Origin of the sequence: Bradyrhizobium sp. Pha-3, assembly GCF_042258615.1 — a bacterium.
Lineage (GTDB): Bacteria > Pseudomonadota > Alphaproteobacteria > Rhizobiales > Xanthobacteraceae > Bradyrhizobium.
In genome coordinates, this window is the sequence record NZ_CP170152.1 from 3196547 (window position 1) to 3254217 (window position 57671).

The 57671-nt window shown below is 61.3% G+C and carries 41 protein-coding genes and 3 pseudogenes; 32 read left to right on the top strand and 12 right to left on the bottom strand.

Features of this window, described 5'->3' with window-relative positions:
- Positions 1-213: 213 nt before the first annotated feature.
- The 5 genes from ACE10Z_RS14975 to ACE10Z_RS14995 all read left to right on the top strand — a co-directional run bounded on the left by ACE10Z_RS14975 (position 214) and on the right by ACE10Z_RS14995 (position 5756).
- Positions 214-1443 (top strand): heterodisulfide reductase-related iron-sulfur binding cluster, encoded by a 1230-nt coding sequence (locus tag ACE10Z_RS14975; protein WP_375788597.1) that lies wholly within the window; start codon positions 214-216, stop codon positions 1441-1443.
- Positions 1444-1465: 22 nt separating this feature from the next.
- Entirely contained in the window at positions 1466-1789 is a 324-nt protein-coding gene (locus ACE10Z_RS14980) for a 2Fe-2S iron-sulfur cluster-binding protein (protein WP_375788598.1), read from the top strand.
- Between the two features lie 6 nt (positions 1790-1795).
- Positions 1796-3040 (top strand): NAD(P)/FAD-dependent oxidoreductase, encoded by a 1245-nt coding sequence (locus ACE10Z_RS14985; RefSeq protein WP_375788599.1) that lies wholly within the window; start codon positions 1796-1798, stop codon positions 3038-3040.
- A gap of 67 nt (positions 3041-3107) precedes the next feature.
- Complete coding sequence (gene dctA, locus ACE10Z_RS14990) at positions 3108-4403, top strand: C4-dicarboxylate transporter DctA (protein ID WP_375788600.1); 1296 nt, start codon at positions 3108-3110, stop codon at positions 4401-4403.
- Positions 4404-4583: 180 nt separating this feature from the next.
- Positions 4584-5756 (top strand): amidase, encoded by a 1173-nt coding sequence (locus ACE10Z_RS14995; RefSeq protein WP_375789835.1) that lies wholly within the window; start codon positions 4584-4586, stop codon positions 5754-5756.
- Positions 5757-6090: 334 nt separating this feature from the next.
- Here the strand turns inward: ACE10Z_RS14995 and ACE10Z_RS15000 are convergent, their stop codons facing one another.
- Positions 6091-6954, bottom strand: coding sequence for an SDR family oxidoreductase (locus ACE10Z_RS15000; protein WP_375788601.1), 864 nt, complete (start codon positions 6952-6954; stop codon positions 6091-6093).
- 173 nt (positions 6955-7127) lie between these two features.
- Complete coding sequence (locus ACE10Z_RS15005) at positions 7128-7553, bottom strand: MerR family transcriptional regulator (protein ID WP_375788602.1); 426 nt, start codon at positions 7551-7553, stop codon at positions 7128-7130.
- A gap of 77 nt (positions 7554-7630) precedes the next feature.
- On the opposite strand from ACE10Z_RS15005, the gene ACE10Z_RS15010 reads away from it, so the two are divergent.
- From ACE10Z_RS15010 to ACE10Z_RS15025, 4 genes and pseudogenes are all read left to right on the top strand, one after another.
- A complete protein-coding gene (locus tag ACE10Z_RS15010) occupies positions 7631-8653 on the top strand; it encodes an NADP-dependent oxidoreductase (protein ID WP_375788603.1) in 1023 nt (340 codons plus the stop codon).
- Positions 8654-8758: 105 nt separating this feature from the next.
- On the top strand, positions 8759-9184 hold the full coding sequence (locus ACE10Z_RS15015) for a DUF2147 domain-containing protein (protein ID WP_375788604.1): 426 nt from the start codon (positions 8759-8761) through the stop codon (positions 9182-9184).
- A gap of 125 nt (positions 9185-9309) precedes the next feature.
- Positions 9310-9729, top strand: coding sequence for a hypothetical protein (locus ACE10Z_RS15020; RefSeq protein WP_375788605.1), 420 nt, complete (start codon positions 9310-9312; stop codon positions 9727-9729).
- A gap of 265 nt (positions 9730-9994) precedes the next feature.
- A pseudogene (locus ACE10Z_RS15025) lies at positions 9995-10155 on the top strand (efflux RND transporter permease subunit); the annotation flags it as partial.
- 208 nt (positions 10156-10363) lie between these two features.
- On the opposite strand, the gene ACE10Z_RS15030 reads toward ACE10Z_RS15025, so the two are convergent.
- Both ACE10Z_RS15030 and ACE10Z_RS15035 read right to left on the bottom strand, forming a co-directional pair.
- On the bottom strand, positions 10364-13471 hold the full coding sequence (locus ACE10Z_RS15030) for an efflux RND transporter permease subunit (RefSeq protein WP_375788606.1): 3108 nt from the start codon (positions 13469-13471) through the stop codon (positions 10364-10366).
- Between the two features lie 12 nt (positions 13472-13483).
- On the bottom strand, positions 13484-14833 hold the full coding sequence (locus ACE10Z_RS15035; RefSeq protein ID WP_375788607.1) for an efflux RND transporter periplasmic adaptor subunit: 1350 nt from the start codon (positions 14831-14833) through the stop codon (positions 13484-13486).
- 301 nt (positions 14834-15134) lie between these two features.
- Between ACE10Z_RS15035 and ACE10Z_RS15040 the strand changes: the two genes are divergently transcribed.
- From ACE10Z_RS15040 to ACE10Z_RS15050, 3 genes are all read left to right on the top strand, one after another.
- Positions 15135-15608: a hypothetical protein gene (locus ACE10Z_RS15040; RefSeq protein ID WP_375788608.1), complete on the top strand. Its 474-nt coding sequence runs from the start codon at positions 15135-15137 to the stop codon at positions 15606-15608.
- Between the two features lie 692 nt (positions 15609-16300).
- The gene (locus ACE10Z_RS15045; protein WP_375789836.1) at positions 16301-16957 is read left to right on the top strand and encodes a response regulator; all 657 of its coding nucleotides are present in this window, start codon (positions 16301-16303) and stop codon (positions 16955-16957) included.
- Between the two features lie 3 nt (positions 16958-16960).
- Positions 16961-18295 carry a sensor histidine kinase gene (locus ACE10Z_RS15050; protein ID WP_375788609.1) on the top strand — a complete coding sequence of 445 codons (1335 nt, stop codon included), beginning with the start codon at positions 16961-16963 and terminating at the stop codon, positions 18293-18295.
- 6 nt (positions 18296-18301) lie between these two features.
- Here the strand turns inward: ACE10Z_RS15050 and ACE10Z_RS15055 are convergent.
- A pseudogene (locus tag ACE10Z_RS15055) lies at positions 18302-18497 on the bottom strand (formaldehyde dehydrogenase, glutathione-independent); the annotation flags it as partial.
- A gap of 61 nt (positions 18498-18558) precedes the next feature.
- Here ACE10Z_RS15055 and ACE10Z_RS15060 point away from each other — a divergent pair.
- Positions 18559-19464 carry a helix-turn-helix domain-containing protein gene (locus ACE10Z_RS15060; RefSeq protein WP_375788610.1) on the top strand — a complete coding sequence of 302 codons (906 nt, stop codon included), beginning with the start codon at positions 18559-18561 and terminating at the stop codon, positions 19462-19464.
- Between the two features lie 166 nt (positions 19465-19630).
- Here ACE10Z_RS15060 and ACE10Z_RS15065 read toward each other — a convergent pair whose 3' ends face one another.
- The 3 genes from ACE10Z_RS15065 to ACE10Z_RS15075 form a co-directional block, all read right to left on the bottom strand.
- The gene (locus tag ACE10Z_RS15065) at positions 19631-20368 is read right to left on the bottom strand and encodes an MIP/aquaporin family protein (protein ID WP_375788611.1); all 738 of its coding nucleotides are present in this window, start codon (positions 20366-20368) and stop codon (positions 19631-19633) included.
- A 119-nt stretch (positions 20369-20487) separates the two neighbouring features.
- Positions 20488-21915 carry a catalase gene (locus ACE10Z_RS15070; protein WP_375789837.1) on the bottom strand — a complete coding sequence of 476 codons (1428 nt, stop codon included), beginning with the start codon at positions 21913-21915 and terminating at the stop codon, positions 20488-20490.
- Positions 21916-22600: 685 nt separating this feature from the next.
- A complete protein-coding gene (locus tag ACE10Z_RS15075) occupies positions 22601-23548 on the bottom strand; it encodes a LysR family transcriptional regulator (protein WP_375788612.1) in 948 nt (315 codons plus the stop codon).
- Between the two features lie 107 nt (positions 23549-23655).
- Here ACE10Z_RS15075 and ACE10Z_RS15080 point away from each other — a divergent pair, with 107 nt between their 5' ends.
- From ACE10Z_RS15080 to ACE10Z_RS15120, 9 genes are all read left to right on the top strand, one after another.
- Positions 23656-24480 (top strand): FMN-dependent NADH-azoreductase, encoded by an 825-nt coding sequence (locus tag ACE10Z_RS15080; protein WP_375788613.1) that lies wholly within the window; start codon positions 23656-23658, stop codon positions 24478-24480.
- A complete protein-coding gene (locus tag ACE10Z_RS15085; RefSeq protein WP_375788614.1) occupies positions 24477-24953 on the top strand; it encodes a nuclear transport factor 2 family protein in 477 nt (158 codons plus the stop codon). The genes ACE10Z_RS15080 and ACE10Z_RS15085 overlap by 4 nt, the downstream gene beginning before the upstream one ends.
- Positions 24954-25134: 181 nt before the next feature.
- Positions 25135-25476 (top strand): YciI family protein, encoded by a 342-nt coding sequence (locus tag ACE10Z_RS15090; protein ID WP_375788615.1) that lies wholly within the window; start codon positions 25135-25137, stop codon positions 25474-25476.
- A 7-nt stretch (positions 25477-25483) separates the two neighbouring features.
- Positions 25484-27388: an NAD(P)-dependent oxidoreductase gene (locus tag ACE10Z_RS15095; protein ID WP_375788616.1), complete on the top strand. Its 1905-nt coding sequence runs from the start codon at positions 25484-25486 to the stop codon at positions 27386-27388.
- On the top strand, positions 27385-28692 hold the full coding sequence (gene eno / locus ACE10Z_RS15100; protein ID WP_375788617.1) for a phosphopyruvate hydratase: 1308 nt from the start codon (positions 27385-27387) through the stop codon (positions 28690-28692). Before ACE10Z_RS15095 ends, eno begins: the two co-directional genes overlap by 4 nt.
- 26 nt (positions 28693-28718) lie before the next feature.
- Complete coding sequence (locus ACE10Z_RS15105) at positions 28719-29672, top strand: fumarylacetoacetate hydrolase family protein (RefSeq protein WP_375788618.1); 954 nt, start codon at positions 28719-28721, stop codon at positions 29670-29672.
- Positions 29669-29983, top strand: a complete 315-nt coding sequence (locus ACE10Z_RS15110; RefSeq protein WP_375788619.1) for an NIPSNAP family protein — start codon at positions 29669-29671, stop codon at positions 29981-29983. The genes ACE10Z_RS15105 and ACE10Z_RS15110 overlap by 4 nt, the downstream gene beginning before the upstream one ends.
- Before the next feature lie 7 nt (positions 29984-29990).
- Positions 29991-30419: a nuclear transport factor 2 family protein gene (locus tag ACE10Z_RS15115; RefSeq protein ID WP_375788620.1), complete on the top strand. Its 429-nt coding sequence runs from the start codon at positions 29991-29993 to the stop codon at positions 30417-30419.
- Between the two features lie 1579 nt (positions 30420-31998).
- On the top strand, positions 31999-32415 hold the full coding sequence (locus tag ACE10Z_RS15120) for a hypothetical protein (protein ID WP_375788621.1): 417 nt from the start codon (positions 31999-32001) through the stop codon (positions 32413-32415).
- A 491-nt stretch (positions 32416-32906) separates the two neighbouring features.
- Here ACE10Z_RS15120 and ACE10Z_RS15125 read toward each other — a convergent pair whose 3' ends face one another.
- Positions 32907-33503 (bottom strand): hypothetical protein, encoded by a 597-nt coding sequence (locus tag ACE10Z_RS15125; RefSeq protein WP_375788622.1) that lies wholly within the window; start codon positions 33501-33503, stop codon positions 32907-32909.
- Between the two features lie 33 nt (positions 33504-33536).
- Positions 33537-39188, bottom strand: a complete 5652-nt coding sequence (locus tag ACE10Z_RS15130; protein ID WP_375789838.1) for a glycosyltransferase family 25 protein — start codon at positions 39186-39188, stop codon at positions 33537-33539.
- 525 nt (positions 39189-39713) lie between these two features.
- Between ACE10Z_RS15130 and ACE10Z_RS15135 the strand changes: the two genes are divergently transcribed.
- The gene (locus ACE10Z_RS15135; RefSeq protein ID WP_375788623.1) at positions 39714-40115 is read left to right on the top strand and encodes a hypothetical protein; all 402 of its coding nucleotides are present in this window, start codon (positions 39714-39716) and stop codon (positions 40113-40115) included.
- A 102-nt stretch (positions 40116-40217) separates the two neighbouring features.
- Positions 40218-40667, top strand: a pseudogene (locus tag ACE10Z_RS15140) (DUF4347 domain-containing protein); the annotation flags it as partial.
- Positions 40668-40954: 287 nt separating this feature from the next.
- Here the strand turns inward: ACE10Z_RS15140 and ACE10Z_RS15145 are convergent.
- The gene (locus ACE10Z_RS15145; RefSeq protein WP_375788624.1) at positions 40955-43030 is read right to left on the bottom strand and encodes a hypothetical protein; all 2076 of its coding nucleotides are present in this window, start codon (positions 43028-43030) and stop codon (positions 40955-40957) included.
- A 1948-nt stretch (positions 43031-44978) separates the two neighbouring features.
- Here ACE10Z_RS15145 and ACE10Z_RS15150 point away from each other — a divergent pair.
- From ACE10Z_RS15150 to ACE10Z_RS15170, 5 genes are all read left to right on the top strand, one after another.
- Positions 44979-45167 (top strand): hypothetical protein, encoded by a 189-nt coding sequence (locus tag ACE10Z_RS15150; protein WP_375790130.1) that lies wholly within the window; start codon positions 44979-44981, stop codon positions 45165-45167.
- 84 nt (positions 45168-45251) lie between these two features.
- Positions 45252-46142, top strand: coding sequence for a hypothetical protein (locus ACE10Z_RS15155; RefSeq protein ID WP_375788625.1), 891 nt, complete (start codon positions 45252-45254; stop codon positions 46140-46142).
- A 188-nt stretch (positions 46143-46330) separates the two neighbouring features.
- Entirely contained in the window at positions 46331-49144 is a 2814-nt protein-coding gene (locus tag ACE10Z_RS15160; RefSeq protein ID WP_375788626.1) for a peptidase domain-containing ABC transporter, read from the top strand.
- Positions 49141-50538, top strand: coding sequence for an HlyD family type I secretion periplasmic adaptor subunit (locus ACE10Z_RS15165; RefSeq protein WP_375788627.1), 1398 nt, complete (start codon positions 49141-49143; stop codon positions 50536-50538). Before ACE10Z_RS15160 ends, ACE10Z_RS15165 begins: the two co-directional genes overlap by 4 nt.
- Before the next feature lie 42 nt (positions 50539-50580).
- On the top strand, positions 50581-52329 hold the full coding sequence (locus ACE10Z_RS15170; protein ID WP_375788628.1) for a tetratricopeptide repeat protein: 1749 nt from the start codon (positions 50581-50583) through the stop codon (positions 52327-52329).
- Positions 52330-52694: 365 nt separating this feature from the next.
- On the opposite strand, the gene ACE10Z_RS15175 is transcribed toward ACE10Z_RS15170, so the two are convergent.
- Positions 52695-53714, bottom strand: a complete 1020-nt coding sequence (locus tag ACE10Z_RS15175; protein ID WP_375788629.1) for an AraC family transcriptional regulator — start codon at positions 53712-53714, stop codon at positions 52695-52697.
- 464 nt (positions 53715-54178) lie between these two features.
- Between ACE10Z_RS15175 and ACE10Z_RS15180 the strand changes: the two genes are divergently transcribed.
- From ACE10Z_RS15180 to ACE10Z_RS15190, 3 genes are all read left to right on the top strand, one after another.
- Positions 54179-55045 carry a TauD/TfdA dioxygenase family protein gene (locus ACE10Z_RS15180; protein ID WP_375788630.1) on the top strand — a complete coding sequence of 289 codons (867 nt, stop codon included), beginning with the start codon at positions 54179-54181 and terminating at the stop codon, positions 55043-55045.
- A gap of 110 nt (positions 55046-55155) precedes the next feature.
- On the top strand, positions 55156-55950 hold the full coding sequence (locus tag ACE10Z_RS15185) for an SDR family NAD(P)-dependent oxidoreductase (RefSeq protein ID WP_375788631.1): 795 nt from the start codon (positions 55156-55158) through the stop codon (positions 55948-55950).
- Positions 55951-56013: 63 nt separating this feature from the next.
- A complete protein-coding gene (locus ACE10Z_RS15190; RefSeq protein ID WP_375788632.1) occupies positions 56014-57285 on the top strand; it encodes an MFS transporter in 1272 nt (423 codons plus the stop codon).
- The last annotated feature ends 386 nt before the right edge of the window (positions 57286-57671 follow it).

A 57671-nucleotide genomic window follows, 5' to 3' on the forward strand; every position in this document is an offset into this window, starting at 1 on the left:
TCGCGCATCTTTTCGCGTAGGCATAAGGAGTCTTTATATCCTCATTTGAGCTTTGGCAATTCCGCACGCACAGCGCGCCGCTCCATAGTCGACCAATCGGGCCGATACGCTCGAAGGAGCCGGCGAATGGATTTTATTGAGACGCTTAACACGCGCGTGCAGGATGTAGCCTCCGCTTGTGTCGGCTGTGGCAAGTGTTTCGAGGTTTGCCCAATGAAGGAGGCCATCGGCCTCTCCGAGGCTGACCCAAAGCATGTACTCGGCGGCATTGTCGACCTGATCCGCGGCGGCGAAGGCAACGAAGCCGCGCAACGTTGGGCCGGAGCCTGCTCGAGCAGCGGGTACTGCCGCGAGGCGTGCGACTATGGGGTGGATCCCCTCTTTCTTGTGAAGATGGCAAATTACAAGAATGTTCGCCGCCGTGATGGCGACGCGGTCCGCAAAAACGCAGCCGCCTCTTTCCGCCGGGTCGCAAAGTCGCTTAGGATCATATCCAGGCTGCAGCTGGATCGGAGCGAGGTGGCCCGGCTGCAACCGGAATTTAAGCCCGCCACGAACGGGGATGAGCCCGATATCGCTTTCTATATCGGTTGCAACGTCGGCAAGACGCCGCACATCGTCCTCCTGTGTGTCGAGATCCTGCAGGCGATGGGCTTCTCCTGTGAGATCATCGGCGGTTCGAGCGCCTGCTGCGGTATCAACCAGTTTCGCGCGGGCGACGGCGAAACCGCCGGACGGGCAGGCATGGCCGCGCTGAGCCAGATCGAGGCCAAGCAGGCTACCACCAATTTGACATGGTGCCCGAGCTGCCAGTCGCAGTTCGAACACATCATCCTGCCCGCGCACCAGCTCATGACCGGGCGCGATGATCTCGACATGACGCCGTTCTATGTCTTCCTTGAACGCCATCTCGACCGGCTGAAGCCGCTCATGAAGCATGACATGAGTAAGCGGGTCGCCATCAACGAGCGTCCCGGAAGACCCGACGTTGTGCACTCCGTCGAGCGGTTGTTGAGCGAGATTTCGGGCGTCGAACTCGTGCACCTCGACGTGCCGCGGGCCGGGCTGATGTCCACCTATCTGACAGTAACGCCGAAGTTCAAGGAAAGCCTGCGGGTGACGGAATTCGAGGCGGCGGCGCGCGCCGGCGTCACCACGCTGGCAACCATCTTTCACGGCTGCCAGCGCGAACTCTGCAAGTTCGAAAACGGCGTTTCGTTCGAAATCGTCAACGCGGTCGAGATCATCGGCGAAAGCATCGGCATCCGCGTCGAGGACACCTACAAGAAGCTGGCACTTGCTGCCTCCGTAGAAGACGCGCTGGAAAGCTGCGCGCCACTTTTGGCTGAACACGGACTCAATGCGGATGAAGCCCGCAGCGCGCTTCTCGCTGACATGCTCGGGTCACGACCGCTCCAGGGAGCGGTCCAAGAAGTTGTCTGACAACCAAACGCACAGGACGACCATGGCACGGATTGTTTTCAGGACGCCGCAGGGGACACAGCGCGAGTGCGAAGCCGAGATCGGCGAGACCCTGATGGCCGTTGCACGCAATCATGCGATTCCGGGGATCGAGGCCGAGTGCGGCGGCGCGCTTTCCTGCGGCACTTGCCATGTCTACCTCTCGGCGCCTGCGACTGCCGTTCTGCCGGGTCCCTCGGAAGCTGAAAGCAGCATGCTCGAGGTAGTGGCGGCGGAGCGCAGGTCCGATAGCCGGCTGGCCTGCCAGATTGCCGTCACGCCCGACCTGTCTGGGTCGTTCGTCGAAATCCCTGCAACACAGTTCTAGTCCGAAATGAGCGTCAATCCGCAGTCGTCCGGGGGTATCGTTATTGTTGGCGCCGGCCATGCCGGCACCGAGGCAGTATTTGCGCTTCGCTTAGGGGGGCTGGACGGTCCGATCACACTGATCAATGGCGAAGAGACGTTGCCCTACCAGCGCCCACCTCTCTCGAAATCCTTCCTGCAGCACGGCACGGCGGCACCTCTGCGTTCGCCGAATGCATTCGCCAACGCCGGGATCGATGTGATCCGCGGACGGGTGAGAGAAATCGATCGGGCCGGCCAGACGCTGTATTTGGACGGAGGGAAGGAGCTTCGGTATGAGCATCTGATTCTCGCCGTCGGTGCCGAGCCAAACCGGCTTGCTGTGGCAGAAGGCCTGTTCCTAGCCCATCTCAATGATCTGCAATCTGCCGAGCGTCTGCGCGGCGCGCTGCCGAACGCACGTCGCGTGGCCATCATCGGTGCCGGCTTCATCGGAATGGAGTTCGCCGCTGCGGCGGTGGCTCTTGGCAAACAGGTTACGGTCGTCGACCGGGCCGCAAGAGTGCTTGAACGGGCGGCGTCGCGCGACGTATCCCGTTATCTGGAGCATCGACATCAGTCGCGCGGCGTCAAGATCATCCTCGATGTCGGCGTGATCGGGATCCGGTCCCCTGTTTCGTCAGCCTTTGTTCTCACCCTGTCCAACGGCGTGCAGATCGATGCCGATCTCGTGGTCGAAGCTGTCGGAGTCACCCCGAGAATCGAGCTTGCGAAACAAGCTGGTCTTCAGACGGGCAGCGGAATCATGGTCGATCATGATCTTCTGACATCCGATCCGCGAATTAGCGCGATCGGAGATTGCGCGCAATTTCCACGTTGCGACGCCTCCCAAGCTATCGTGCTCACCTCTGTTCAGAATTCGGCCGATCAGGCCAAGTATGTCGCCAGACGCCTTTCCGGGGTTAAGGCTTCATACTCCGCTGTTCCCTGGTTCTGGAGTGATCAGGCGGATGACAAGCTGCAGATCGTTGGGCTTGTCCCGCAATGCGCCGACCGGGTGGTGCGGCGCTCCAAAAATGACCGATCCTTCTCGATATTTTCCTTTCAGAATGATCTGCTCGCTAGCGTCGAAACATTGAATTTTCCAGCAGAGCACGTGATCGCCCGGCGCCTCTTGGGCGCAAGTGTCCCGGTCCGGCCGCAACAGGCCGAAGATCCCAAGTTCGACCTGGCCTCTCTTCTCCGAGCGCCTCCGCAGACCGCAAATGATTGAAACTGCCGAAAGGCCTGAAAGGCCGACCGATCCCTTCAAATCTTCCAGACAACCGAGGAAACAAGACATGTCCATTTCTCTGAGCGAAGGTCTGGGCATGGCGCCAAAGAAGAGTCCGGCGCGTGTTTGGAGTTCCATCTATTTCCAGGTCGTTTTCGCTGCGATATTCGGCATAGGGCTAGGATGGTATCTCCCAGCGCTTGGCGCGGAAATGAAGGTATTGGGCGATTTCTTCATTCGCTGCGTCAAGATGGTGCTTATCCCGATCATCTTTCTGACCATCACCGTCGGTGTTGCCCGAATGACCGACATCAAAAGGCTCGGTGCGGTTGGAATTAAGACGATCCTCTATTTCGAAGTAATCTCGACGATGGCTCTGGCGATTGGGTTAATCGTCGGCAATCTCGTCCAGCCCGGCGCTGGATTCAATGTTGACGTCTCCAAGATTGATACCGCATCGATCACTACATTTCAGAAAACCTCTACGACACTTGCCGATACGGTCTTCACACTGGTGCCGGAAAATATTCTTTGGGCCATGTCCAAGGGAGAGATATTACCTGTCCTGATTTTTGCCGTCCTCTTTGGTGTCGGGCTCTCTCTGAGCGGCAAATTCGCTCAGTCCGCCGTCGATGCGATGGACAGCGCACTTCATGGGTTTTTCGGCGTGATGCGCATTGTCATGCGGCTCGCTCCCATTGGCGCGTTTGGCGCCCTTGCCTTTACGATCGGTAAATACGGCATCAGCTCCGTTGTCAATCTCGCGCTGCTTGTGGCCTGCATGTATCTAACGGCAGCGTTCTTCATTGTGTTTGTACTCGGAGCGGTGGCGCGCATTGCTCGTGTGCCGATGCTGAAATTCCTGCACTATATCCGTGCCGAGATCGCCATCGTTCTCGGCACCTGCTCATCTGAGAGCGTGCTGCCGCAGCTCATGGAGAAGCTGGAGCGCGCGGGATGTCCCAAGCCTATCGTCGGGCTGGTGATGCCTGCGGGCATCACCTTCAACCCGGACGGCAGTGCGATCTATCTGAGCCTTGCGGCGTTGTTCATATCGCAAGCGACGAACACCAGTCTGTCGCTGACAGATCAGGTCGTCCTGCTTGCCGTCATGCTTGTGACATCCAAAGGATCCGCTGGTGTGGCCGGGGCCGCTTTCATCGCTCTTGCGGCCACGCTGGCCACGACTCACGCGCTTCCTGTCGCCGGGCTCGCGCTACTTCTTGGGGTCGACCGCTTCATGAACGAGGCCCGCGCGGTAACCAATACCATCGGCAATGCGCTCGCAACGCTCGTCGTGTCGCGTTGGCAAGGAGAACTGGACGACAAGGCCATGATGCAGGCCCTATCGGCGGAGGAGTAAGCGCCGGTCACCGAGTCGTCGCTTTCAGAGTTCCGGGGGCTTCGATTCCGGATCTGATCGGCCCAAAAACAAGCGCGCCACGAAACGCGCTGCGCATCGAGTTATTAGCCTCCAGCAGGATTGATTATGTCTCCTATCACGCCACCCCGTCCTCGTAGGGATGATCCTGTCGGCGCTTTCATGCCAGGAGAGCGTCTTCATATAGATCCCACAGGCTCGGGACCGTTAGATGGCCTCACCTGTGGCGTCAAAGACGTCTTCGATATTGCGGGAGCGACAACGGGCTTCGGCAATCCTGTCTGGGCGCGAACCCATCCGCCGGCAACAGCGCATGCCTGGGCCGTCGAGCGTGTGCTCTCTCGCGGTGCGCGCGTGGTGGGTAAGACCATCTCGGACGAGCTGGCCTTCAGTCTCAGCGGCGTCAATCACCATTATGGCGCCCCGCTCAACAGCGCTTCGCCCGATCGCCTGACCGGAGGCTCATCCTGCGGGTCGGCAGCGGCTGTCGCCGCAGGGCTCTGCGACTTCGCGCTGGGAACGGATACGGCCGGCTCCATCCGTGCTCCCGCGAGCTTCTGCGGTCTGTTCGGCTTTCGCCCCACCCATGGCGTAGTGTCGACTACTGGGGTCTGCGCACTTGCGCCCTCCTTCGACGTAGTCGGATGGTGCGCGCGCAAGCCTGGGATACTCGAACGAGTGGGAGACGTGTTGTTGCCGCCGGACCAACTCGGTCTTGAATCATCGGTAATCCACTGGGATATCGAGGCTTGGAGTATTCCGGAAGTGTGTGACCCATCGCACCGCGTTCAGATTGCCGGTCTCGTGTCCCCAGACATCCGGCTTGAGGACGGAGAAGTGAGCGAACAGGGGCTCGACCTCTGGTTCGAGACGTTCCGGACATTGCAACTGGCGGAGGTCTGGGCGCAGCTGAAGGACTGGCTGGAGACCGCAACACCCGCGCTCGGACCCGGTATTGCGGAGAGGATGAAACTCGCTCGAAGCGTGACCGCTGAGCAGGTCTCGGCCGCAGCGGCTCTGCGCGACGAGATTCGCCGCCAACTGGAGCGAACCTGGCGGCGGACACAAGTGATTGTGGTTCCCACCGTTCCCGGTGCAGCCCCGCTGCGGTCCGCTTCAGTGGAAACGCTTGAGGCCTATCGGCGGCACGCCATGCGTCTTCTTTGTGTGGCGGGCCTTGGTGGATGTCCTCAGGTGACGCTTCCGTTCTTGCGCATGTCCCATGCACCACATGGACTTTCGTTGATCACACCTCCCGGTACTGATCGTCAGCTACTCACGCTGGCGCACCGAATTGCTGCGAAGTTCGCAGCTTTGGATTTGGAGTGGACGTGATCGCACTCCCCGGAGGGCTGTGACCTCGGGGTAGGGTGGCGCTATTCGACAACGATCCCGTCGACATCATTGAACTCATTGGCATGCAGCGGCGACTACGGTTCACAGTCGATCATGTTATCAGGCGCAGCACCATCGTATGGTTCGGTCGGGATGCCTTGCCATACACACCGACTATGGCTGCGCGAGCCTGTATGCCGTGCCGTGAACCTGTTCGGCGGAAGCTACCGATTCGTCCGGGAGACGCAGGGCCCAGGCCGGCAGGTGGGCGATGGTCCGGCCGCTTTGATCGGAGGGCACGATCGTCGTCGACGCGTTGACGAACCGCGCGGGGTTATCGAGGCGTCAGACCCAGCTTCCTCGCGAAGATGCGGTCCACCGCCCGCTTGGGCAGCAGCCGCGGCAGGGTCCAGTTGAACAGGGCGTTCTTGACTACGGCGTAGCGGGTCTTCGGCTTGTCGACGGTCAGCGCCATGAGCACCACGGCGCCCAGCCGTTCGGGCTTCAGTCCTTGTCGGCCGGTCTTGATGAAATAATCGTTGACCCGTTTCGCCGGCCCCTCGTAGACGGTGCCCGCGAGATAGCCGATATCGGTGGCCTCGGCCTTGTCCCAGATGGCGGTGACCACCGCCCCCGGGCCGATGATGATCACGTCGATCCCGAACACCATCAGCTCGCGCCGCAGCGACTCCGACAGCCCCTCCACCGCGTGTTTGGAGCCTACGTACGCGCCGACGAAGGGCGCGCCGAGCTTGCCGGCCATCGAGCTCATGTTGATCACCCGGCCGGGCCGCGTCTGGCTGGTCGGCGTCGCCGCCAGCAGCGGGGCGAAGGCCTGGGTCACGCGCAGCAGACCGATGACATTGACATCGAACACCTGCTGGATTGCGCTGATCGGCTGATAGAGCAAGGGTCCGCCCAGGCCGATGCCGGCGTTGTTGACCAGGCCGAACAGCGATTCGCCGCCGAGCGCCGCCTTCACCTGCTCGGCGGCGGCGACGACGGAGGCCGCATCGGTGACCTCCAGGATGATGGGGGTGATCTTGCCCCGCGTCGAGGCCGAGGCCTTGCGCAGCGGCTCGCTTGCGGCCTCTGAGCGCACCCCAGCGAAGACGTCGTAGCCCGCTTTGGCCAGGGCCACGCTGGTCGCAAAGCCGATACCGGTCGACGCGCCGGTCACCACAACTGTCTTAGACATGTTCGTCCTCTGGCTTGTTCGTCCCGCCGCGCAGCCTGCGGTGCGAACACTGATCGCCACAGCCCTAACCCTTAAGTGTGGTTGAGGGTCAAGCGGTAATGGCGAAATCGGCCAAATCGGAGAACGTGCGATCGACATTCGCGGCGCCGACCATGGCGGTCTAACGCAATCCGTTACCTGTCCAAGGCCTGCGTCCGCTGCGGGTCCTTGAACTGCTTCAGAACGCGGTCGATGTTCGCTTCACAGGTCAACCCCTCAGGCCTGTTCTCAACATCAGCGATCAAGGCCTCGATCTGCAATCGCGTCCGCCGCAGGCGCTTTTCCATCGCGCTGATGTCGTCGACCTTTTTCCGCAGGGCGTCGAGCAAAGCTCCATCGTAGCCGCCGGACAGGTCACCGGGCATGAGGCGGCGAATTTCTTCGAGGGTGAAGCCGGCCTCTTGGGCGCTGGTGATGATGTTCAGCGCCACGAGCGCAGCGGGCGAATAGATCCGATAGCCGTTGGCCCGCCGGTCGACGCTGATCAGGCCTTGGGCTTCGTAGAAACGAATCCGGGATGCGGTGAGCCCGCTGCGTTTGGCGAGTACTCCGATTTGCATGATTTCTCCAATGCTGCCGCTTGACCCTCAACCTAACTTAAATGTTACGGACGAGGCAGTCCAGGAGCGAAAAACGAATGCTTGCATACGTCCTCACGCGATACGGCGGCCCGGAAGGCTCGGCGTTGATGGAGTTCCCGGAACCAAAGCTTCGGCCGCGTGACATCCTCGTCAACGTGTGCGCGGCGGGTCTGAATCCGGTGGACATCGGATTTCGGCAAGGAAAGCTCCGGCCCGTTTATCGGCTGAAGCTTCCCCAGGTGCTCGGCAATGAGTTTGCAGGCGAGGTGGTCGCTGTCGGCGGTCAGGTCACACGGTTCTCCGCCGGCGATCGGGTGTTCGCCCGGGTCGAGAAGGATCGGCTGGGCGCCTTCGCAGAACAGGCAGCTGTCGGTGAAGACTGCGCCGCCCATATGCCCTCCAATATGGATTTCGAGGAAGCGGCGGGCGTACCCCTTGCGGCGCTGACCGCGCTCCAGGCCTTGAGGGACGAACTCGGCGTGAAGCCGGGGCAGAAGGTCTTCATTTCGGGCGGTGCCGGCGGCGTCGGCACGTTCGCGATCCAGATCGCCAAATGGCTGGGCGCGCATGTGACGACGACCGCTTCGAAGCGGGGAGAGGCCTCGGTGCGCTCGCTCGGGGCCGATGAGGTGATCGACTATACGAGCGACGATCTCTCAAGGTTCGGAAAGGACTTCGACGCGGGCTTTGATCTGATCGGGGGCGAGACCTTGGACCGGATGTTCAAGATCATGAAGCCCGGGACCAGGATCGTCTCGGTCGCCGCCGTTCCGGAGCCGCAGACCGCGCGGCAGGATCTGGGCGGTCGCAGGATTCTGGCCGTAGCCTTCTGGGCCATGAGCTACGGCGTCAGGCAGCATGCGCGGCGCGCGGGCGTCGGCTACAGATTCCTATTCATGCATCCGAGTGGGAGCGATCTGGCTCTGCTCGCGGACCTGATCGAACAAGGTCACCTTCGGGTCATCATCGACAAAACCTATCCCTTCGCCAAAATCGCCGAGGCCCTCGCTTACCTTGAGACCGGTCGCGCTAAAGGGAAGGTCGTCGTCATCCAACGAATTTCGTCCTCTCGACCGTAAGCGTCCATCTAGAATGAACGCGGGGATGATCAACGCCCGTCAGCGCGCCTACAACGTCGACGCCCAGCCCGCCCGCGAACTCGTGAAGAGGAAGGAGTAGACCCCATGGGACTTGTCTCAAGCATGACGGCAGCTTGTTTGGCGCTGGTTATCGGAATTGCGACATCTGGCAACGCGAACGCTCAAACAGACGGTGATCTGTCTGGTATCTGGCTGACGCAGGATCAGGGCTCGACCGTTCGTATCAGTCGCTGTAGCCGCGGGTACTGTGGATCCATCGTCAACGCCACAAAAGGTGCCGTCGATGCAAACAACCCGGATCTGAGACTAAGAACACGACCGCTGGAAGGCTTGATGATCCTTCAGGCGCCTGCTCCGACGGCAGACGGTTTTGAAGGCCAGCTTTACAACCCGAGAGACGGAAAGAGCTATTCCGGACGGCTTGTAGTCACAGGAAAAAACTCACTGTCAATAACTGGATGCGTGATGGGGGTCTTTTGCAGAGCCCAAACTTGGGTCCGTTCCCAATAACTTCAGTCAATAAAATATGCCTCAAAATATGCCTTATCGCCGGCGATCTGACGGAGCCCAAGGACTGATGGTTAGCTGTCGACAGATATGCCCGTACCCATCGATCAGTGCTGCGGAGACGAGACGTGCGGATTTTCAAATACTTGTTGATACTTGCAGTACTTTTGAGTGCCGCGTTTCAGATCGTGTACGGGTGTATTCTCTTTGCTAATCCGTCATTTATCGGGAATGCACTACAGCTAGGTGATGTGGGTTCGAACGTTGCGCTGCTTTCGGTCACCCAATTGTACGGCAAACTATTCATCACATTGGGTCTGATGTCTGGTCTTGTCGCTTACTTGATACATAAAGAGTTGTCCGTCGCGGTCGCTTTCGTTCTGTTGATTTCTGTCAATATGCTTTTCACCGGAGTAATAGCGTTCAACATGACCAAAAATCCGGCTTACCTCTACGCCGATTTGGGGCGAGGCGGCGCAATTTTACTGCTGTTATGTATGTACCGATTTTTGTACCTAAAACGGGCAATGTCGATTGCAGCAAAGTAGCGATCTTCGTGTCCCTTATTGCGCGTCAAGCCGGAATCGTGATGGTACTTCCGAAGGTCACTCTGCACTAACATCCATCTGGCATCGGTGCTGCGCGGGCACAACGCCCAAGCACCTGCCTCGGTCGCTTCCATCCTCAGGTAATGAAGACGTGGCGGCGGGTCCTGCTACGGCGAAGCCAACGGCCGAAGCTGTCGTGGGAGCGGTTCGGCGGCGAGACGTGATGCTTGCGCAGACCCTGCGGACCCTCGAGGACGACGGCTTCGTGCAGCGCCCGCTCGCTACCGTGTCATTGACGGCCTGATCAGCGCGACCTTGCTCACGTTACTGGTGCTCCCCGCACTCTATTCCTGGTTCGGCCGTGCACGACCGTCAGTCCGTGTGGCCGCGGGCGATGCCCCCTATGCGCCGCAACCTGCCGAGTGAACCTGCAACTAATACCAATTCCAAAGCGTTCTTCTAAAGCCAAGGTCGCAAGCATGCCGGGCATCGCTTTTCACTAGCGTCAGGTCGTTTATTGCCGGTCGACTTCCGCAAGGGAATGGAGGGGCTCACCATTCGGGCCACGCGAATTGATTGGATGGAAGCAGGCCTGCGGCGTTCCTATCGTTGCGACTTAGATCCTTCATTATCGTCACTCTGCCGGCTGCGGCGCGCAGGAGGCATCGTGTGCGGTCGCGCTGACGGAGCGGCGCATTCGGGAGAACCAGGGATAAAGCGCCGGGAGCACCAGCAAAGTGAGCACCGTCGCGCTTATCAGGCCACCGATGACGACGGTCGCTAACGGACGCTGCACTTCAGCGCCGGAATTCGTCGAAAGTGCCATCGGCAGGAAGCCGAGGCTGGCCACGGTCGCCGTCATCAACACCGGGCGGAGCCGCGTCATTGCAGCTTGCCAAGCCGCGACTGTAGCAGTGAGCCCTTCCTTGCGACGTTCCTCCATGTAGCTCACCATCACCACGCCATTCAGAATGGCGATGCCGAACAGGGCGATGAAGCCGACCGCGGCCGAAATGCTGAACGGCATGCCGCGCAGCGCGAGCGCGAAAATTCCGCCCACCGCCGCAAACGGCACGTTGAAAAAGATCAGCGTCGCAAGCCGAGCGCTGCCGAACATCAGATAGAGCAACAGGAAGATGACGGCGAGCGCCACGGGTACCACGACGGACAGCCGTTCCATGCCTTGCTGCAGATCCTGGAAGCTGCCGCCCCAGGAGATCGTGTAGCCCGGCGGCAGGCGGACCCGAGCCGCGACCGCCTGCTGCGCGTCGACCACGAAGTTGGCGAGCGGCCGCGCGCGCACATTGGCCTGCACCTTGACAACGCGCCTGCCTTCCTCGCGCTCGATCTGGGCCGGGCCTGGCTCCCAGCGGATGTCGGCCAGATCGCCGAGCGCCACAGAGACGCCGGCGCCGTTGTTCACGCGCAGCGCCCGGATATGGTCGATGCTGTCGCGGTCCTGCGGGGCGAGCCGGACGCGGATATTGTACCGCTCGTCGCCATCCTTCATGGTGCCGACGGTGCGTCCGCCCAGCGCTTCGACGAGGTCGAGCACCTGGGTCGCATTGAAGCCGCGGCGCGCGATCTCGCCACGATCGACAATGACGCGGAGATACGGCTGACCAACCGTCTGCTTTGCCTGCACGTCGGCCGCTCCGGGAACGGCCGAGACCACGCGCGCAACCTGGTCGGCGAGATCGCGGAGGGTTGCCGTGTCGGTCCCGCGGATGACGATCGCGAGGTCGGCCATCACGCCCTGCAAGAGATCGTCCATGCGCATCTCGATCGGTTGCGCCCAGCTTTGCGTAATGCCGGGCACGCTCTGATCCAGCGCCTGCTTGTACGCTTCGATCAGTCCGGCCTCGGTCTGCGCGGTGCGCCATTGCGATTTCGGCTTGAGAATGATGAAGGTGTCGCTTTGCTCGACCCCCATCGGGTCTGTCGGAATCTCGGAACTGCCACCGAGCGTGGTGACGGTCTCGACCTCTGGGAATGTCTTGAGCGTCTTCTCCACCATGGTCTGGGTGGCGATCGCGGATTCGAGCGAGATGCCGGGCAGTTTGGTGGTGGTGACAGTGAGCGCGCCTTCCTCCAGGCGCGGCAGGAACTCAGCGCCGAGACGGGAGCCGATCGCCAGGGCGCTGCCCAGCATCACGATCGCCACAAGGATGGTGATTGCGGGATGGCGCATCGTCCTCGCCAGCACCGGCGCGTAACCGCTCCTGGCCACACCGATGATACGGCTGTCCCGCTCGGCGACCGGCCTGTGCAGGAAGAAGGAAGCGAGCACCGGCATCAGCGTGAGCGTCAGCGCCAGCGAGGCGGCCAGCGCGAACATCACGGTGAGCGCCATCGGGCGGAACATCTTGCCCTCGACACCCTGCAGGCTGAGGATCGGCAGATAGATCAAGGTGATGACCGCAACCGCAAAGGCCACGGGGCGCGCCACGTCGTGCGCGGCTTCGCGCACCACCTGCTCGGCCGGGAGAGATGGCGCCTCCGCGCGCCGCCGCACGATGTTCTCGATCATCACCACCGCGCCGTCGACCAGCAGACCGAAATCGATGGCGCCGAGGCTCATCAGGTTGCCCGACAGGCCGGTGAAATACATGGCCGTGACGGCGGCCAGCATCGAGAGCGGGATGGCCAGCGCCACGATGACTGCGGCGCGGAAATTGCCCAGCAACGCGAGCAGCACAATGATGACCAGGAAGGCGCCCTCAGTCAGGTTGTGCGCGACCGTCTGTAGCACCCGATCGATCAGGTCGGCGCGATCGTAATAGGGAACGATGCTCACACCAGGCGGCAGGGTCTTGTTGATCTGTTGCACGGCGGTGGCCAACCGCTCGGCCACCACGCGCGTGTTCTCGCCCAACGTCATCAATGCGACGCCAACCACCGCCTGGCCGTCGCCTTGGCTGGTCACCGCGCCGAGCCGCGGCATCGGCGCCTCGACGACTTCTGCGACGTCCTTGACGTAAAGCGGCGCCCCGCCGGCTGCGGTGCGCAGCACGATGTTGCCGATGTCGCCGATCGATTGCAGCAAGCCTTCGCCGCGGACGACCGCCTGCTCACCATTGCGGGCGAGCGTCGCGCCGCCGATGGCGCGGTTGTTCTGCGCCACCGCGTTGTAGATGTCCTCGATCGACAGACCAAAATGCGTTAGCGCGTTCTCGGAAACCCGAACCTCGTAGGTCTTGAGTTCGCCGCCGTTGACGTTGACCTCGGTGATGCCGGGGACCAGCTTGAGCTGCGGCGCGACCTGCCAATCCAGGATCGAGCGCAACTGCATGAGCGAGTAGTTCTTGCCTTCGACCCTGAACTGGTAAATTTCGGAGAGGCCGTCGGACAGCGGCCCGAGCCTCGGCGTTCCCGCCTCTGCGGGCAGCGTTGCCTGGCTCAGCCGCTGCGCAACCAGCGTGCGGTCGGTCAGGATGTCGCCGCCATCGGCGAATTTCACATAGATGACGGACAGCCCGTAGCGCGAGATCGAGCGGTAGCTCGTCATCCCCGGCAGACCCTGCAAGGCGAGCTCGATCGGCAAGGTGATCGAACGCTCGACATCCGGAGGCGCCAACCCCGGTGCCTGCGTCGTCACCAGCACCTGCAGCGGCGAGATATCCGGGTCGGCGTCGAACGGCAGGCGTTGCATGCTCAAGAGGCCGGCGGCGACGAGAGCTACGACCAGCATCAGGACGAGCATGCGGTTGCCGAGGGCGGCATCGACGATCTTGTTGATCACGGTAATGTCTCCCTACCCCTGGTCCGGAATGGTGGACTGCATCAGAGCCGCCTTCAGCCAATAACTGCCCTCGCCGACGACTGCGGTACCGGCCGCAAGCCCGCTCGTGATCTGGGTTTTTCCGTTTGCGACCGGACCGGTACGAACCACACGCCAGGCGAACTGGCGATCTCCTGTTGGAATGAACACGACGCTCTGCCCGTTGACTTCCTGCAGGCTTTCGCTCGGCACCAGGACAGCGTCGCCGCCCTGCGGCGAGAGGATGGTGACGTTGGCGAACATATTGACGCGCAGCGCGCCGTCCGGGTTAGGGATCGCGCAGCGCACCTTGGCCATCCCCGTCGTCGTCTCGATCTGGTCGGGGATATAGGTGACACGGCCGGTAAAGGCGCGACCTGGAAAGGCGCTTACTCTCACCTCGACTGCATCGCCCACCTTGACTGCGCCGAGATCTTTCTCGGCGACGTCGGCCTGGACCCAAACCGTCGAGAGGTCCGACACGGTCAGTATCGGCGTTGCCGGATCGGTGATCTCGCCTTTCGCAACAGAAACCGAATCAACCACGCCGGCGAATGGCGCGACGATGGCGCCCCGCGAGCCGGCCGTCGACTGATCGCCGGAGACGCTTGCGCCTGTGGTGTCGGCCCGCATCGGCAAGAGCCGCGCCTCTTCCTCCCTGTACTGCTGCAACTCGGCTTGCCTGGTACGGAGATCGGCTTCCATGGTGGCGACGGTGGCGCGCCGCGCCTCGACCTCGGCCTGCGTCACGAGGTCGGTGCGAATGAGGTTTGTCGCGCGGTCGTAGGCGGCATTTGCCGCTCTGAGTTGCGCCTGTGCCTGACCGAGCGCCGCCTCGGCACTCAGAGCTCTGCTATGCGCGGCACTGAGGTCGAAATTATCGAGGACCGCCAACCGTTGACCTGCGACGACCCGATCGCCGGGGTTTACATCGAGCGATTCGATCCGGCCGCGTGCCACGGGCCTGATGCGCGCAACATGGAGCTGATCGTAGCCGACGCTGCCCGTCGCCAACACGGCATGAACCAGCGGACCGGACTTCGCCTCCTCGACCTGCAATTGCAGGTTCGCAAGCTTCGGCTCGGAGAGAGTAATCGTGGCTGGCAGTTCCGGATCGGCGGCAGCTGCCGCCGGGATGCTCACGGGCGCCACGATCGAGGCGGACGGCAACGAGCGGCCCGCCGCAAATCCCGCGGCTAAAGCGATAGCGACCGTCGCGACACCGAGAAGCAGACGGAGCCTCACAAGCGGCAATGTCCGACGAAGAGGCGATGGGCCATGACGAGACTCCGCCCCATCAATCGCGATAACGTGGGCTGCTTGTAACAGGCGTGCATGCATCATTTTCCCGCTCCGACGAAAACGTTGGTCGCATCGCTAGCGGGCTTTTCTGACACAGGCCTGAAGTCCATTTGCAATGACGTTCAGGCTGGCTTCAGCTTTCTCCAAACGCGCCTCTGCGGTGACGCCGTGCTGCCCGACTGCGCTCCCAGCAACTGGTGGGATCGAACCAAGTCGGCCACAGCAATTCACGACAGGCTCGCGTCGAGTTGAGCCGCCGCTATGCCGATGCTTATCGCAATGCTCCAGAACAGTCGCCATCTGCGGATTTGTGCTGGGCGCTAAATCTTGAATGGAGAATGAGATGTTGCGAAAGGCAATGATCGCGTTGGCTGTTGCGGCCGTTGGCCTGGCCGCGCCGACCATGGCGCTGGCACGTGGCGGAGGCGGCGGCGGTGGCCATGGCGGCGGTGGCGGCTTTGGCGGTGGTGGCTTCCACGGCGGTGGCCTTGCTGGCGGAGGCTTCCACAGCGGCGGATTTAACGGCGGCTTCCATGGCTTTGGCCCTGGCCCCGCCGTCGTCCACAATGGTGACGGCTTCCGCGGTTTTGGCCCCGGCCCTGTCGTTCGGGGAGGTCACGATCACGACTTCGGTCACCACCGCTATGGGCAGGGCTATGGGTTCTATCCCTACGGCTACTATGGTGACTATGCCTACTACGACTATCCCTACAGCTACGACGATTCGTATTACGACAACGGCAGCTGCTACGTCGTAAACCGGCGCGTGCACACCGCGCACGGCTGGCGCATACGACCGAGCCACGTGTGCAGCTGATCACTCGCTGGTGTTAACTTCTGCGCATCCATTGAACATCCACGATCGTTGGCCTCAGCGCTTTCCCGCGCTGAGGCGCTTCATGCACCTCTGAGATCGAGCCTCGTTCTGGAGCCGACCTCTTGCCCGCGCGCGGAAATGGTGTTTGGCAAAATGGATGCGCAGTACGCTGCAAGGTCATGCGTTACGTCGGCACAGATCCTTTACGTCGATCCAGCCGCGTCTTGCTCGTTGATCGGCTTACCCACAGCAGCTGAAGGGAAGACCTGCATCGGGATCGGTCGGACAGGCTACACAGAATACCTTTTTCAGAGGCGGCCTGATCGAGCATCCGGTTCGACTGACAGTAATCGGCGGCGGAAGTCACCGCCGCCGATTATCCGTTGAACGGTGGAATAACAATCCCGTGAACAACGCCGTATGCTCTTATATGGGCTTGAACGGCTACATTTGCTGGATCGGTCTTGGCAGCCTGCGCCATAGTCGCGAAGACAGTGACAACCACGGCCAACATTCCGAACCAGCTCAAAACAGTGCTCCTCATGATAGTTGCTCCTTTCCTTGCCGAGAATGTTTCACGGCAGGGTTCGTTAACGGGCTTTCCTGACGCCGGCCTGAAGCCTACTCTCGGAGGCGTTCAGGTTGGCTTCAGCTTTTTCCTGCACCTACGCTTGATGACGACGGGTGGACCCATGCGAGTCTTGTTGGTGGAAGACGAACCGCATCTCGGATCAGCCGTGCAGGAGCATGTTCGAGCGGCGGGACATGCCGTCGACTGGTTCGAGCGGCTGGAGCCGGCGGAGCACGCGGTGCGCACGGTCTCCTATGACGCGCTGCTGCTTGATCTGCACCTGCCCGATGGGCGCGGCCTGGATTTCCTGCGCAAACTTCGTCGCCGTGGTGACGCGCTGCCAGTCGTCATCCTCACCGCGCGCGACCTTGTCAGTGACCGCATCGAGGGGTTGAAAGCGGGCGCCGACGATTACATCGTCAAGCCGTTCGACCTCGACGAAGTGAATGCACGTTTGGAGGCCGTCAGCCGCCGATATTTCGGAAAAGCGGCGTCGATCCTTCAGATCGGCCCGGTTGAATTGGAGTGGGAACTCAAAATCGCGCGACTGGATGGGCGGCCCGTCGAACTCAGTGCGCGGGAATGGGCCGTGGTCGAGGTGCTCGGACGGCGGCGACAGTCAATCGTATCGAAAGAGCAGATCGAGGATGCGCTCTATGCCTTTGGCGAAGAGATCGAGAGCAACACCATCGAGGTCTATGTCAGCCGCGTCCGCCGCAAGCTCGGGCGAGATTTCATCCGCACGGTGCGCGGTCTCGGCTACCGCCTGGGAGAGTGAAACGTGGCGCACGGAAGCCTTGTTTCGCGGCTGATCTGGCTGTTGGCATCCTCGATGGCGGCCCTGTGGATCCTCGGCAGCGTGGCCGCAGGCACGCTCACGGTGTTTGAGATCAACGAAAGACTAGACGATGCGATCGAGGAGGTCGCGCAGCGGCTCTTGCCGGCGACCTACGAGGCCGTGCGACAGCCGGAGGCCATGCAGCGAATGGCGAAGCAGTTGGTCGCCACGATGGATCCACGGGCCCTGGCCTATCAGATCGTCGGACCGACAGGCGAAATCGCGATGCGCTCGGAGAATGCGCCTGAGACACCGTTTCCGGTGCCGCGCCAGGCCGGATTCCACGACACGCCGCAGTATCGCGTCTATGCACAACCCGCCGCCGCCGATGGCTATTTCATCGAGGTTGCCGAGCCCAGGGCACACCGTGCCGAGTCGCTGTGGCGGGCAACTGCATTGACCGGCGGGCCGCTGCTGCTGTTCCTGCCGTTGTTGTGGTTCCTGATCCGCTGGGCGGTCCTTCGGAGCATGCGATCGTTGGATCAGCTGCGGAGCGAGATCAGCCGTCGCGACGGCTCAAATCTGTCGCAAATCTCCGACATGGGGCTACCGACCGAGCTCGCGCCGATTCAGGCAGCAGTCAACCGGCTCCTTGAACGGCTGGAGCGCGCGTTGGCGACTGAACGCCAGTTCGCGGCGAACAGCGCCCACGAGTTGCGGACGCCGATTGCCGCCGTGCTGGCGCAGATGCAGTTGCTGTCGGCCCAGCTCGCCGGAACTCCGCACGCCGAACGCTCGGCCCGAATCGTCGTCCAGATCAAGGGGCTCAGCAGCCTTGCCGAGAAGTTGCTGCAACTGTCGCGCAGCGGCGCGGGCGTTGGGATGCTGCGGGAACGCGTCGACGTCATGACGGTCGTGCAGATCCTCGTCGACGAGTTTCGCCGGCACGAAGACGTCGGGGACAGGTTGGTGGTCACCGCGGAAGGTCCGGACGAGTTCATCGTGCAGGGCGAACTGGACATCATCGGCATCACGCTTCGCAACCTCATCGAGAATGCGGTTCGTTACGGTGCCCCCGATGAGCCAATCGAGCTCGTCGTTGGCCACGACCGGCAGATTCGCCTGCTGAACGGCGGCGCCGTCATTCCATCGGATATCCTCGATACCCTGAAGAATCCCTTCGTTCGTGGATGCTCGGTCGGCGCCGGAGGTGGTCTTGGGCTCGCTATCGTCGATGGCGTCATGAAGCAGATCGGCGGCAGCCTGACGCTTATTTCCCCCGTCATGGGGCGCGGCGGCGGCTTCGAGGCTCGCCTCATTTTCCCTGAACCACAGTGAAGTCCCTGCGATGGACAGGCTGTCCCGAGGTATCGCCTGCATGAACTGCCGATTGTATTTGAGCATCGGCGTCTGGCCGCCATGGAGCACGGGCGATTTTGCCCAGTTGAGACCGAGGCGACGGCGAGGTTGCCGTGTTTGGCAGCCTGTTCCTTCGCCACGGATCGTCGGTCACATACAGGCCGGGATTGCCGATCGAGCCGCGCCCAACCTACCGACAACGCCTGGAGACAAACGGGTATCAGGCGCGTGGAGACCGAATAATGGCCAGTTCCGCCGAATCGACCTTTCCAACCCTCCCACATCTGCTCGTCAATATTTCGCCGCCTGAGATCACGAAGCGCCGCTCCACGACCTGGTCGGGATTTCGCGGAGAGACGGTCCAGATCACGCGGCACACGCAGTTTGAATACGGATTCCGGGCTCCATGGCACCTGCTCATTGCGGCAGAAGTCGCCGAGCGCTACGACGGGGAGTCCTTTGTCGAAGGCCTGCCGCGTTCGACCTTGCGCGATTTCACGCACAAGCTGACTTTCGTTCCTGCCGGGCACGACTTCCGCGGATGGCAGAGACCGCGCGCATTAACGCACACAACCTACTTCTACATTGATCCGAGCGGACCGCTCGCCGATCCCGCGCTGCGGTTTGAGGAGATCGAATTCAAGCCGCGCCTGTTCTTTTACGATCGCGATCTCTGGCAAACCGCTCTTAAACTCAAGTCAGTAATCGAGAACGCGAGCACGACGCATCGGCAATACGCCGAAGCTCTCGGCATCGTGCTGACGCATGAGCTCGTTCGCTTCAACGGTGACACGGAACCGCACCAGCCGGTCAGTCGTGGCGGCCTTGCGTTCTGGCAACAGAAGCGGGTAGCAGCTTATGTCGAGGAGCATGTGGCCGACGATATTCCGCTCGCGACGCTGGCCGAGCTGGCGCGGCTTAGTCCATATCATTTCTCCCGCTCGTTCAAACGTTCGTTCGGCCTGCCGCCGCACCGATATCACGCGACCCGCCGAATCGAGCGGGCCAAGCAGCTATTGGCGAATCGCGAACGGTCGGTCACGGCGATTGCACTTGAGGTCGGCTTCAGCGATACCAGCACATTCACCAGCGCGTTTCACAAGCTGACCGGCGAAACTCCGAGCTATTACCGTCGCCGTCTCGATTAAGGCGATCGGGGTTGCGGACGCCGTGTGATACGACGCACCGACTGGGTCGTCTCGGCGCGACGCGGCTCGCAAACGCATCATCGAAGGACACCGCGATTTGCCTGCTGCCGATCGGCAGCAGGCGCGATTTCCTCTGATCTTCGTAACGTGCGTTTCGAAGCGAGACTCATTCGGCAGGCATCCGGGCGGCACCGGGCGACGGCGTCCGCTGCTGGACGAGCCGGGCGAGGCAGGTGTGCACAATGGCAGCAACGATGGCGCCGACGATCGGGGCTGTCAGGTACAGCCAGGCGTCGTTGAAATTGCCGGTCGCGACCATTGGGCCAAGCGCCCGCGCCGGGTTGAAGGCCGCGCCTGTGAGCGCACCACCCATGATGATGTTGAGGGTCAGGGTCATACCGATCGCCAAGGGCGCGAGGGCGCCGGCGCGGCCCGCCACCGCGGTACTGAGCACGACAGTGACCAGGAAGAAGGCGAGGGTGGCCTCGATCACGAAGCCGGCCCAAGCCGTGACCGTGAGGGTCGTGGCACCCAAAGCGACATTGTGCGCGAGCGCGGGCGTACCAAGGCCGGTCTCGGCACCGCCCAATACGGCCCGCAACAGGAGCGCGCCAGCGATCCCGCCAATGAGCTGACTGACAATATAGCCAGCCGCCTCGCCGACACGCATGGCGCCGGCGGCGAGCACTCCCACGGTAACCGAGGGGTTGAAATGGCCGCCCGACACGGGACCGTAGGCGAAGGCGAAGACCATGACGGTCAAACCGTGCGCAAAGGCAATCGCGGCGAGACCGGGCAGGCCGACACCATCGCCGACCACGGCTCCGGCGCCTGCGCCGATGAATATTAGCGCGAAAGTGCCGATGAACTCCGCAAGGAGTTTTGGTGCAATCCGGTTGGACATCGTTGACTCCAGAGTGAGGTTAACCGCCCGGCGCGATCAGGTTCGCGCCGGGAAAGAACCGTTGGTCTTGGGGATGGCCGACGGCGCAGGGAGCGCCGCCGGCAGGTGAAGCGAGCGACCTACTCCGCCGCGATGGTCTGCGGTTTGAAATCGATGCCCATCGCCTTCGCGACGCCGGCGCCGTATTCGGGATCGGCCCTGTAGCAGTGGGCGATCTGCCGCTTGACGATCTCGATCGGAACGCCTTGCATCGCCGCCTTGTAATTCTGGAAGAGCTGCTCCTTCTGGGCGGCGGTCATGAGCCGGAACAGGTCGCCGGGCTGACGATAGTCGTCGTTGCCGTCGCGGTGATTGTAGCGGTCGGCATCGCCGGAAATTTTCAGCGGCGGCTCGCGGAAACGCTCGTCCTCCACCGGGCCGTTGAACGAGTTTGGCTCGTAATAGGCGTCAGGATTCGGATTGCCTGCGAGCCGCATGGTGCCATCGACGTTGTAGGTGTGGACGGGACAACGCGGCCTGTTGACGGGAAGCTGATCCGCATTGACGCCGACGCGATAGCGGTGTGCGTCGGCATAGGAGAAAATGCGCGCCTGCAGCATCTTGTCTGGCGAATGGCCGATGCCAGGCACGATATTGGCGGGCGAAAGCGCGGCCTGTTCGACCTCGGCGAAATAGTTCTGCGGATTGCGGTTCAGCTCGAGGATGCCGACTTCGATCAGCGGGTAATCCTTGTGCGGCCAGACTTTGGTAAGATCGAACGGGTTGTACCAGTGCTTGTCGACATCGTTCTCCGGCATGATCTGGATAGAGAACTTCCACTTCGGGAAATCGCCCCTTTCGATCGATTCGAACAGGTCACGCTGATGGGTCTCGCGATCATAAGCGACCTTCTCGGCGGCTTCGGCGTTCGTCCAGTTCCTGATACCCTGCATGGTCTTGAAGTGGAATTTGACCCAATGGCGTTCGTTCCTGGCATTGATGAACGAGTAGGTATGCGAGCCGAAGCCGTCGATGTTGCGATAACTCTGCGGCAGGCCGCGATCCGACATGAGGATGGTCACTTGGTGCAGGCTCTCCGGTGACAGGGACCAGAAATCCCACATCGCGGTCGGCGAGCGCATATTGGTCCTCGGGTGCCGCTTCTGCGTGTGAATGAAGTCCGGGAACTTCAGCGCGTCGCGCAGGAAGAATATCGGCGTATTGTTGCCGACCATGTCCCAATTGCCTTCCTCGGTATAGAAGCGCAGCGCGAAGCCGCGCACGTCACGCTCTGCGTCCGCGGCACCGCGCTCGCCCGCAACCGTCGAGAAGCGCAGGAACGCTTCGGTTTTTGCGCCCTTCTGCAACACCTTTGCCTTGGTGTATCTTGAGATGTCGTGAGTGATGGTCAGCGTGCCATAGGCAGCCGAGCCCTTGGCGTGCTGGCCGCGTTCGGGAATTCGCTCACGGTTTTGGTGGGCAAGTTTCTCGAATAGAACGAAGTCCTGCATCATCAACGGACCGCGTGGCCCCGCCGTGATGCTATTCTGGTTGTCGGAAACTGGCATGCCGCTGTCGGTGGTGAGTGTAGGGCGTTTGGCCACGGATTGCTCCTGTATCGCGAGACATTGACATCCCCGGCAGCGCTGCCGCTCTTCGCGGCAACGGCTCTTGCGTTCGCAACGCCGGTTGTTGACGGAGTTGCGTTTGCGAGAAGCCGGGTGCGGCGGAGATGTATGGGCCTGCTTGGCGGACACTTAGGGTCTATTGCTGCAATTGTAGCGATCTTGCGCCAATCTTCGGAAGCCGGAGGCGGCGTCAAAACTGGAAGGACGAATCCCGGGCGATCACGTCATAGTGGCTCGCGAGAGGGGGGCTGCTACCTCAGATTTGATAGCATCACATAGCGCGCCCTATCGCGCTTTTCGAAAAATTTTATGAGGCGTGGGTCGCGCAGAGTTGAGCGACGGGACTCGCTTAGGTCAGTGGCGATTCCGTAAGACGAGCGTCACCTGCAAGAGGTTTCGTGGTTATGGAATGTCTTGCTAATTTTACTACGGCTTAGTTCGAGATTGATCGCACGCGCTGCATTTCGTTCAAGCCGTCTCTGGTGCGAGACTGCAGCGGTAACTGCATCGAACGCCCCGACTAGCCTTGTTAGGGAGCTGCGCCCCTTCGACGTTTCCGAAGGCGCAATCGCCGGCGGGCGGAAAGTTCGCCGGCGATGCATCGCCACCGGCACAGTGCCGCCATTCAACGGGATCTAGCGCCCTTGCTAACGTTGCCGGTGCGGCTTGCCGGGGATGAAGTGTGCGTTGTGCGCAAGAATTGCATGAGCGCCTTCAGTGCGGGGCGCGGTTGGCGGCTTGCCGGGTAGTACAGAAAGAAGCCATCGATTGGCGTGTCGGCCCAGTCGTCCAGGACCCTCTCGAGACGTCCCTCGGCCAGATCATTGGCCACATACGGAAGCGGTACCTGGAAGATTGCCGCTCCGTCCCTTACGGCAGCCTTGGCCACCTCCATTCCTTGGGCGATCAAACGCCCTTGCACCTGCACCTCGGTCCTCTTCTGCTTGATCCGAAAGCTCCAGGGAAAGAGAGTGCCGTTCGATAGACGAAAGCGGATGCATTCGTGCGACGCGAGATCCTGCGGACCTCGGGGCCTGCCGCTTGCCGCGAAGTAGGAGGGAGCCCCCACCACGACCATTGGCATTCGTTCGCTGATCCGCACGGCGATCATGTCGCGCGCGAGGCGCACTCCGGGCCGGATGCCGGCGTCGAAGCGGCCGGCCACAATATCGGTCAGGCCGCTATCTTCCACGATCTCGACCGAAATCTCGGGATAGCGCGCAAGAAATCGCGGGAGCGCCGGTGCCATGACCAGGTCGGCGGCGGGCGGCGCAACGTTGAGCCGCAGTGCTCCGGCCGGCCTGCCGCCGAGCTCTTTGATAGAGTCCAATGCCGCCTCGTAGTCTGCGAGCACAATGCGTAGTCGTTCGGAGAGGCGCTCGCCCGCCGCGGTCGGCGCCACCGACCGCGTCGTGCGCTCGATGAGCCTGACTCCCAGCATGTCCTCCATCCGCCGCACAATGTCGCTAACCCGCGCAGGAGAAAGGCCGTGTCGTTTGGCCGCTTTGGTAAAGCTCTTCTGCTCGAGCACCGTAAGAAATACGCCGCTTTCAGCAAATCCCGGGACGCCCATAACCGCACCTATTTTTCAGTTTTACTGTAAAGTTCATTCGGATTATTCCATCTTATCGCGAGGGTATCTTTTGGTCCATGTAGGCGGCTGACAAAGGAAGCCGCCGCGTGAACAAAGTCCTACTTATCCGGTCCAGCATATTCGGCCGAGACTCGAAATCCATTCGTCTGGCCAACGAATTCCTGTCACGCTATCCGCACGCCTCATTGGTCGAACGGGTTCTTTCCCCCACAACAATGCCTCACTTGATGGCCGAGACCTATGTCGCGATGGGCAAGCCCGATTCCGAACTAACAGGCGAGGAAAGGGCCCATGTCGCCCTTTCAGACGCGCTTGTCGCCGAGGTGAAGGCCGCCGACACGATTGTGCTGGCCGTGCCCATGTACAATTTATCGATCCCGTCGACGCTGAAAGCGTGGATTGATCACGTCGCCCGGCTGGGCAAGACTTTCATCTACACGGCGGCCGGACCGCAGGGCCTGCTCAGTGGCAAGAAGGTTTTCGTGCTCACGGCGCGAGGGGGCGTCTACAGCGATGGTCCGGCCCAGCCGCTCGATTTTCAGACGCCGTATTTGCGTGGCGTCCTGGGTTTCCTAGGAATCATGGATGTCACCTTCATTCATTTTGAAGGTGCGAACATCAGCGCGGAAGCCGCGGCCACCGGTTTCAGCAAAGCCCAACGTACGATTGATGAGGTGCTCAGCCGGGCCGCGGTCGAACGACAGCCTGACCATCCCGCGATTGCCTCGGCGAGAACTGACCACGTTCTGCCGCCTCTGGTTCTTGCACAGGCTGCGAACCAAGCAGGTCTCCGACCGTCCACACACGTCGATCTGCCTCGCGACCTTGGTTGCGCGGGCGACAACAGCGCCGCCCCCTGGCGTCGTCCGGGTACTGAAACCCGCGTCCACAGCAATGGGAGATTGCCATGAATGAGATCCTCACGAAGGCCCGCCTGACCGTTGACGAGCTTCTGGAACGCCGCCACGGACTGCAGACCTATGAGGAACGGGTTCAGCATGCGCTCGACCTGGTCCACATGCATTTTGAAGCGGAAAACCCGGAGCGGATCGACGAGTGCATCCGCCTGTATACCGGAGATGCGGAATGGGAAGCGCCAGCGCGTCGCATCTCCTACAAGGGACCGCAGAAGATAAAGGAGATGTACCTCAGGCTTTTCGCATCGGCGCACGAGTTCTCCTTTACTCCGATCGAACGATGGGCGACGCCCGATCGCGTCCTTGACGACAGCGTGTTCACATTTCAGTTGGCCGGGGACGGCTTCGAGAACGCCCCCCTTCCGATCGGTACTCGCGTGCGTATGCGGCTGATCCACAATTTCCACATCCGCGACGGGATGATCGCCAAGGAGATTGGCTACGAAATCTGGAGCAAGGATCACTGAGCCTTGTCTACCGTCTTAAGTGAAATCGACCTGTTCCGGAGCTGGAATTGGCCGGGTGATGCTGGTCCGAGCGATGACGCTTTATGGAGCGCCTCCCGCCTGGAAGGGCTCAGCCAATTCCTGCGAAGCGGAGAATGTGAAGTGAGCGGTCGAGTCTCGTCCGCAGTTCATGAGGTTCACTATGACTTTTGCTGTGATCTGCATCGATCGGCCGGACACTGCGGAGCTCCGCGACCGGACGCGTCTTGCGCACCTCGAGTACATCAATCCGTACCGTGCGAAGATGAAGATTGGTGGTGCGCTTCTGGACGAGGCGGGCGAACGAAGGGTTGGTATGGTGTTCGCCATCGACTTCCCGACGCGCGAAGCCGTCGAGGCCTTCATGCGAGACGAGCCGTACACAAAGGCCGGCATCTTCGAGTCCGTAATGATACGGCGAATTCATGTCGTCTATCCGGAGGCGGATCCATCCTATTTCGATGACTTGCTCGCGAATGAGCGGCAGGCGGCCGGCAAGGGGTAGAGCAGCGATGACCCAGGCCGTTCGAAATGCGCGGGCTCGCCGCGTGCTGCTGACTGACCATCCATGGCCGGACCTCGAGCTGGAGCGTTCAGTCTTTAGAAACGCCGGACTTGATCTCGTCGCTGGCCCCGTCGAGGCGAGCTCAGCATCGCAGGTGGAAGCTCTCGCGCGTGAATGTGACCCTGCCGCCATCATGACCTGCTGGGCGACTATCTCGGAGGCGGCGGTGGCGGCCGCAACGGATCTTAAGATCGTCGCGCGGCTTGGGGTCGGGCTCGACAATATCGCTGTGAGCGCCGCGACGGCGCGCGGCGCATGGGTGACCAATGTTCCGGACTATTGCGTTGAGGAGGTGTCGACGCACGCCGTCGCGCTCTTGCTCGCGCACTTCCGAGGCATCGTGGCACTCGACCGGGAAGCCAAGCTCCTCGGCTGGCGCCCCGATTCAGCCAGCCTTCGTCGAGTTAGCCAACTAACGGTCGGCGTGCTCGGCTTCGGGCGGATTGGGCGAGCCACGGCGCGGCGACTGGCCGACCTCGGCTGTCGTGTCCTGGTCTTCGATCGCGCGCCGGCTGTTGATTTCCCGGGTGCCGAGCCGGCCGGCCTGGAGGTTATCCAAGAACAGGCAGACGCCGTCGTGCTGCATCTTCCGCTAACCGATGAAACCCGGAAGATTGTCGACGACGCCTTCATCCGCGGCTGCCGGCGCAAGCCGCTTCTGGTGAACGTGAGCCGAAGCGGCCTGATCGACCATGCCGCCCTGCTGCGCGGCCTCGACGCAGGCCTGCTTGGAGGCGCAGCCCTCGATGTCGTCGATGGCGAGCCTGCGCCGTCTGCCGAAATCCTCACAAGGCCTGACATCATCGTGACACCCCACGTCGCATTCCTCTCCGATGCATCGCTCATCGAATTAAGACGACGCGCTTGCGAGGAGGTGGTTCGGGTCTTGCGCGGTGAGCTGCCTCACCACGGGTGCAACGCGCCCCTTTCCGGTGACCCGCGTGATCCTCGTTTCGACGGCGGCGTCGCCAGCGAATTGCGCGCGGCCGAGGCCCCCGAAGGGTCCGTCGTGATCAAGCGTGCCCTTGGAAAGCTGCGCGTTGCAGCCGAGTGGTTCTCCGATCCGGCGCGTTCGTTGGTAGAGGCGGCGGCGCTCAAGGCGATCGGGGAGCTTATTGGCGCCCCCCACGTCCCTCGTGTCCTGTGGACGGATCCGGAGCGCCACGAATTTGCCATGGAGCTTATCCCTTCGCGCCTGAGAAACTGGAAGCGTGACCTGATGGATGGGACGATCGACCTCGAGACCGCGTCAACCGTCGGCCGCTTGCTTGGGCGCATGCATGCAGCATCATCCGGACGACGTGATCTCGAGCAGCGGTTCGCAGAAAAACGCTTCTTTCGGGAACTGCGGATCGTACCCTATTTGCAGAGCATAGCCGAGCGAAATCCCGATCTGGCCTCGGCCATTGATCAGGCTGCGGCGGTCTTGCTAGCCCGGCACGAGGCGCTCGTTCACGGCGACTTCAGTCCGAAGAACATTCTGGCGAGAGGGACGGAGGTGGTATTCCTCGATTGCGAGGTTGCGCACTGGGGTGATCCGCGGTTCGACCTCGCATTCATCCTGCACCATCTTCTTCTGAAGGCGGACCGAAAAGGCGCGCCGCGTGCCGCCCTGATCGAGGCCGCCGGTCGTGTCCTCGAGGGCTATGCCTCGACAGGGCCCGCAGTCATCGACGCAGACCTTGCTCGGCTTGTCGGATGCTTGACCCTCGCCCGCCTCGAGGGGGATTCGCCCGTCGACTACCTCGCTGATCTCGACCTCAATCACGTCAAGCGCCGTGCGCGGCGGCTGATCCTGCGGCCCCCGGCGCTGCTGCCGGGCGCACGCACAACTCTGGAGGAATTGTCATGACTGTCCCATCCGCGATCGCCCGCATTCATGCGCGGCAGATTCTCGACTCACGCGGCCGCCCGACGGTGGAGGTCGATGTGGAGCTGCATGACGGCAGTCTCGGACGAGCATGCTCGCCCTCCGGCGCGTCGACGGGCCGCCATGAGGCGCACGAACTGCGAGACGGCGACCCGGACGATTTCGAGGGCCGCAGTGTCCATAAGGCGGTCGCCAACGTGATGGCTGATATCGCGGTCGGACTGATCGGACGGGACGCCCTGGATCAAGAACGCGTTGATCGGGATCTCCGAGAGGTCGACGGTTCCTCCGACTTGTCCCGTCTCGGCGCGAACGCCGTTCTGGCGACTTCGTTGGCAGCCTGTCGCGCCGCGGCCGTGCATAAGCGTCGTCCACTATACCGGCACATCGGAATGCTGGCGAGCGACAACGCCATAACGCTTCCCATGCCGATGACCAACATACTCAGCGGTGGGGCGCACGCGGGCCGGGGCATGGACATTCAGGATTTCCTTGCCGTGCCGGTGGGGGCGCAATCCTACTCCGACGCGCTGTCCATGCTTGCCAAGGTCAGGTCGACCGCCGCCGCGGTGCTCGCGGAGCGAGGCGGATCGGTGCTGCTCGCGGACGAAGGCGGGTTGAGCCCTGGCTTCGAAACTGCACGTGCCGCGCTCGACCTCATGATGGACGCCTTTGCACGCGCCGGATTCAGACCGGGAGAAGAGATCGCAATCGCGCTCGACGTCGCAGCCAGCGAGCTCTTCCTGGGCGGACGTTACAGCCTGCCTCGCGAGGGCCACCATTTCGACGGTCGCGAGATGGCCAGCTTTGTTCTCGATCTTGTCCGGAATTACCCGGTCGTCTCGGTCGAGGATCCGCTGGATCAGGATGACTGGGAGAACTGGCGACAATTCACCGGCGCGGCTTCAGACCTGCAGATTGTCGGGGACGATCTGTTCGTGACGAACCAGGAGCGGATCTCGCGCGGGGTGGAGCAGGGTGCCGGCAACGCCGTGCTGATCAAACTCAACCAGAACGGAACGCTCAGCGGCACGCTGGACGCTATGCGGCTCGCCCGTAGGGCCGGTTTTGCGACGGTTGTTTCTGCGCGCTCCGGCGAGACCGAGGACGCGTTCATAGCCGACCTTGCCGTAGGGACCGGCGCCGGACAAATCAAGATCGGTTCCGTGCGTAATTCCGAGCGCCTCTCCAAGTACAACCAACTGCTTCGTATCGAGGAGGATCCAGACGTCCTCTTCGCAAGCACGTCCGGCCTGCATGGGCGCGGTTTGAACCGCGCCGCCTAAGAGACACACTATTCAAGGAACTATCCATGACTTATTCGCTCGCCACCATCCGACAAAACGCACGCGCGATCCCCGTCATCGAGATCGCCGGAACTTATTACGACCTTGCAAAGGTCGCGCCGGAGTTGCTCGAGCCTGCACCGCAGCGTGGGCTGGTGAATGTCTTTGAACGCTGGTCGGAGCGGCAGTCCACGCTCGACCGTCTCGTGGCCGACCTGAACGCGCAGCCGCGCCCTTCGGCTCAGGTTCGTGCACCCCAGCCCGATGAGTTTCTGACGCCGCTACAGTATCCGACCAAGGTCGTGCTCATGGGAGCGAACTATTACTCCCATGTGCATAACGACGCGGGATTCCGTGATTTCGACAAAGCGAACAAGATCCCCACTCTGTTCTTCAAGCCGCCTACCACAACGCTGGTGGGCTCCGGCAAGAGCGTCCGCTATCCCAGCCAGTCGAACAAGTTCGATTGGGAGGTCGAGTTGGCGGTGGTCATCGGCAAGCGGGCACGGCGGATCAGCGAAGCCAACGCCTTGGATTACGTCGCCGGATACACGATCGGCGTCGATCTCTCTGCCCGAGACTGGCAATTCCACGAGAAACACCTCGTGAAGTTTGATCTCTTTGGCGGCAAGGGCTTTGACGACAGCTGTCCGGTCGGGCCGAAGATCGTGCCGGCGCGGTTTGTCGCTCACGATAACCTGCAGTTGAAGCTGTGGGTCAATGGCGACCTGAAGCAGGACGCCAATACACGCGACATGATCTGGTCCTTGGCCGAGCAGATCGCGGCCGTCTCGGAGCACGTCACCCTGGAGCCCGGCGACATTCTGCTGACCGGCACGCCTGCGGGTGTTGGCCTCGCGACCGGCACCTTTCTCAAGGTTGGTGACATAGTCGAGGCTGAGATCGATGGACTGGGCCGGCTGTCTTTCGAAATCACCGCTGACGCTGACGCTCCGGCTTGGCAAGGAGGCGTCGCATGATCGTCGAGCAGCGCACTTATACCTTGCACCCCGGCAAAGCCGCGGAGTGGATCGAAGTCTATCAGCAACGAGGCTACGAGATGCAGGTCCGCTGTCTCGGGCGGATGGTTGGATATTTCACCAGCGAACTCGGCGTGCTCAATCAGGTGGTGCACCTATGGGCCTACGAGGACCTCGAGGATCGCCGTCGGCGTCGCGAGGTGCTTGCCGCGAAGCCTGAATGGCAGGCGCTGCTCAAAAAGCTTCTTCCACTTGTCCGCGAGATGGAGAGCAAGATCCTGATTCCCGCCCCTTTCTCCCCCGTTAGGTGACCGAGCGATGGCCCACGATACTAAAACAGAATTATCGTCCTTGGAGGACCGCCGTTGCGCGGCCTTGATCCAGGGGGACATTGCAGGCATTGCAGAGCTCCTCTCCGATGACCTGCTTTGGACTCATTCGTCTGCTCGCCAGGACACGAAGGCGAGCTTCCTTGCGGCACTGACTGAAAGGGCCACGCGGTATCTCGAGATCGACCGGAGCGATGAGAATATCCGGGTCCGCGGCGATGTCGCGGTGATCACCGGCGTCGCGGACATGCGGGCCGTGGTGAACGGCGAGGAGAAGGTTCTTCGTAACCGCTACTTGAATGTTTGGACCCGCGAGGACGGGCGGTGGCGGATGTCTGCCTGGCAGTCGACTAGCGTACCGCGTCACCGATCCCCCGAATCAACATCATTTCGGGCCTCACATGCGACACTGCGCTAGGCTCGTCACGACCTCTGTCTGGCAACTCGATGAGCTTACTGAAACTCTCCGATCGCGCAGTGCAAAGACGCCCGGATCGTTACTTGATCAAAAACATGAAAATTCTGCGCCTCTGCCTCGTCCTGTTGACGCCGATCTCACCTGCAAACGGGGGCCCCCGTTGCTCCGGTCAACCATCCCGCGAACGTCAATCGCATCGAGCTGCCGCAGGGATAGGGCAGGCTAGGCTGCTGCACGAAAGAGCCCGTTCTTCAACGCCAGAGCCCCCACTGCCAGGGTCGATGGAAGCGATGGATTATTTCCCAATTTGAGATGGTTGCAGGTCCGGGATTTGAACCTATTCGAGCACCGTTTTGGGTAGAGAGGAATCGCGCGAACGGCGGCTTTTGACGGGCTATCAAGAGGCCAGCTCGGGAGTTTAGGCTGCCCGCCGATAGGAAAACAGGGCTTCCAAAATAGTGGGTTTAGCGAAGACACCTTATTTTCAGCCTGAAAAGACGAAGGATGGTCGCTGGTTTGTGGCGGTCAAGACTGGCCATGGGCCGGATTCTCACATCGGAGACTTCGATACGGAAGCCGATGCGGAGCGTTGGATCGCTACCAAGGCGAAATACTGGCCAGGCAGAGAGAGTTGAAGCGCGGGCGCAACGTCGGTGCATCTGAAGACTCTTGGTTTCCAAGTCCTGGGCGAATGGAAGCGGTCTTAACTCAAATGGGTCAGATGAAACCGAATGGCCGCGTTGCGGCGCGAAACTGGGGCAGCCTCATTTACGTTTCTGGTTGGTCGGCTGTCGCTTCTGTTTTGAGGCAGGGCAATTGGAAGTGGCCGGCAGGGGCCGTCCGTTTTTCGAAGTTACGGACGGCCCCAACTTGGGGCCCGGACTCGGCCCAAGGCAAATATCCGGGAGCGAACCCCGAACGCCAGGAACAGTTAGCGTTCACGGCACGTTAGCGCTGCTGCGAGAAGTCCGTTGGTGCGTGTGATAACGGACAATCGCCAGTGCCCTGACCGGCCGCGAGGAAGCGTACATGACAGATGGAGACCCCATTGCACAGACTGCGACGCCGGAGCAGCGAATAGATCAGGCCTCGGAAGCGATCCGTCATATGGCTGAAGACGCCGTGTTCGAACCTCTACCGCAGCAGGATCGGTGGCTGCACCATATGATTGAAGCGACGAGAGCAGCTCCGCTTCGATCACTCGCACTCGCATTTCTGCTAGGAGTATTTTTGGCCCGTCGATAGCATGGACATCGGTTCTCCAATGGGAGCATTGCGCCACGCCAAAATGCTCGCAGGCTAGGGGAATGCGGTCGATAAAAGGATTCTTAGGTGGGCATCATCATGGGGCAATGAGGCGAGATCGCCTTAGGGACGCTAGACGACATCACTACAGTCGCGCCACATGTCCGCTTACACATCGAAGCGGTCATCCCGCATTGATGAGTACACGCTCAAATCCGAGTAACGGCAGTCATCATCGGCTTTCATCACGAGGCTTTTTCGCGCACCGGGTTATTGACTGCTGGTTAACCAGTCTTGTCCATACTGCACGGCCAGCCAGACCGGAGACGTGGAAGTGTCCTTCCAACTGACCGTCTTAAAAGTGCTGGCCGGCCAGCCCGCCGGGCGAGCAACCGTTGCCGAAGTCCGGAATGCCGTTGCAATCCTAATGAACAGCGGCAGGGACTGGACCGATCGCATGAAGCGGTTGGCCGAACATGCGCCGGACCTCAATATCTTCTCCGCAAAGTTCGTGTTGCGCGATGCTAACGGTTGGGAAATCACTGAGGAGGGGCGGCAATTCTTGGCCGCCGTCGAGACGGCGGTCGCCGTTCAAAGATCGCCGCTCCGATCAATCGACGATCCGCCGATGAGCGAACCCGCCGCTCCGCTTGGGATAGATGCGGTGAGAATATCCGATCTGCCTCAAAACCGTCGTCAGAAGCCGCGGCGTCGCCGCGGCAAAGGTCGGGCCAATCGGCGAACAGCGTAAGCGCATGGCTTCCGCTTTTGAAGGGTGCTCGGAAGGCTTCAACGTCCGCCTTTGAGAGAGAAACCAACCAAAGTTAAGCGGGCCGCATAGTCGGCCTGTGACCGAAAGCAGACATTGGGGCCAGTAACGAGGGTGAACCTGAGCGCGTCAAGCGGTTCGGAACGGTCGGACTGACCTTTGCGTTCCGTGCTCATCGATCGCCGATAGCTACAGTGCCCATTTTGCCCCACCTTCAGGAGGGCGGAAAAGCTCCCGCACTCGCAGCGGAGAGCAACCCGGGAATCTACGAAGCTTCCCGGTCTATGCTGAACGGCAATAATGTGGCTTGGGCGTCGTGCCCGTCGCCCGTGATTTGGCGGAAGGGGAGTCCTGTCAATCTTGTTGAAATGATCTGGCTTTCCTAACAGCTGCGGTGTGAGCTGCGGTAATGGAGATGAATGGTGCGCCCTACCTGGCGAGCATCTAAGCATCGAAACTATGCCAGTGAAAATTCAGTCCTCTACCACCAGACCTGACGGAAAGTAAGCGAGCAACTTTCCGGCCGGTGGACCGTACTTCCAGAAGCGCGCAGCGCGGTGAAAGCCGTCGATCAATATCGGAAAGCTGAACGAGCGACCAAACGTAATCGGATCCGCGGGAAATTCATAGCTCGTTCCCTTGGGAAGTACGCTTCGAGGATCATCGAGATCGAGGCTCGTCGTTGTCATGTATTCCTCGAACGAAATGAAACGTCCCTCGCTTTCGGGATCCCACACATTTGGAGGCACGAACATCGAGCCTAATCTGGCCCGTCCGATCTCGACAACGTCGAACGAAATTACGCCGGTTAGAAATGCGAGCAGGACGGGCCTCGCGCACGCCGCGCCAAAGGCAAGCTCATATCGTTCGGCCTCAGAGAGCTGCTCGAATGATGTCCCACTCAACCGCTTTGCGGCGAGATGCGCCAGGTCAGAATAGTGCTGAGCGGCCGGAGAATCTGTCAACTCGCTATAGCCCCACCGAGCTTGAACTTCCAACAAGGGGACGTTTTGCAGTCTCAAGACATCTACTTTCTCTCGATCGAAACTGGCTCGCTTTATCCAGGCCATTCCGGAATTGCGTCAAGTTGATGGTACTCGCGACTATTTGGTGCTCAGCCGGTCGCTGACACCATCGTCCCGCTGAACCACCAGGGGAGGGATGCAGACGTAGCTTTGCATTGTGGGATACGCCAGGTTCATAGCTCCATCGATCCCTCGATCCTCATCGACGATCGGTGTTCCAGGAAACGGTACGAGCTGCTTCTTGAGCGGCAGAACGCTCCCCAGGAAGCGCCGCGCCCCGCGTGGACTAATCGAGTATGCCTGTGTTCCGTAGGCGTGCCTCAGCCGGTGGGGGCGATAAGTTGGTCGGCCGTCCAGAGTATCACTCCAGGAAAAAGGTTCGGTTCGATCGTAGAACCGAAGCTCCGAAGCGGAAAATCCAAGATCGATCCAGAGATAAAGTGGATCGTAAATGAAACCCCACAAGACTATATCCCAATCGTTGGGCATCTGGGCCAGCACCGACAATCGGTGCTCATCGAATGCAGGATGACTAAGCGCGTCGTCCTCGAAAATCGTAAAAGGCTGGTCGTGAGAAGCTGCCTTTTGCCAAAGGTGTATGTGAGAGAGCGCGCAACCCAAGGCTCCCGCGCTGTAGTCAAGTCCGGGGGCAATGAGCCCCTCCCTTTCGAGCCGTGAGCGATCCAGCTTGCTGCCATCGATCGCTGAAACTCGCTCGACGTTGCTGAGTCTGGCGTTGCGAGATTTGAACTTATTCCAGCGGGCCGCGCTTCGGTCCAAATTGATGACATGGATGTCATTCGTTGATTGCTTGTTCCCTTGCGCTGCTCGAGGTTGCGTGTTTGTCCCCTTCGCCAGCAGGAATGTACCCAAGCCATTTGATACGATCGAGCGAGCCGCAGCCTCGGCGCCGACTGGATTTAGGTGAAAGGCGTCTTGAAAAATGTCAGTGCGGTCGGCTAATCGCGCTTCCAAATCGCACAGGATATGTTTTCCAGCACGAGCGGCCGCGCGAGTGGTCTCGTTGACCAATGCACGAGTTCGCACCACGGCTGGATCGATACGTTCGCCCCGCAGATGGGGAATAGTCGCAAACCAAAGCTCGATGCCAAACGATCGCGCCGCGAGGGAAAAGAGATCGAGTAGCCGACGACGATCCACGACGCTCGGTACGGAAAGCAAGTTTTGGTCGCGCCACGAGTTGTTCGTGTTGAGGTCGACGATCGGCTCGAGCCAACAATCGCGGCTCCAGAAACTGGCCTCAAGACCCGCGACATCCACATCCACAATTCCCGTCATCAGAATGACGACGTCCGGCTTAAGCGGTATGATTTTGTTGAGGAACAGATTCAGCATATGGAGAGTGGTCGCTCCGCTGTAGCCTCCGTTTCTAACGATCACGTCTACAGCACTCTCGCTACGCAGAATCGTCTCTAGCTTTGCACAAAGCCGGTCATCGGGATCGAGGTACATGCCTTCGACAACGCTGTCGCCGAGAACGATCACAGTTTGAGCTGCTGTAGCTGGAGAACTTGCTCCCCGAATGAAGCCGAGGGCGTCAGTCTCCAAAAGATATGGCTTCAGGACTAGGGCATGATTCCGACTTTGGACATAGTCGTCTGAAGGTGCGTGAGACAAGGATACGTTCGCAGGATACTCCTTCAATCGTATCATTCTTTTTGGCTTGCTTGCCGGAACGATATCCGTTCTCGGTGTTTCCCGTGCGAGCCTTGCGGCAAGTTCTCCGGCAATCAGCGGTCGGATTGCCTCGCCGTTGGATGCGAAGGTCAGCCATCCATAAACTTCTCGGGTGTCGAGCACTTGTGAAACTCCGGCTCGACGCGCGCTGTGGGAGAATACGACATATTCGTACCGACCGGAGCCATCATCGTAGGTCAGTTGTGGTATGACGTCTGCGCGAACCAGATACGTGCAATGAACGACCGGCACTTCGTGGAGTCCTGGAGACGAACGGCTCAGGATATTGTTGTATTCGTCGCTCGGCAGAAAATATCCGTTCGCGTCGATCTTTTGGTGATAGTTCGAATATAGCGGTCTGTCTTGATCTATACATTTGAGCAGCGGCGCTACGATCGGGCGATTCAAATCTATGAGTTGTCGCAGGGTCAGAGGGCGCAGATAATTGTCGACGTCGACCACGAGATAGTAGTCGCATCCCAGAGCCAAAGTCCGGTTCATGCTGTGCTGGCGGATTCGTCCCAGCACAGAAAATCGGGTGGCATTCCACTCGTGGTCGGCAAATTCCTCGACCCGTTCGGCGACGTCGCTGCTATCGAATTCTACGTGCGAGTACCGCGATCCGACACGTTTGAACCAGTCCTGTAGAATGTTGGCGGTGTCATCCTGATTGTTGTTGGTGCGGATGTGAATTGCAATCCTATCTGGCGGATAGTCGAGCGCCTCGATGCATTCCAGGTACAGCGGCAGATGGCCAGCTTTGCTTTTGGCGAGTATTGCTATCAGCACTTTGGGAAGGAGATCTGCTGCGCCGGGCTGCCGGGGCGCATCCGCAAGCTTGACCCTTTCGGAAATCCGGTCCTTTGCAAAACGCAGATTGTCCTCTACGCGTCTCTTCACACCCTCATCGATCGATGGAGTTTGAAGGATGCGAAGGCAGGCGTCGATACAGCCTTCATAATCGCCGGACCAATAGGCATTGACCGCGAATTCGTCGAGGAGCCCGAATGCATAAATCCATTCTTCGACGAATAGCGCTCCAATAGGGATCGGCAAATCGATGCCACCGCGAGCGATGTCGGCCCCCTGCTTGTTGCGGCCCTTCGAACGGCAGTATCGGCTGGCACCGTGTAACGCTTCGGCCCTCAGGGGTTGAGCGTCGGTGGCCCGCTGGTAAGCCGCAATGACGTCGTCCTCTGGGTGGGCAAGAGCCTCCTTGAGCCGTGCCGCGCTGTAGAGGGAAATGAATACCTCTTCCTGCCAGAAGCCCATTTCGGCACGAGCCAAGTAGTGGGGGAGTGCTTTTTCGGGTTCATTGCAGTCTCGATAGCTTTGGGCAAGATAGAACGTATAACGGGAGCGAAGAAACGCGTCCGTCTCGCTCTGAAGGGCACGTTCCAACAGCGTAGCATCCTTACGGTACTTCTGAGGATCTTGGCTGCGCGCGCCCCCGCCGCCTATCTGGATCGCAAAGCCGGGAGCTGTCTCTCGACCATGAGCGTCGGCCGGCGCCTCGACGAATTCGTGGAGCACGCCCCGAAAATAGAACTCCTTTTTGTTGCTGCAAATGTGTGGTCGATAGTGACGGATGCCGTTGTGGTTGATCGCCACGTCATAGAGGTCTGCGGACAAGCCGGACTTGAAGCCGGCAACGTCGAATCCCGGCTCGATGGTGAGTGCGTCATCGGCGTCGATGATGAAGGCGTAGTCGACGTCCGGTCTGCGGCGAAGGCAAGCTAGCGCGTGCGATCGGTTGTATGCGAAATCCCGCCACGGTTCGTCGATGACTTCGCCAGCCAGCCCATTTCTGTCGAGCCACTGCCTTATGACGTCTTGCGTGCCGTCGGTTGATCCTGTGTCTTCGATCAGCACATAGTCGATCAATGGCCGAACGCTGTCGAGACAGCGGTCGATGACCGCAGCCTCGTTCTTAACGATCATGCATAAGCCGATCGACTTTCCGACTCGTTGCGGCAATCTAAGCTCCTTCGCCACGTGCTGTTCGCTTCTGGGCGTGTTCTCTGACGGCAGAGGAGGCGACACAGCCGAAACCTTAGGCCGGGACACCGGATCGCTCTCAAGTGCCGAGCGGACCTCGGTCGCATCGATCGAGGCGATCCAAGACTCGCTGTCGGCGACCCCGTAGGACACGAGTAGCCGACGGCCGTCTGGATGCCACGCCAGGCCAGCTGCAAATTCTACGCCTTTGTCCTTGAAAAAGAACGGTCGGCTAAGCCGGCGCAGGCGATTATCGCGATCAAACCAGACAAAGCGATGCTGATAGAACCTTCGATCGTTCTGCCACTGAACTTCGTGGACGAGCGCGAGCCATCCTTGGTCGAATTCGATGAGTGGCGTTCCGCCTCGAAACTGTTCGACGGCAAAGCCAGCATCGCTCTCTGAGACAAGTTCACCCCTGTCGTTTACGATCTTGGTCGGGCCGCACGAGTAGACGAAACGCAGACTTGCGCCATTGACTTGTGGCATCCAGTTCTTTTCATGGAGTCGAGGACCCTCAGGACGAAGCACGCGCCACTCGGCGAGCCGGGTTTCCGAACTGCTTCGCTGTTCAATCCGGGCGATCAACTGTTCGCACCAGCCTTCGGCATTCAACTCGCGGACGCATGAACTGCCCCACAGCGAGCCATTCCAACTGAACAAACGGATATCCTCGAGTCCTTGCACTTCCTCGAACTGGGCTATTGGGAAGTCGGCGGGCGGCAAGATTTCGGCCGACGTTTGCACGCCGAGATCCGTGTCCAGCCGTAGCAGAAAGTTACGGGTCCGAATGGGATCGCCGCTGTCGGTCTCATAGGTGCCATCTTCGAGCAGACGAAAATTCACTGCGCGCTGCACGAGGTAGAGCTCATCTCCATGACGCGAGACGGATGGGTTGGTTGGCCGATAGCCTGTAGGCACATCGTATTGCACCGGTCGTGCCGAAAACGATTCAAATAGCTGCCGTGCTGACTGTAGGTAAAAGAATAGATTTGTCCGCGCGAGCTCGCGTGGGTCGTCTGGAATTGCTCGGTTGAGCGCTAATCCATTGCAGATTGAGTACCCACGGTCCCAGCGGGCAGCGTCCTGACTGTAATTTGCAGCGATCGAGAATTCCTCATGCAGGCCGGTCTGATAGACGTCGGTTTCGATGAAAAGGATGTCGCTCTCGGGAGCTGGTATGGAAAGTCCGAGCTCGGAAAAGTGGAGGCTCGTCTCATGTCTGCCGCGTTCCCGATAGTATCGCGCTAAATCGTAGAGGGGCTCGGCGCGTGTCGGCCGCTGCTTGAATGCCTCAAGCGCCTTGCTGACGAACGCGTCTTCATCGCCCATATCTCGCAGGCAACGCGCGTGCTGTAGCCGTGCCATCCACGCCTCTTCGTCCCAGCCTCCCATCTCTGCGCGCTTGGCAAAAGTTGCCGCGGCTTCGGCATACTGGCCGGCATCTCGATACGACCACGCAAGATAAAACCAGTATCGGGCGTTATCGGGCTCTCGCTCGAGTGCAGCTTTGAGCAGTCGTATATCCCGTTCCGATTTATCTCCGCGGTTCGCCCCGCTGGCGTGATCGATATACCAGGCGCCGTGCAATTCAACGACGTCTCCGGGGACGTCGATGTATTCGTGCGTGACTCCAACATACCTCGAGCCGCTGTCACGCCGCACCAATCGCGTGTTCCAATAGCTCAATCCGCCCGACGCGCGTTGGAGGAGGCGATAGCCGGGACCGGCAAGGGATCGGCTGAACTTGGCGTCGTCGACAATGAACTCCATATCGGCGTCGTTGAACAGGACATAGTCGAAATCGAGCTTTGAAGCGCAGGCGCGATCGAGCGCGTCGTTCCGGGCCTGGCCGAAATCGTGGAAGGGAATCGTATGGAGTTCACCCGGAAGATTGCGCCGGGCAAAGAATGTTCTGATGAAGTCCTGCGTGCCGTCGGACGAGCCAGTATCGCAGATGACCCAGCAAGAGATGTGATCAGCAACCGCCGACAGGCAGCGCTCGAGATTTGCCATCTCGTTCTTGACGATCATGTTCAAGCAAAGGCGCTTATTTTCTGCCACCGCCAAACTTTTTAGGTTGATGCAAGCAATTACAAAAAGCTCAAACTAGAAGAAGAGTTGATCGGTTCGACACGGCATGCGCCGGCCCTTTGGTTCCATCAACGGAAACACCAATCAACGTAGCTGAAAATGTTCGGGCAGCAAATTCAGCAAGTTGCGCCGTCTGATGCGCAGCCAAATCGTTGTTAATGGAACCCGTTAACCGAAATAATTTGACATAACTCGCGCTCGATTTTGAATCTTCTTGCGCTATTTTTCTCGATCTGCTTATGCTTAAGAGATTATTAATTTCTGCGGTCCGTCTGCGCTTCAGGCGGGGGTATTTGGACTGACGTTCAATCTTGGAATGTGTTCGTTGGCTGTTTGCTGATGGCTTAGGTGTGCGTAGCGGCTAACCACCCAAGGTTGAACCACTATTTCTAGTTGGATCGGGCGTCGGTTTCCGGGCGAAGGGGCTCCGGGCGTCGACCTCGTCCGTGTATTGGGTGGCGTCGCATGGTTAAGTCAGGTCGAGCCGGCAAGTCGTCGATTTCCCACAGCTTTCCGTCCATCGCACCTCCGATAACGGCGGCAGGCGTTGCTCAATATACTGGGCTTCTCTCTGCGGGCATCTCGAACGAGATCACGGTGACCGGATCGCTGCCGCGAGGCGCGACCACGCAAAACGTAACCTACTTCGTCGTCGATCGAGCTACGAAGACGATCGTTTCCCAAGTCATTTTGCCAGATGCGTCCGATCGCTTCAACGCGGTCGAGATGCGGATGAAGGTCGGGCGCTATGCGAGCGCCTACGACGTCGGCACTTTTGATGCGAACGGGGAGTTTACGGTCTGTCCGTTTCTGTCCGTGCGCAGTTCTCTGAATCTCTCATCACCTGGCGAACCAAGCAGCGGATGATCTGACCGTACTGCAGAGCGTCTGCACTTTGATTTTGGGTCGAGGCGGCAATCCGCGCTCGGCTGATTTGAATTGTCGTACATTAAAAACAGGACCAATTTCATGGCCCATAAATCAGAGCTTCTGTTCGTTGATCCGTTCGTTCCCGATCTGAACACGCTGCTGGAAAATCTGCGACCCGAGGTTCGTGCGGTCGTACTCGATTGCGAAAGGCCCGCAGCGAAGCAGATGGCGGAAGCGCTGGGCGGCGCCGAGCGATTGGACGCGATCCATGTTGTCGCGCATGGTGCACCGGGCCGAGTGGTCTTCAGTTCAGGAGAATGGTCGTCGGCGACGCTGGCGGGCGATGAGAGTGAGCTTGCAACGATCGGTCGTGCACTCAAGCAAGGCGGTGACTTGCGCCTGTGGAGCTGTCGTACAGCGCTGGCCGACGAAGGCGACCGTTTTCTGAAGGCGCTCGAAGATGCAACCGGCGCGGCCGTTCATGGCGCCAGCAATCCTATCGGAGCCGAGACGCTAGGTGGTCGTTGGACGCTCGATTCCGAGAGCAACGACCGCTCCGCGGAAGCGCCGATGACTGTGCTCGGTGCGCAAAGCTATCAAGGCTTGCTCTCGGCAGTTTTGACTCTCAATGGCACGATCGGAAACTCAGGTCAGCCCGTAGCTAACAACACATTCTATGTGGTTGATCTCAGCACCTTTACAATTGTGTCCTCATTTCAACTCCCGTCAAAGGGGTTCGGCGCGGGCACGGGTAACGTCTCGGGTTTCAGCGTTGAGACCCTGCTTCCGAGCGCAACGGGAACCTACGGAGTTTACTACAACTCTAGCGGGAACAGCTACACCTCGGTCGCAACCATCACGAACGGTGTGTTCTCGGGCGGTGGCGTGGCGAACGGCGATACATTCACGTCCGGAAGCGTTTCGACCTCGCTAGGCGCGACTGGCGCGACTGGCCCAACCGGAGCAACGGGCGCAACCGGTGCGACGGGAGCCAGCGGCGCAACGGGCGGTACCGGCGCTACAGGTGCGACGGGCGCCAGCGGTGCAACGGGTGGTACGGGCGCTACAGGAGCGACGGGCGCTACCGGAGCCAGCGGCGCAACGGGCGGTACCGGTGCGGCGGGCGCCACTGGTGCCAGCGGTGCAACGGGCGGTACAGGGGCAACTGGAGCCACCGGCGCGTCTGGTGCGACCGGCGGTACGGGTTCGACTGGAGCCACAGGCGCGACGGGCGACACCGGCGCAACCGGCGCCACAGGATCGACCGGCGCCACGGGTGCGACGGGCGATACCGGCGCAACCGGCGCCACAGGTTTGACCGGCGCCACGGGTGCGACGGGCGACACCGGCGCAACCGGCGCCACAGGATCGACCGGCGCCACGGGTGCGACGGGTGACACCGGCGCAACCGGCGCCACAGGTGCGACCGGCGCCACGGGTGCGACTGGTGACACCGGCGCAACAGGATCGACCGGTGCGACGGGCGACACTGGCGCAACCGGCGCCACAGGTGCGACTGGCGCCACGGGTGCGACTGGTGACACCGGCGCAACAGGATCGACCGGTGCGACGGGCGACACTGGCGCAACCGGAGCCACAGGTGTGACGGGCGCCACCGGCGCAACCGGCGCCACAGGTTTGACCGGCGCCACGGGTGCAACGGGCGATACCGGCGCAACCGGTGCCACAGGATCGACCGGCGCCACGGGTGCGACGGGCGACACCGGCGCAACCGGAGCCACAGGTTCGACCGGCGCCACGGGTGCGACAGGTGACACCGGCGCAACCGGAGCCACAGGTTCGACCGGCGCCACGGGTGCGACAGGTGACACCGGCGCAACCGGAGCCACAGGTTCGACCGGCGCCACGGGTGCGACGGGCGACACCGGCGCAACCGGAGCCACAGGTTCGACCGGCGCCACGGGTGCGACAGGTGACACCGGCGCAACCGGAGCCACAGGTTCGACCGGCGCCACGGGTGCGACAGGTGACACCGGCGCAACCGGCGCCACAGGTTTGACCGGCGCCACGGGTGCGACGGGTGACACCGGCGCAACCGGCGCCACAGGTGCGACCGGCGCCACGGGTGCGACGGGTGACACCGGCGCAACAGGATCGACCGGTGCGACGGGCGACACTGGCGCAACCGGCGCCACAGGTGCGACTGGCGCCACGGGTGCGACTGGTGACACCGGCGCAACAGGATCGACCGGTGCGACGGGCGACACTGGCGCAACCGGAGCCACAGGTGTGACGGGCGCCACCGGCGCAACCGGCGCCACAGGTTTGACCGGCGCCACGGGTGCAACGGGCGATACCGGCGCAACCGGCGCCACAGGATCGACCGGCGCCACGGGTGCGACGGGCGACACTGGCGCAACCGGAGCCACAGGTGTGACGGGCGCCACCGGCGCAACCGGCGCCACAGGTTTGACCGGCGCCACGGGTGCAACGGGCGATACCGGCGCAACCGGCGCCACAGGATCGACCGGCGCCACGGGTGCGACGGGCGACACCGGCGCAACCGGAGCCACAGGTTCGACCGGCGCCACGGGTGCGACAGGTGACACCGGCGCAACCGGAGCCACAGGTTCGACCGGCGCCACGGGTGCGACAGGTGACACCGGCGCAACCGGAGCCACAGGTTCGACCGGCGCCACGGGTGCGACGGGCGACACCGGCGCAACCGGAGCCACAGGTTCGACCGGCGCCACGGGTGCGACAGGTGACACCGGCGCAACCGGAGCCACAGGTTCGACCGGCGCCACGGGTGCGACGGGTGACACCGGCGCAACAGGATCGACCGGTGCGACGGGCGACACGGGCGCGACTGGAGCCACAGGTGCGACCGGCGCCACGGGTGCGACTGGTGACACCGGCGCAACAGGATCGACCGGTGCGACGGGCGACACTGGCGCAACCGGAGCCACAGGTGCGACTGGCGCCACGGGTGTAACAGGGGCAACGGGTGCGACCGGTGATCCTGGCGCAACGGGTTCGACCGGAGCCACGGGCTCGACAGGAGCAACTGGCAATACGGGAGCAACCGGCTCGACGGGCGCCACGGGAGCAACCGGCTCGACGGGCGCCACGGGAGCCACCGGCTCGACGGGTGCAACTGGTGCGACCGGCCGGACCGGTGCGACGGGTGCGACCGGACCGACAGGGCCTACGGGACCGACAGGCCCGCGAGGCAACACTGGTGCAACAGGTCGCACCGGTGCAACGGGTTCGACCGGCGCCACTGGGGCGACGGGTTCGACCGGAGCCACGGGCTCGACAGGAGCAACTGGCAATACGGGAGCAACCGGCTCGACGGGGGCCACGGGTTCGTCGGGCGCCACCGGCACGACGGGTGCGACCGGAGCCACCGGCTCGACGGGAGCTACCGGCTCGACCGGCGCAACCGGATCGACAGGTGCAACTGGTGCAACCGGCTCGACTGGGGCCACTGGTTCGACAGGCGCAACGGGAGCAACAGGTGACACCGGCGCGACCGGAGCCACAGGTGTGACCGGAGCCACCGGCTCGACAGGTGCAACCGGCTCGACGGGTGCCACCGGCGCCGCGGGCTCAACAGGTGCAACCGGCTCGACAGGTGCTACCGGCGCAACCGGATCGACGGGTGCAACTGGTGCTACCGGCTCGACTGGGGCCACTGGTTCGACAGGTGCAACGGGAGCGACTGGCGCGACCGGAGCCACGGGTGCAACCGGCTCGACCGGTGCAACGGGAGCGGCCGGCTCGACGGGAGCCACGGGTGCCACCGGTTCGACGGGTGCAACTGGTGCTACCGGCTCGACTGGGGCCACTGGTTCGACAGGTGCAACGGGAGCGACTGGCGCGACCGGAGCCACGGGTGCCACCGGTTCGACGGGTGCAACTGGTGCTACCGGCTCGACTGGGGCCACTGGTTCGACAGGTGCAACGGGAGCGACTGGCGCGACCGGAGCCACAGGTGCAACCGGCTCGACCGGTGCAACGGGAGCGACCGGCTCGACGGGAGCCACGGGTGCCACCGGTTCGACAGGTGCAACCGGAGCAACGGGCGCGACCGGAGCCACGGGCTCGACAGGTGCAACCGGCTCGACGGGTGCCACGGGTGCAACCGGCTCGACAGGTGCAACCGGTGCCACCGGGTCGACGGGTGCGACCGGAGCGACGGGCTCGACCGGCGCAACTGGTGCGACCGGCTCGACGGGTGCCACGGGAGCCACCGGCTCGACGGGTGCAACAGGATCGACCGGGGCAACCGGACGAACGGGAGCCACCGGCGCAACCGGCCCGAGGGGGCCGACCGGACCAACAGGTCCGCGAGGCAAAACCGGCGCAACAGGTCGTACCGGAGCCACGGGGGCTACAGGCTCGACGGGAGCCACTGGGGCAACCGGCGCGACGGGAGCGAGTGGGGCAACCGGCGATCCTGGCGCTACTGGGGCCACCGGTGCTACGGGCTCGACGGGTGCAGGCGGAGCCACGGGTGCGACAGGCTTGCCAGGCTCGACCGGGGCGACCGGCTCGACCGGTCCACGTGGTCCGAAGGGTCCGACTGGTCCGAGAGGCCACAAGGGTCATACCGGCCCAACGGGTGCGACGGGCACTGCCGGAGCGACGGGAGCAACCGGTGCGACTGGCGCACCAGGCGCTACCAGTTCGACCGGAGCTACCGGTGCGACGGGAGCTGGAGCGACGGGCTCGACAGGCTCGGCGGGCCCAACAGGAACGTCCGGTCATCATGACGATCAGACGTCGCTGACCACGACGATCAGTCCCGATACGACCGTTGGATCGTTGAGTCCGGTGCTGCTAAAATTGGAGGCTGCAGTCGCGGACCTGGCGCTTGCAATGGCGGGAGGGTCAATGAATGGCCAGCAGTTGCAGGCCGATCTCACGACGATCAAGAGCTTGGCGCAGATGCTGTTGTCCCGCATGGGCAACACCGATGGCGGCTCAGCTTTCGATCAGAACAGTCCGGGTGGTGCCGGATCGATTGGTCAATTCGATCAATCAAATCGGCCAAACCTCAACTTGCCGAAGAACGACCATTAAGGTCGGCGGATAAAGAAACGACTGAAAACGAAGCCAGGGATCGCGCATCCCTGGCTTCTTCTTCGACCAGGCCGAAAGTAGCCGATGGCTGGCACTGCCCTGATCGACCGCCGACGCTTCCTCGTTCTCGCGAGCAGCACGGCCGTTGTCGCCACGGAAGGCAGCAGGAGGGCTCTCGGACGCGAGATCGCTCCGACTGATGGCCTGTTGAGTGGTCCGATCGAATTAGCGGGCGATTGGCATGCGGCGCCGACCGACGCCGTGATGCGTGTGCTCAACCGCATCCGGGAGGTCGATCTATCAGGATTGCGATTGCTGTCGGATCGGCAACCCAAGAAGATCCGTATCGAAAATCGCGACGAAGTCACGCCGGCGATCTGGTTGCACAGCGACCAACCTGACATGGCGTCGGTCGTCGTGAACGTCGGGTATGCGGATTGGTGCAGGCTCGCCTATCAATTCGGTCATGAGCTCGGGCACGTCTTGTGCAACAGCTGGCAGTTCTCCGCGAAACCGCAGCCTCCGACACAATGGCTCGAAGAGGTGCTGGTGGAGACATTTTCGGTTCGCGGTCTGCGGCTGCTTGCCGGCAGTTGGGAGCGATCGCCGCCATTTGCGGGAGACGCAGGTTTTGCCCGCGCCATTCGTCAATATGGCTCAGCGCTGCTGGACAAGTTCAAAGCTGACGATCTTTCACCGGCCGAGTGGTTCCGCACAAATCGAACGAAGCTGGAAGCCAGATCTGGAAAGGAAGTTCCGTGGGGCCCCGCCGTGGTCGGCGTCCTTCATATCTACGAGGACGTCAAGCTGGGCAAACCGGCCTGCCTCGATGATTTGGGAGCCTTGAACCGCTGGCCGGAACGGACATCCGTTCCGATCGAGCGTTATCTCGACTTATGGACAGAAAGCTGTGTTGCGATTGGTTCCACCGGCGAATTGCCATCCCGGCTAAGGCAATTGTTCGCGGTCGGGTGAAACGTAGGTGAAAACGGGGTCCCAAGCGCATCAACCAACTATGGGGATTTCGGTGTTACGGCCCGTCGAATTCGTCTAGATTGCAGCGATATAGCGAAGAAATTTTATTCTGTTGTCGATTTTGGAGGGTGACCGTGGACCCGCATAGGGGCGCCTTTGGGGAGCCAGGGCCAGGTAAGTATGTCCGCTTGCTGCAGAACGCCATTGACGATCTGTCTGCGAGCGATGAGGCGTCGCGCAACGCGCTTTACAGCCGGGCACGCGCCCTTTTGGACGGCCGGCTAGCCGCCAGAATCGATCTGTCGCAAGCCCAAGTCGACAATGAGAAAAGTGATTTCGATGAGGCGGTGTGGCGCGTGGAAGGGCAGGCCCGCCTTGGCGTAACGGCACCGGCGCGAACACAGTCGCTCAACATACGCGGCGATCTGAACGTCATCCCCGCGCAGCACGACGATAGGTCGCAGGTTGCGGTGTCACCGGATATTGCTACTGCACGTCCGAAGGGCCGTCCACACGTTACCCAAAAGCCGAGAACATCGCGACGTGCCTCATGGCAAGCGACGAAAGCGCAATTCGCAACGCGATGGTCCGATCACCTGCATTCATTCATGGATTCTCTCCATGAAAGAAGCGAGTCGTTGACCGATCTCGGTGTCCGCGCACGTCTCTCCGCGCAACGGTTTTGCGCGAATCTCGCCGCAAAGATCAACGTAGAGGCTCGGTCAAAGCCGCGGGCCGTCTCATCCGAGCCGAAATCAATCGGAGTTGGTCCGCAACAAGGGCATTCGATCAATCGCCTGGAAGCGCAACGCAGTCCGCAATACCAGGCGCGGCTGCAAGCGGTTGTCCAGGTCGCGCGTCATCACGGGGTCGAGCTCGACGTCGCCGAGTTGAGAACAGGTGAATCCGAAGTCTATCCATCGGCCGCAGAGCTCTCGGCCTGGGCGCAGAATGCCGGCCTATGGTCACGTGCGGTACGAACCAGCTGGCGCCAATTGCTCGGGATGAGCGAAGCCGGGCCCGTCATCTTGCTGTTCGCCGACGGTAGCGCCGCGCTTATGGTTGGTGCGAACGCCGATCAGAATATCGTCATGCTCAGGGATCCCGGCGCTGCTGCGGACGGGGCCGTTCCCGTCGACGAGTTGCGCCTTTCGCAGGTGTGGAACGGCGAGGCCATCCTGGTGCGCGCGAGCCGAAGCCGCGTTGCAGCTGACGCGCCGTTTGACCTGCGCTGGCTCTTCGACCTCGTTCTGCATGAACGGCGCTTGTTGCGGGACATCGGCATCGCTTCGCTCACCATCAGCTTCCTGACCATCTTCCCACCGCTCCTGGTGATGACGATGGTCAACAAGGTCCTGCAATTCCACAGTACGTCCACCTTGGTCATGCTTGCCGCCGTCATGGCGGTCGTCATCGTCTATGAAGCCCTGTTGGGGCATGCGCGTCGTCATGTCATCGCAGTCGTCGGCGCCAGGCTCGACGCAAAACTCAATCTGCACGTCTTCAACCGACTGCTTCGCCTGCCGCTCGATTACTTCGAGCGGCATCCTGCGGGTGAAACGATGTACCGTATCGCGCAGGTCTATCGTGTTCGCGAATTTCTGACCGGCCGCCTTCTGACCACGTTTCTCGACCTGATGACGCTTTGCGTGCTGCTCCCGTTCCTGTTCTATCTCAGCCCGATCCTGGCTAGCGTTGTGCTCGGCTGCGCCGGCGCAATCTTGTTGATCATCATCGCATTCCTGAAGCCGATGCGCGAGATGTACGGACGGGTCACTGCCGCCGAGACGTGGAAGTCGGCGACGCTCGGCGAGACGATCGTGGGCATCAAGACGGTCAAGGCTCTGGCTCTCGAACCACAACGTCGCGCTCTTTGGGATGAGCGGATTGCAGAGGCCGGCAAATGGCGGCTGGAATTCGGCCGTCTGTCCAACTGGCCGCAGACTTTGGTTACGCCGATCGAGCGCTTGATGGTGCTCGGCACGACCATGCTCGGTGCGTATCTGGCGATGAACGACTCGTCAGGCTACATGGTGGGCGGATTATTCGCGTTCCTGATGCTGAGCGCGCGGGTTGCTCAGCCACTCGTTGGGCTGGCGCGGTTGATCGAGGACTATGAGGAGGTTGGGGCGGCGATCGGAGAGGCAAGTTCCGTACTTAATCGGCCGGCCGAGAGCAGCGCGCGAGCGGCGGGCCTCAGACCGAAGTTCGCAGGCGAAATAGCCTTCCAGGACGTCAGCTTCACTTACCTCAACACGACTATCCCGGCGCTCGACAGGATCAGCTTCTCGGTTCCGGCCGGATCGACGCTGGGCATCGTGGGTCGCAGCGGATCGGGCAAGTCGACGGTTACGCGCCTACTGCAGGGAATCAATCGTGACTATAAGGGATTTGTGAAGATCGATGGCGCCGACCTGCGCGATGTTGATCTGCGTCACCTTCGGCAAAGCCTCGGTGTCGTCTTGCAGGAGAACTTCCTGTTTCGTGGCTCCATCAGAGATAACATCATCGCCGGTCGACCGGGCTTGACGTTATCGGATGCTGTCTATGCGGCAAGGCTCGCTGGCGCTGAGGAATTCATCGAGCGGATGCCCAATGGCTTTGAGACCTACATAGAAGAAGGATCTCCGAACCTGTCTGGCGGACAACGGCAGCGGTTGGCGATCGCGCGAGCGCTCATCACCGATCCGCGCATCCTGGTATTGGACGAAGCGACCAGTGCCCTCGATCCCGAAAGCGAAGCTGTCGTGACGGCGAACCTCGAGCGCATTGCGAGCGGACGGACGATGATCATCGTTTCGCATCGGCTGTCGTCGTTGGTTGCATGCGATCAAATTTTGGTTCTCGATCAGGGTAAGATCGTCGATTGCGGCGCTCACAGTGTTTTGGTGGAGCGTTGTGCGATCTATCGACAACTCTGGAACCAGCAGAACCGCCATAGCGAACCGGCGCGCCAGTCGGTTACTCCGAAGCTGGTCTCGGGCGGAGCGAACGAACCATGAGCGAAGTCCAAGCTAATTTGCTGCCACTACCGTTCAAGTCGAGGAAGAGCGATCCGACCTTGCCGGTGATCCTTGAGTTTCAGCAACCGTCAACGGCGATCATCAATGCTCCTGTGCCGCGCGCGGCGCGTGGCACGATTTGGATCGTCTCCAGCATGGTCGCTGCCTTGGTCCTTGTTGCGGGGGTATTGCCCGTCGATCAGGTCATCACTGCGCGCGGCCTGGTGGTCTCGCGGTCTTCCACCGTCCTCGTACAGCCGCTGGAAACGGCAATCGTCCGTTCGATCGACGTGAGCGAAGGCCAGCATGTGCGTGCGGGCGATGTGCTGGCGCGTCTCGATCCGACCTTCGCCGAAGCGGATCGAGTGGCCTTAGAGGGGCAATTGAACAGCCTTGAACCCGAACTCGCGCGGCTGCGTGCCGAGGCGGATGGCCAGCCGTTCACGTACTCCGGCGATGATCCGAATTGGGCTTTGCAGGCTTCGATTTTCAGCCATCGCAAAGCGCAATTTGACGCCAAGATTGAGAACTACGAGCATCGACTGCAGGAACTGAACTCCGTGATAGCGAGATCGGAGTCCGATGCCGTGGGCTATCGCGACCGCCTCGGCGTGGCACAGAGCATCGAGGATATGCGCAGGCAGCTGGAGGCGACCCAAACCGGGAGCCGACTGAATTCGCTGATCGCCAAGGATACGCGCGTTGAAATGCAGCGGTCGCTCTCCAACGCGGTCGCTACCGGGGAGGGCGCGAAGCGCGATCAATCGGCGCTTGCATCGGACCGCGACGCGTACATTCGCGGTTGGAAGGCGGACGCTTCGCAAAAGTTGCAGGAGATCAGTGTCAAGGCGGCCGACACACGGGAACTGCTGACCAAGGCCAACCTGCGACGCAAATTGGTCGAGATCCGCGCCGGGCTTGATGCGATCGTGCAATCCGTCGCAAAGGTCTCCGTTGGTTCCGTCATGCAGTCGGGGCAGCAATTCATTACGCTCGTGCCCGCGGACGCGCCACTTGAGGTCGAGGCCAATATTGCGGGCAAAGACAACGGCTTCGTGCATGTCAAGGATCCGGTGTCTGTCAAGTTCGACACGTTTCCATTCTCGCAATACGGGATGGCCGAGGGAGTCGTACGCGTCGTGAGTCCGGATAGCTTCAATGCCCAGGTTGAGGCACGCAATCCCACCAGTGCCATTCCGACGACGAACCTGGAACCGTTTTACCGCACTCGGATCAGTATTGATCGCGTGGCCCTGCACGGTGTGCCGGCCGGCTTCCAACTCACGCCAGGCATGCCTGTAACCGCCGATATTAAGGTTGGTCAGCGGACCGTGCTAACATACATGCTCGGCCTGATGCTTCCGGTGACGCAGGAAGCGTTGCGCGAGCCGTGAGCGATTTGGCTCTGCAGTGCTGACAGATGGAGCCTTCGGGAAATGCTCTTTGATCGCTTGATCGGAAAGGCGTCCCCCGAGGCGGGGCTGCGCCGAGCGATCGCTCTAATTGAGAAAGAGCGGTTTGCTGAAGCGTTGCCGCATCTGGCCCGAATGGCCGAAGCCGGCAGCGCGGAAGCTGCGTATCATATCGGAAGGCTTTATCTTCAAGGCGCCGGCGTACCGTACAGTCGGACAGAGGGAGCGCGCTGGTTGGAACGCTCGGCGTTGAACGGCAACGTCGAGGCGCAGGCTATGCTGGCATCGCTCTTGCTCCAGGGGCTCGGTTCGCAAGCGCGAGAGGACCGCGGCGACGCCGCAGCGCGACTATTTTCGCAGGACAGCACGTCAAAGCCAGATTTCGACGCCGCCCTGAGATGGGCTCGCATGGCGGCTGACGCCGGATCTCCCGACGGGCAGGCTCTGCTCGCTTACATTTTGACCTATGGTCCGCCACCGCTCAGAGACCAGATACAGGCGAGGGAATGGTATAGCCGCTCCGCCTCCGCAGGCTGCGCCCAAGGGCAGTTGGGATATGCGCTGTCGCTCGCCGGAGACCCGAACCGGGCCGCTCACAGGGACGAGATCGTCGAAAACATGCAAGCAGCGGCGGCTGCTGAAATTCCTACGGCCGTCTTCATGCTGGGTGTGCTCACCGAAGGAGGGATCAGCGGCAAACACGATCCCACTGCAACCGCTGAACTTTACCGTAAAGCTGCTGAGTTGGGACACCGCGGTGCGCAGATTAAATGGGGGACGATGCTGATTGAAGGTACCGTTGTTGCCAGGGATCTGGTGTTGGGCGAGACGTGGCTTCGTCGTGCTGCCTTGGCAGGTGACGCTCGTGCTGCGGAACTGGTCGGCAACCTTTATGCCAAGGGCGGAGCATTGCCGCCGAACTATGTGGAAGCGGCAAACTGGTATCGTCGTGCGGCGGAGGGTGGCAACGCGGCGGCCGCTCAGTCGTTGAGTTCGTTTTACATGACCGGAGCCGGAGTACCTCAGGACAACCATGAAGCGGCCCGCTGGTTGCGCATCGCCGCTGAGGCCGGAAATTTGGATGCTCAAGTCGACGTCGGAAATGACCTGCTGGAACGAGCGGTCAGAGGAGAGGAATGTCCGCCGGTCGCGGATTGGTTCATGCAGACAGCGCAACGCGGCAATCTTGTCGCCGCGTTCAATCTCGGCGTTTGCCTTCTCCAGGGCATAGGTGTCGAGCGCAACGAACAGCAGGCCGCAGTCTGGTTGCGGCGCGCGGCCGAAGGAGTTCCAGAGGCGCAGTTCATGATTGGCCGCCTTGTTGCCGATGGACGAGGCTTGCCGGCCGATCCGAAAGCAGCACGAGGCTGGTTCGTGCGGGCGGCGGAGGGAGGCATCACCGATGCTCAGGTTGCTCTGGCTGAGATGCTCGTGAACGGTCGAGGGGGCCCGCAAGATGCTCCTGCAGCGCTCAAACTATGCGAGCGGGCCGCCGCGAACGGCCACGCTGGAGCAATGTTTGCGCTAGGCGCTATGTATAGCGGCGGCCATGCCATTCCCGTGGATCGAAGCAAAGCCGAGCGTTGGTTTCGTGCGGCCGCGGAGCGCGGTCATGGTCAAGCTCAACTCATGCTCGGGCGCTATTTGCGAAGCGGTGCGGCTGGCCACAGTGATCCCAAGCAGGCGAGTTACTGGTTCGAAATGGCCGCCGCCCAAGGCATTGTCGATGCAGATGCAGAGCTTGCCGAATTGACAAAAGCTGCATCAGGATGATCTCGTGGCCCGGCCATGGAGGCGATCCAGCGCCCGCTCGGGCGTGTTCCGCTGGTATGCGCGCATCGGTTGTTGGGCGTCATCGCGCTCACCCGTAGTAATACCTCGCCATCTCGACGCCAACAAAAATGAGCAGCCACAGGCCGACTGCACAATGAAGCAGACAGCGAGTCCGATCAGCGGAAGATCCGCCTTATTGACGACGAGGACATTCGCGATCTCACGGATTCCGGCTTTGATCGCCTGGAGTGGTGGCCGAGCCCTGGAGCGTTCGCGACGATCGGACATCGGCAACCTCGACGACGGCCGAGTGTCGGCCGTCGCTTTTCACCAATCAATACGGGGGAAGGTCCGTGACGACAGGCTTAGCCTGCCCTTTGATCTATCAACCGATGCCGAGGGTCCCGGCGCCACTCCGTAATGCTGCACCCAAATCGGTCTCGGAACCAACGTGCGAGCGCGCTTTGCGCGGAGAAGCCCAGAAGTGCGGCGACAGCGCTGAGTGAACGGTCCTTTTCCTCAACAAGGCGAACCACTGCTGCGGCCCGCTGTTCGTCAACAATCTCGGAAAAGCTCTTGCCGCTCTCGGCAAGCCTGCGTTGCACGGTGCGACCGTCGCAGCCCAGGTGCTGGGCCACGCGCTCCACCGAGCAGTGTCCCTTTGGCAGCAGTGTTGCGATCAATTCCCGAACCTTGCCATCAAACGTCGATGAGCGCGCCGCAACGGTCTCAATATATCTCTGCGCGTATCTCGCTATCGATGCGTCTGCCGTAGCCATCGGGCGATCCATGTCGATGCTGGAGCAGAGGATCCCATCGAATTCGGCTCCGAACGCGACGTTGCACTTGAAGAAGCGCCGATAGGTCTGACGACTGCGCGGTGCGGGATACGTGAAGTGCACGTCCAGTGGCCGCCATCCCGGTCCCAAAAAGGCGCTGAGAATGCGATAGGAGACCCCTACCGCAAGCTCTACCGCCTGCCGCGCCGGTACTGGGCGGCCAAGCAATAGCTCGGGTATGATCACCGCGATCTCGCCGTTTCGCTCGATGCGCTGCCGCAGGGACTCATTGTGGATATGCATGTAGCGTCCGATCGCCTCCATCGCTGCACCGACGGTTGGCTGGTCGCGCGCGATGACGGCGACTGGCCCGAGGTTTGAAAACCCGCCGCGCTCGGCCAGCCGAAGACCGAAATCGTCGATCCCCGCGGCGGCTGCGGACGCCTCCAGAAGGCGGCGTACACCGCGGCCCGGAATCCGGATGTCGGGGTCGGTCAGGCACGGCGGCAAGCCCACGCTTTTCAACATCCTCGCCGGATCAAGCCCGACGCTGCGCGCGGTCTCCGCATAGTGCGTCAGGCAGGCCGCGCGGATCAGGTCGACCATCGCAAAACTCCTCCCTGTCGCGAAATGTAAAGTGGCTGTCATGAATCGTCAAACGCGGGGACGAGGCCCGAAGTATTGATCAGTCACCCCCAAAGACAGCGACCGGAAACCGGTGACATAACGGGGCGAAAAGGGCGGAACGACGATGTGCACGATCCGAGCAGCGCAGCATAGGCACGACCGACAGCAAGCTCGCCGCCTTGATCTCGATCGTCGCGCCGACGATGACCGTCGATGCTCTACCACCGCCACTGCTGCTCGATCATTGGAATCGCCTAAAGGGCGCCGTCCTGGCAACTGTCTGGGGTCGTGTGGCGCCTGTCGAAGCCTGCTTGATGCACGCGCGATAATTGGCGTCAGCGAGCGGCCTTCAGTGCCATTCTGACGAGCGTGTCTCCCGACTCGCACGTGCGCCACGATTGTTCCCAGAACAACCCAACCACCTGACCAAACTGGAGCCGGATATGGCCTACGAAACTATCGAGGTACGCAAAACCACGCCAACGATCGGTGCCGAGATCTTTGGCGTCGATCTCTCGCAACCACTGACCAACCACGAGTTCGACGAAATCCATCGGGCGCTGATGGAAAATCTCGTCATCTTCTTTCGGGACCAGCAGCTCACGGTCGAACAGCAAAAGGTGTTCGGCGCCCGGTTCGGCAAGCTGCATGTCCATCCAAACGCGCCGAAGGGCCTACCGGACCACCCTGAAATCCTTGTGATCAAGGCTGACGAGAACAGCAAGCGCGTCGCGGGCGAATCCTGGCATTCGGATGTTTCCTGCGATGAGGAGCCGCCGATGGGCTCGATCCTCTATATCCAGGAGATCCCGCCCGACGGTGGCGGCGACACGATGTTCGCCAACATGTACGAGGCCTATGAAAGCCTGTCGGAACCGCTTCGCAAGATGCTCGATGGGTTGACCGCAGTCCACGATTCCTGGAAGGCGCATTCGGACCGCAAGCCCGGCGAGGGCAGCGATATGCAGTTCCCGCGCTTCGAGCATCCCGTGGTGCGCATCCACCCGGTGACCGGCCGTAAGCTGCTGTTCGTCGATCGCGGCTTCACCACGAACATCGTGCAGCTTCGCCGGGCCGAGAGCGACGCGCTGCTCTCCTTCCTGTTCCAGCACATCGAGACGCCAAAGCTGTCCTGTCGCTTCAAATGGCAGAAGAACTCGATCGCCTTCTGGGACAATCGGTCGGCACAGCACCAGGCAATCTTCGATTACTGGCCGCATCGGCGCTATGGGCACCGTGTCACGATCTGCGGCGACAAGCCGTTCGGTGTCGGCAATCAGATCTCGAATGCGAACCTCGCAGCGAGCTGAACGTGCCTCGATGATCCGGGTCACCTACTCCGCGAGTGGCTGCGGTGCAGACAAGGCGGTTGCGGTGGCCCGAGATTGATCAATCGCATCCCGACGAAGTGAAGGTATCCATGACGGATCGTGTCGACACGAACTTTCTCACTCATTGCTTCGGTTTGACGGGCCGTACGGCGATCGTGACGGGCGCCGGATCGGGTCTCGGCCGGCAGGCGGCGAAGACACTGGCCGCCGCTGGCGCTGAGGTGGCGTTGCTGGGGCGCCGCGAGCAGCAACTGAAGGAAACCGAGGCTGAGATCCTTGGCGCAGGTGGGCGTGCACGGAGCTTTTCGGTGGATGTAACGGACCAGAAGGCGTTGGCCGAAGTGCTGGATCGGATTCAGCGGGACATGGCGCCGTTGTGGGCGCTGGTCAACAACGCCGGCGTCGGGGGACGCAGCCCGCTCGCAGAGGTCAGCGAAGCTGCAGTTGACCTTATCCTGGGCGTGAACACCAAGGCGGCACTGTTCGTGGCAACGGCCTTCGCACGGCGCCTCACAGCGGCGCGCACCCCGGGCCGCATTGTCAACATCTGTTCGCTCGCTGCGCAGTCGAATCCAGCGGGCCTGGGAATCTACGGGGCCAGCAAGGCAGCACTTGAGCACCTGACCCGCACCATGGCGCGCGAATGGGCGGCGCAGGGCATCAACGTGAACGCCATCAATCCGGGATTCATCGAGACGGATATCAACCGCGCCATGCTGCAAACTCCGGCCGGACAAAAGATGATTGAGCAGTTGCCGCGCAAGCGCGTGGGTACGCCTGAGGCGTTGGACGGCGCGATCTTGCTGCTCACCTCGCCAGCCAGCGCCTTCATCACCGGTTCGATGCTGATCGTCGATGACGCGCAGCGCTTTGGAGCCATCTAGGGCCTCGATGCAATCAAGATCGAGAAACTCGTAGCGAGCGTAATCATGCCACTGGAGACAAGAATGCTCTGGAAGAAGCGCCCCACTGCGGCGCTGGCCAGCTTGCTGGTCATTCACGTGCTGGCTCACATCGACCGCAATATGCTGTTGGGCTTCTCGCCTCAGATCATCGCAGACCTCAAGATCAGCAACACCCAGTACGGCTTTCTCGTGGGAGTGGTGTGGGTCCTGAGCTTCGGCTTCATGGCCCTCTTCCTCGGGTCGCTAGCCGATCGATTTAGCCGCCCACGCCTCATCGCCGCCGGCGTGTTCATCTGGAGTCTCTGCACCTGGGCTTCCGGTCACGCCCAGAGCTTCGAGCAGATGGCGTTGGCACGCTTCTTCGTCGCCAGCGGAGAGGCGGCCCTGGTGCCTGCCGCCGTCTCAATCCTGACGGAACTGTTCTCGGAGCAGCGGCGCAGCACGATTATGGGCATCTTCTTCATGGGCATTCCCATGGGGATCGGCGCTAGTTTCCTGCTGGCCGGCACGTTGGGCGCGTCGCATAGTTGGCGCTCGACGTTCTATGCCTTGGGGTCGATGGGAATTGTCATCGCCGTGCTGCTGGCCTTCCTGGAGGAAGATCGCAGCCAGACGGTGACGCACGAGCGCGGTGCACCGTTCGTTCAGCAAGTCCGTATGGTGCTGGGCTTGATGCGGAGCCGTCCGGCGCTGTTGTTCTTGATCATCGGGTTCGTCTTGCTTCACCTCCTGTTCGCCGGTCTGTCGTTCACTCAACTATGGATGGTGAAGGAGAGAGGCATGGACGCGTCTTCTATCGCGGCACACATCGGCACATTCCAGTTGCTGTTTGGCGCCACGGGGTCTCTCGTCGGTGGTATCGTCGGCGATCGCCTGGCGCGTCGACTTCCCGGGGGCCACCCGGCGGTCATTGTGCTGTTCATTGCCATGTGCGCCGTCCCGATGGTCGCTTATCGCTTCGTGGCTCCGGGCTCATGGGCGTTCTATGTCGGCATGTGCGCCGGATTTTTCCTTCCACTGGCCTGCTATGGGTCGGCAAATGCCGCGATCATGAGCATGGTGCCGTCACAGACGCGCTCCACAGTGGCCGGATTCACGATGCTGTGCATCAATGTCTTTGCGATTGCCCTTGGAAACCTGTCGGCTGGCCGAGCGGTCGACGTGCTCACGGCACAGGGCGTCTCCGCGCCGCTGACGCACGTGGTTCTGGCGACCGATTTCATCGGCATCGGCTCGGGAGCGTTCTTTGCGCTGGCCGCCTTGTTCTCAGTGCGCCAGCGTGATTCGGTGATCCACGTACCAGCCCGCGCGTAGTGCACACTATTCCAACGCCCAGAATTGATCGGGAGCGTTTCGGCAGCAAATGTTGGCGTCGAAGAGTGCAAGGCGAGAGCGACCGCTACCGTCTGAAATCCGCTCAACGTTCAAAATCCTCCGTCGTCGTTGTCAACGACGAGGAGTCTGCGGGTTCTAAGGTTCCGCTCGTTTATGGTGAGGTCGATCCCCGCCATTTCCAAGTTACGTCGGCCTCATCACTGCTCGGTCTGCTGTGCCAGGTCGCGAGCCCTCAGCCCGAGGCGGCTGCCGTCGGCAAAATGGCCCAGCGTCAAACGCCAGGCCCCGCCGTTGTTAGGGGCCCAACCCAAGTTCAGCATACAGCACGAGACGATGAGGCGCGGGTTGTCTCGGGCCGTTCGGTT

What these genes read in the sequence shown, in the direction of transcription:
- ACE10Z_RS14975 (WP_375788597.1), top strand. Translation starts at nt 214, where the DNA reads ATGAAGGAGGCCATCGGCCTCTCCGAGGCTGACCCAAAGCATGTACTC.
- ACE10Z_RS14980 (WP_375788598.1), top strand. Translation starts at nt 1,466, where the DNA reads ATGGCACGGATTGTTTTCAGGACGCCGCAGGGGACACAGCGCGAGTGC.
- ACE10Z_RS14985 (WP_375788599.1), top strand. Translation starts at nt 1,796, where the DNA reads ATGAGCGTCAATCCGCAGTCGTCCGGGGGTATCGTTATTGTTGGCGCC.
- dctA (WP_375788600.1), top strand. Translation starts at nt 3,108, where the DNA reads ATGTCCATTTCTCTGAGCGAAGGTCTGGGCATGGCGCCAAAGAAGAGT.
- ACE10Z_RS14995 (WP_375789835.1), top strand. Translation starts at nt 4,584, where the DNA reads ATGCCAGGAGAGCGTCTTCATATAGATCCCACAGGCTCGGGACCGTTA.
- ACE10Z_RS15000 (WP_375788601.1), bottom strand. Translation starts at nt 6,954, where the DNA reads ATGTCTAAGACAGTTGTGGTGACCGGCGCGTCGACCGGTATCGGCTTT.
- ACE10Z_RS15005 (WP_375788602.1), bottom strand. Translation starts at nt 7,553, where the DNA reads ATGCAAATCGGAGTACTCGCCAAACGCAGCGGGCTCACCGCATCCCGG.
- ACE10Z_RS15010 (WP_375788603.1), top strand. Translation starts at nt 7,631, where the DNA reads ATGCTTGCATACGTCCTCACGCGATACGGCGGCCCGGAAGGCTCGGCG.
- ACE10Z_RS15015 (WP_375788604.1), top strand. Translation starts at nt 8,759, where the DNA reads ATGGGACTTGTCTCAAGCATGACGGCAGCTTGTTTGGCGCTGGTTATC.
- ACE10Z_RS15035 (WP_375788607.1), bottom strand. Translation starts at nt 14,833, where the DNA reads ATGATGCATGCACGCCTGTTACAAGCAGCCCACGTTATCGCGATTGAT.
- ACE10Z_RS15040 (WP_375788608.1), top strand. Translation starts at nt 15,135, where the DNA reads ATGTTGCGAAAGGCAATGATCGCGTTGGCTGTTGCGGCCGTTGGCCTG.
- ACE10Z_RS15045 (WP_375789836.1), top strand. Translation starts at nt 16,301, where the DNA reads ATGCGAGTCTTGTTGGTGGAAGACGAACCGCATCTCGGATCAGCCGTG.
- ACE10Z_RS15060 (WP_375788610.1), top strand. Translation starts at nt 18,559, where the DNA reads ATGGCCAGTTCCGCCGAATCGACCTTTCCAACCCTCCCACATCTGCTC.
- ACE10Z_RS15065 (WP_375788611.1), bottom strand. Translation starts at nt 20,368, where the DNA reads ATGTCCAACCGGATTGCACCAAAACTCCTTGCGGAGTTCATCGGCACT.
- ACE10Z_RS15070 (WP_375789837.1), bottom strand. Translation starts at nt 21,915, where the DNA reads ATGCCAGTTTCCGACAACCAGAATAGCATCACGGCGGGGCCACGCGGT.
- ACE10Z_RS15075 (WP_375788612.1), bottom strand. Translation starts at nt 23,548, where the DNA reads ATGGGCGTCCCGGGATTTGCTGAAAGCGGCGTATTTCTTACGGTGCTC.
- ACE10Z_RS15085 (WP_375788614.1), top strand. Translation starts at nt 24,477, where the DNA reads ATGAATGAGATCCTCACGAAGGCCCGCCTGACCGTTGACGAGCTTCTG.
- ACE10Z_RS15090 (WP_375788615.1), top strand. Translation starts at nt 25,135, where the DNA reads ATGACTTTTGCTGTGATCTGCATCGATCGGCCGGACACTGCGGAGCTC.
- ACE10Z_RS15095 (WP_375788616.1), top strand. Translation starts at nt 25,484, where the DNA reads ATGACCCAGGCCGTTCGAAATGCGCGGGCTCGCCGCGTGCTGCTGACT.
- eno (WP_375788617.1), top strand. Translation starts at nt 27,385, where the DNA reads ATGACTGTCCCATCCGCGATCGCCCGCATTCATGCGCGGCAGATTCTC.
- ACE10Z_RS15105 (WP_375788618.1), top strand. Translation starts at nt 28,719, where the DNA reads ATGACTTATTCGCTCGCCACCATCCGACAAAACGCACGCGCGATCCCC.
- ACE10Z_RS15110 (WP_375788619.1), top strand. Translation starts at nt 29,669, where the DNA reads ATGATCGTCGAGCAGCGCACTTATACCTTGCACCCCGGCAAAGCCGCG.
- ACE10Z_RS15115 (WP_375788620.1), top strand. Translation starts at nt 29,991, where the DNA reads ATGGCCCACGATACTAAAACAGAATTATCGTCCTTGGAGGACCGCCGT.
- ACE10Z_RS15125 (WP_375788622.1), bottom strand. Translation starts at nt 33,503, where the DNA reads ATGGCCTGGATAAAGCGAGCCAGTTTCGATCGAGAGAAAGTAGATGTC.
- ACE10Z_RS15130 (WP_375789838.1), bottom strand. Translation starts at nt 39,188, where the DNA reads ATGATCGTCAAGAACGAGATGGCAAATCTCGAGCGCTGCCTGTCGGCG.
- ACE10Z_RS15135 (WP_375788623.1), top strand. Translation starts at nt 39,714, where the DNA reads ATGGTTAAGTCAGGTCGAGCCGGCAAGTCGTCGATTTCCCACAGCTTT.
- ACE10Z_RS15150 (WP_375790130.1), top strand. Translation starts at nt 44,979, where the DNA reads ATGAATGGCCAGCAGTTGCAGGCCGATCTCACGACGATCAAGAGCTTG.
- ACE10Z_RS15155 (WP_375788625.1), top strand. Translation starts at nt 45,252, where the DNA reads ATGGCTGGCACTGCCCTGATCGACCGCCGACGCTTCCTCGTTCTCGCG.
- ACE10Z_RS15165 (WP_375788627.1), top strand. Translation starts at nt 49,141, where the DNA reads ATGAGCGAAGTCCAAGCTAATTTGCTGCCACTACCGTTCAAGTCGAGG.
- ACE10Z_RS15170 (WP_375788628.1), top strand. Translation starts at nt 50,581, where the DNA reads ATGCTCTTTGATCGCTTGATCGGAAAGGCGTCCCCCGAGGCGGGGCTG.
- ACE10Z_RS15175 (WP_375788629.1), bottom strand. Translation starts at nt 53,714, where the DNA reads ATGGTCGACCTGATCCGCGCGGCCTGCCTGACGCACTATGCGGAGACC.
- ACE10Z_RS15180 (WP_375788630.1), top strand. Translation starts at nt 54,179, where the DNA reads ATGGCCTACGAAACTATCGAGGTACGCAAAACCACGCCAACGATCGGT.
- ACE10Z_RS15185 (WP_375788631.1), top strand. Translation starts at nt 55,156, where the DNA reads ATGACGGATCGTGTCGACACGAACTTTCTCACTCATTGCTTCGGTTTG.
- ACE10Z_RS15190 (WP_375788632.1), top strand. Translation starts at nt 56,014, where the DNA reads ATGCTCTGGAAGAAGCGCCCCACTGCGGCGCTGGCCAGCTTGCTGGTC.